Annotated in this window: 53 protein-coding genes and 5 tRNA genes (1 of these 58 running past the window's edge); 23 read left to right on the top strand and 35 right to left on the bottom strand. The window is 66.8% G+C overall.

Annotated elements, in window-relative coordinates; translation table 11 throughout:
- From nuoL to G539_RS0100235, 24 genes are all read right to left on the bottom strand, one after another.
- Nucleotides 1–1,124, bottom strand: the 5' portion of a protein-coding gene (gene nuoL, locus G539_RS0100350) for an NADH-quinone oxidoreductase subunit L (protein ID WP_029073449.1). It extends 961 nt beyond the left edge of the window; 1,124 of the gene's 2,085 nt are visible here — the first part of the coding sequence; its start codon is at nt 1,122–1,124; its stop codon lies beyond the left edge, outside the window.
- Between the two features lie 8 nt (nt 1,125–1,132).
- Complete coding sequence (gene nuoK, locus G539_RS0100345) at nt 1,133–1,441, bottom strand: NADH-quinone oxidoreductase subunit NuoK (protein WP_029073448.1); 309 nt, start codon at nt 1,439–1,441, stop codon at nt 1,133–1,135.
- Between the two features lie 21 nt (nt 1,442–1,462).
- The gene (locus G539_RS0100340) at nt 1,463–2,071 is read right to left on the bottom strand and encodes an NADH-quinone oxidoreductase subunit J (protein ID WP_029073447.1); all 609 of its coding nucleotides are present in this window, start codon (nt 2,069–2,071) and stop codon (nt 1,463–1,465) included.
- A 69-nt stretch (nt 2,072–2,140) separates the two neighbouring features.
- Nucleotides 2,141–2,629, bottom strand: coding sequence for an NADH-quinone oxidoreductase subunit NuoI (gene nuoI, locus G539_RS0100335; protein WP_029073446.1), 489 nt, complete (start codon nt 2,627–2,629; stop codon nt 2,141–2,143).
- Complete coding sequence (gene nuoH, locus G539_RS0100330; protein ID WP_029073445.1) at nt 2,629–3,675, bottom strand: NADH-quinone oxidoreductase subunit NuoH; 1,047 nt, start codon at nt 3,673–3,675, stop codon at nt 2,629–2,631. The genes nuoI and nuoH overlap by 1 nt, the downstream gene beginning before the upstream one ends.
- A gap of 7 nt (nt 3,676–3,682) precedes the next feature.
- Nucleotides 3,683–5,776 carry an NADH-quinone oxidoreductase subunit NuoG gene (gene nuoG, locus G539_RS0100325; protein ID WP_029073444.1) on the bottom strand — a complete coding sequence of 698 codons (2,094 nt, stop codon included), beginning with the start codon at nt 5,774–5,776 and terminating at the stop codon, nt 3,683–3,685.
- 3 nt (nt 5,777–5,779) lie between these two features.
- Complete coding sequence (gene nuoF, locus G539_RS0100320) at nt 5,780–7,087, bottom strand: NADH-quinone oxidoreductase subunit NuoF (protein ID WP_029073443.1); 1,308 nt, start codon at nt 7,085–7,087, stop codon at nt 5,780–5,782.
- An 11-nt stretch (nt 7,088–7,098) separates the two neighbouring features.
- Nucleotides 7,099–7,863 (bottom strand): NADH-quinone oxidoreductase subunit NuoE, encoded by a 765-nt coding sequence (gene nuoE, locus G539_RS0100315; RefSeq protein WP_029073442.1) that lies wholly within the window; start codon nt 7,861–7,863, stop codon nt 7,099–7,101.
- Nucleotides 7,863–9,053: an NADH-quinone oxidoreductase subunit D gene (locus tag G539_RS0100310; protein ID WP_029073441.1), complete on the bottom strand. Its 1,191-nt coding sequence runs from the start codon at nt 9,051–9,053 to the stop codon at nt 7,863–7,865. The genes nuoE and G539_RS0100310 overlap by 1 nt, the downstream gene beginning before the upstream one ends.
- Nucleotides 9,054–9,061: 8 nt before the next feature.
- Entirely contained in the window at nt 9,062–9,691 is a 630-nt protein-coding gene (locus tag G539_RS0100305) for an NADH-quinone oxidoreductase subunit C (protein ID WP_029073440.1), read from the bottom strand.
- Nucleotides 9,692–9,700: 9 nt separating this feature from the next.
- Complete coding sequence (locus G539_RS0100300; RefSeq protein WP_029073439.1) at nt 9,701–10,282, bottom strand: NuoB/complex I 20 kDa subunit family protein; 582 nt, start codon at nt 10,280–10,282, stop codon at nt 9,701–9,703.
- A complete protein-coding gene (locus G539_RS0100295) occupies nt 10,273–10,638 on the bottom strand; it encodes an NADH-quinone oxidoreductase subunit A (RefSeq protein WP_029073438.1) in 366 nt (121 codons plus the stop codon). The genes G539_RS0100300 and G539_RS0100295 overlap by 10 nt, the downstream gene beginning before the upstream one ends.
- A 432-nt stretch (nt 10,639–11,070) precedes the next feature.
- The gene (locus G539_RS0100290) at nt 11,071–11,379 is read right to left on the bottom strand and encodes a hypothetical protein (RefSeq protein WP_029073437.1); all 309 of its coding nucleotides are present in this window, start codon (nt 11,377–11,379) and stop codon (nt 11,071–11,073) included.
- 175 nt (nt 11,380–11,554) lie between these two features.
- Nucleotides 11,555–12,157, bottom strand: coding sequence for an FUSC family protein (locus tag G539_RS26465; RefSeq protein WP_084639662.1), 603 nt, complete (start codon nt 12,155–12,157; stop codon nt 11,555–11,557).
- Between the two features lie 137 nt (nt 12,158–12,294).
- Nucleotides 12,295–12,371: transfer RNA gene (locus tag G539_RS0100280), tRNA-Asp, on the bottom strand.
- A 129-nt stretch (nt 12,372–12,500) separates the two neighbouring features.
- A tRNA-Asp gene (locus G539_RS0100275) sits at nt 12,501–12,577 on the bottom strand.
- 264 nt (nt 12,578–12,841) lie between these two features.
- Nucleotides 12,842–12,917, bottom strand: a tRNA-Val gene (locus G539_RS0100270).
- 145 nt (nt 12,918–13,062) lie between these two features.
- Nucleotides 13,063–13,338 carry an HU family DNA-binding protein gene (locus tag G539_RS0100265; RefSeq protein WP_018185388.1) on the bottom strand — a complete coding sequence of 92 codons (276 nt, stop codon included), beginning with the start codon at nt 13,336–13,338 and terminating at the stop codon, nt 13,063–13,065.
- A 193-nt stretch (nt 13,339–13,531) separates the two neighbouring features.
- Entirely contained in the window at nt 13,532–15,964 is a 2,433-nt protein-coding gene (lon, locus tag G539_RS0100260; RefSeq protein WP_029073436.1) for an endopeptidase La, read from the bottom strand.
- Between the two features lie 358 nt (nt 15,965–16,322).
- Nucleotides 16,323–17,594 (bottom strand): ATP-dependent Clp protease ATP-binding subunit ClpX, encoded by a 1,272-nt coding sequence (gene clpX / locus G539_RS0100255; protein WP_029073435.1) that lies wholly within the window; start codon nt 17,592–17,594, stop codon nt 16,323–16,325.
- Nucleotides 17,595–17,831: 237 nt separating this feature from the next.
- Nucleotides 17,832–18,467 carry an ATP-dependent Clp protease proteolytic subunit gene (locus G539_RS0100250; protein ID WP_029073434.1) on the bottom strand — a complete coding sequence of 212 codons (636 nt, stop codon included), beginning with the start codon at nt 18,465–18,467 and terminating at the stop codon, nt 17,832–17,834.
- A 287-nt stretch (nt 18,468–18,754) separates the two neighbouring features.
- Nucleotides 18,755–20,107 carry a trigger factor gene (gene tig, locus G539_RS0100245; RefSeq protein ID WP_029073433.1) on the bottom strand — a complete coding sequence of 451 codons (1,353 nt, stop codon included), beginning with the start codon at nt 20,105–20,107 and terminating at the stop codon, nt 18,755–18,757.
- A 76-nt stretch (nt 20,108–20,183) separates the two neighbouring features.
- Nucleotides 20,184–20,268 (bottom strand) — tRNA-Leu (locus G539_RS0100240).
- A gap of 63 nt (nt 20,269–20,331) precedes the next feature.
- Entirely contained in the window at nt 20,332–21,804 is a 1,473-nt protein-coding gene (locus tag G539_RS0100235) for an NAD(P)H-hydrate dehydratase (protein ID WP_245576771.1), read from the bottom strand.
- 154 nt (nt 21,805–21,958) lie between these two features.
- Between G539_RS0100235 and G539_RS0100230 the strand changes: the two genes are divergently transcribed.
- From G539_RS0100230 to G539_RS0100215, 4 genes are all read left to right on the top strand, one after another.
- Complete coding sequence (locus G539_RS0100230) at nt 21,959–22,390, top strand: protein tyrosine phosphatase family protein (protein ID WP_029073431.1); 432 nt, start codon at nt 21,959–21,961, stop codon at nt 22,388–22,390.
- A gap of 231 nt (nt 22,391–22,621) precedes the next feature.
- Complete coding sequence (locus G539_RS0100225; protein WP_018185381.1) at nt 22,622–22,960, top strand: P-II family nitrogen regulator; 339 nt, start codon at nt 22,622–22,624, stop codon at nt 22,958–22,960.
- A gap of 113 nt (nt 22,961–23,073) precedes the next feature.
- On the top strand, nt 23,074–24,483 hold the full coding sequence (gene glnA, locus G539_RS0100220) for a type I glutamate--ammonia ligase (protein WP_029073430.1): 1,410 nt from the start codon (nt 23,074–23,076) through the stop codon (nt 24,481–24,483).
- An 87-nt stretch (nt 24,484–24,570) separates the two neighbouring features.
- Complete coding sequence (locus G539_RS0100215; RefSeq protein WP_029073429.1) at nt 24,571–24,978, top strand: acyl-CoA thioesterase; 408 nt, start codon at nt 24,571–24,573, stop codon at nt 24,976–24,978.
- A 242-nt stretch (nt 24,979–25,220) separates the two neighbouring features.
- On the opposite strand, the gene G539_RS0100210 is transcribed toward G539_RS0100215, so the two are convergent.
- A complete protein-coding gene (locus tag G539_RS0100210; RefSeq protein ID WP_035829752.1) occupies nt 25,221–26,105 on the bottom strand; it encodes an SMP-30/gluconolactonase/LRE family protein in 885 nt (294 codons plus the stop codon).
- 207 nt (nt 26,106–26,312) lie between these two features.
- On the opposite strand from G539_RS0100210, the gene G539_RS0100205 reads away from it, so the two are divergent.
- From G539_RS0100205 to G539_RS0100180, 6 genes are all read left to right on the top strand, one after another.
- Nucleotides 26,313–27,260, top strand: coding sequence for a dihydrodipicolinate synthase family protein (locus tag G539_RS0100205; protein ID WP_029073427.1), 948 nt, complete (start codon nt 26,313–26,315; stop codon nt 27,258–27,260).
- A gap of 29 nt (nt 27,261–27,289) precedes the next feature.
- On the top strand, nt 27,290–28,093 hold the full coding sequence (locus tag G539_RS0100200) for an NAD-dependent epimerase/dehydratase family protein (protein ID WP_029073426.1): 804 nt from the start codon (nt 27,290–27,292) through the stop codon (nt 28,091–28,093).
- A gap of 310 nt (nt 28,094–28,403) precedes the next feature.
- On the top strand, nt 28,404–29,489 hold the full coding sequence (locus G539_RS0100195; protein ID WP_029073425.1) for a substrate-binding domain-containing protein: 1,086 nt from the start codon (nt 28,404–28,406) through the stop codon (nt 29,487–29,489).
- Nucleotides 29,490–29,758: 269 nt separating this feature from the next.
- On the top strand, nt 29,759–31,993 hold the full coding sequence (locus tag G539_RS0100190; RefSeq protein ID WP_210162763.1) for an ABC transporter permease: 2,235 nt from the start codon (nt 29,759–29,761) through the stop codon (nt 31,991–31,993).
- Nucleotides 31,994–32,002: 9 nt separating this feature from the next.
- Nucleotides 32,003–32,791 (top strand): ATP-binding cassette domain-containing protein, encoded by a 789-nt coding sequence (locus tag G539_RS0100185; protein WP_029073423.1) that lies wholly within the window; start codon nt 32,003–32,005, stop codon nt 32,789–32,791.
- Between the two features lie 236 nt (nt 32,792–33,027).
- Nucleotides 33,028–33,678 (top strand): nitroreductase family protein, encoded by a 651-nt coding sequence (locus G539_RS0100180; RefSeq protein ID WP_084639660.1) that lies wholly within the window; start codon nt 33,028–33,030, stop codon nt 33,676–33,678.
- Here the strand turns inward: G539_RS0100180 and G539_RS0100175 are convergent.
- Nucleotides 33,659–34,573 (bottom strand): DMT family transporter, encoded by a 915-nt coding sequence (locus tag G539_RS0100175; protein WP_029073421.1) that lies wholly within the window; start codon nt 34,571–34,573, stop codon nt 33,659–33,661. The genes G539_RS0100180 and G539_RS0100175 overlap by 20 nt on opposite strands.
- Before the next feature lie 215 nt (nt 34,574–34,788).
- Nucleotides 34,789–35,817, bottom strand: a complete 1,029-nt coding sequence (gene moaA / locus G539_RS0100170) for a GTP 3',8-cyclase MoaA (protein ID WP_084639658.1) — start codon at nt 35,815–35,817, stop codon at nt 34,789–34,791.
- A 146-nt stretch (nt 35,818–35,963) separates the two neighbouring features.
- Here moaA and G539_RS0100165 point away from each other — a divergent pair, with 146 nt between their 5' ends.
- On the top strand, nt 35,964–36,359 hold the full coding sequence (locus tag G539_RS0100165) for a gamma-butyrobetaine hydroxylase family protein (protein WP_035829750.1): 396 nt from the start codon (nt 35,964–35,966) through the stop codon (nt 36,357–36,359).
- A gap of 76 nt (nt 36,360–36,435) precedes the next feature.
- Nucleotides 36,436–36,624: a hypothetical protein gene (locus tag G539_RS0100160; protein ID WP_029073418.1), complete on the top strand. Its 189-nt coding sequence runs from the start codon at nt 36,436–36,438 to the stop codon at nt 36,622–36,624.
- Between the two features lie 15 nt (nt 36,625–36,639).
- Here the strand turns inward: G539_RS0100160 and G539_RS0100155 are convergent, their stop codons facing one another.
- On the bottom strand, nt 36,640–38,064 hold the full coding sequence (locus G539_RS0100155) for a pyridoxal phosphate-dependent decarboxylase family protein (RefSeq protein WP_156911688.1): 1,425 nt from the start codon (nt 38,062–38,064) through the stop codon (nt 36,640–36,642).
- 315 nt (nt 38,065–38,379) lie between these two features.
- Between G539_RS0100155 and G539_RS0100150 the strand changes: the two genes are divergently transcribed.
- Both G539_RS0100150 and G539_RS23105 read left to right on the top strand, forming a co-directional pair.
- Nucleotides 38,380–38,472, top strand: a tRNA-Ser gene (locus G539_RS0100150).
- 370 nt (nt 38,473–38,842) lie between these two features.
- Complete coding sequence (locus tag G539_RS23105; protein WP_051231084.1) at nt 38,843–39,886, top strand: sensor histidine kinase; 1,044 nt, start codon at nt 38,843–38,845, stop codon at nt 39,884–39,886.
- 101 nt (nt 39,887–39,987) lie between these two features.
- On the opposite strand, the gene G539_RS0100135 is transcribed toward G539_RS23105, so the two are convergent.
- Entirely contained in the window at nt 39,988–41,985 is a 1,998-nt protein-coding gene (locus G539_RS0100135) for an acyltransferase family protein (RefSeq protein ID WP_029073416.1), read from the bottom strand.
- 203 nt (nt 41,986–42,188) lie between these two features.
- On the opposite strand from G539_RS0100135, the gene G539_RS0100130 reads away from it, so the two are divergent.
- Entirely contained in the window at nt 42,189–43,424 is a 1,236-nt protein-coding gene (locus G539_RS0100130) for a DUF763 domain-containing protein (protein WP_029073415.1), read from the top strand.
- 247 nt (nt 43,425–43,671) lie between these two features.
- Here the strand turns inward: G539_RS0100130 and G539_RS0100125 are convergent, their stop codons facing one another.
- The 6 genes from G539_RS0100125 to G539_RS0100100 all read right to left on the bottom strand — a co-directional run bounded on the left by G539_RS0100125 (nt 43,672) and on the right by G539_RS0100100 (nt 50,172).
- A complete protein-coding gene (locus G539_RS0100125) occupies nt 43,672–44,733 on the bottom strand; it encodes an endonuclease/exonuclease/phosphatase family protein (protein WP_029073414.1) in 1,062 nt (353 codons plus the stop codon).
- 15 nt (nt 44,734–44,748) lie between these two features.
- Entirely contained in the window at nt 44,749–45,672 is a 924-nt protein-coding gene (locus tag G539_RS0100120; protein WP_029073413.1) for a sugar phosphate isomerase/epimerase family protein, read from the bottom strand.
- Between the two features lie 26 nt (nt 45,673–45,698).
- Complete coding sequence (ugpC, locus tag G539_RS0100115) at nt 45,699–46,808, bottom strand: sn-glycerol-3-phosphate ABC transporter ATP-binding protein UgpC (RefSeq protein WP_029073412.1); 1,110 nt, start codon at nt 46,806–46,808, stop codon at nt 45,699–45,701.
- Between the two features lie 17 nt (nt 46,809–46,825).
- A complete protein-coding gene (locus tag G539_RS0100110; RefSeq protein WP_029073411.1) occupies nt 46,826–47,740 on the bottom strand; it encodes an ABC transporter permease subunit in 915 nt (304 codons plus the stop codon).
- Nucleotides 47,741–47,751: 11 nt separating this feature from the next.
- Entirely contained in the window at nt 47,752–48,636 is an 885-nt protein-coding gene (locus G539_RS0100105; RefSeq protein ID WP_029073410.1) for a carbohydrate ABC transporter permease, read from the bottom strand.
- 186 nt (nt 48,637–48,822) lie between these two features.
- On the bottom strand, nt 48,823–50,172 hold the full coding sequence (locus G539_RS0100100; protein ID WP_029073409.1) for an extracellular solute-binding protein: 1,350 nt from the start codon (nt 50,170–50,172) through the stop codon (nt 48,823–48,825).
- 295 nt (nt 50,173–50,467) lie between these two features.
- Here G539_RS0100100 and arsK point away from each other — a divergent pair, with 295 nt between their 5' ends.
- From arsK to G539_RS26460, 8 genes are all read left to right on the top strand, one after another.
- Nucleotides 50,468–51,691, top strand: a complete 1,224-nt coding sequence (gene arsK, locus G539_RS0100095; RefSeq protein ID WP_035829747.1) for an arsenite efflux MFS transporter ArsK — start codon at nt 50,468–50,470, stop codon at nt 51,689–51,691.
- Nucleotides 51,692–51,918: 227 nt separating this feature from the next.
- Nucleotides 51,919–52,179, top strand: a complete 261-nt coding sequence (locus G539_RS0100090; protein WP_029073407.1) for a hypothetical protein — start codon at nt 51,919–51,921, stop codon at nt 52,177–52,179.
- Nucleotides 52,180–52,293: 114 nt separating this feature from the next.
- Nucleotides 52,294–52,497 (top strand): hypothetical protein, encoded by a 204-nt coding sequence (locus G539_RS26875; RefSeq protein WP_156911686.1) that lies wholly within the window; start codon nt 52,294–52,296, stop codon nt 52,495–52,497.
- The gene (locus G539_RS23100) at nt 52,487–53,671 is read left to right on the top strand and encodes an ATP-binding cassette domain-containing protein (RefSeq protein WP_169516595.1); all 1,185 of its coding nucleotides are present in this window, start codon (nt 52,487–52,489) and stop codon (nt 53,669–53,671) included. Before G539_RS26875 ends, G539_RS23100 begins: the two co-directional genes overlap by 11 nt.
- Before the next feature lie 10 nt (nt 53,672–53,681).
- Entirely contained in the window at nt 53,682–54,152 is a 471-nt protein-coding gene (locus G539_RS0100075) for a Cif family virulence factor (RefSeq protein WP_035829745.1), read from the top strand.
- 2 nt (nt 54,153–54,154) lie between these two features.
- Entirely contained in the window at nt 54,155–55,783 is a 1,629-nt protein-coding gene (locus G539_RS0100070; RefSeq protein WP_281173869.1) for a gamma-glutamyltransferase family protein, read from the top strand.
- Nucleotides 55,784–55,862: 79 nt separating this feature from the next.
- On the top strand, nt 55,863–56,627 hold the full coding sequence (locus G539_RS0100065; protein ID WP_029073404.1) for an SDR family NAD(P)-dependent oxidoreductase: 765 nt from the start codon (nt 55,863–55,865) through the stop codon (nt 56,625–56,627).
- A 106-nt stretch (nt 56,628–56,733) separates the two neighbouring features.
- The coding region (locus G539_RS26460) for a transposase (RefSeq protein WP_156911684.1) at nt 56,734–56,954 on the top strand (221 nt) is incomplete at its 3' end.

Genomic DNA, 56,954 nt, shown 5'->3' with positions numbered 1-56,954 from the left:
TAGCCAAGCTGCGAACACGTCGAATAGGCGATGACGCGCTTGATGTCGTTCTGCACCAGGCCGACGGTCGCGGCGAAGAACGCCGTGGTCGCGCCGAAGAAGGTGACGACCGTCAGCGCGGTCGGCGCCAGCTCGAACAGCGGCGACATGCGGGCGACCATGAACACGCCGGCGGTCACCATGGTGGCGGCATGGATGAGCGCGGAGACGGGCGTCGGGCCCTCCATTGCGTCCGGCAGCCAGGTATGCAGCAGGAACTGCGCCGACTTGCCCATCGCGCCAATGAACAGGAGGATGCAGATCACCGTGAGGGCGTCGAGATCCCACGACAGGAAGTGGATCGTCTGGCCGGCGACGCTGCTCGTGTTGGCGAAGATGGTCTCGAAATCGACCGAGCCGAACATCACGAAGATCGCGAAGATGCCGAGCGCGAAGCCGAAGTCGCCAACGCGGTTGACGACGAACGCCTTGATCGCGGCGGCATTGGCCGACGGGCGCTTGAACCAGAAGCCGATCAGCAGGTAGGACGCGAGACCCACGCCTTCCCAGCCGAAGAACATCTGGAACAGGTTGTCCGACGTCACCAGCATCAGCATGGCGAAGGTGAAGAGCGACAGGTAGGCGAAGAAGCGCGGCCGGTGCTCGTCGTGGCTCATGTAGCCGATCGAGTAGAGGTGCACGAGCGACGACACCGAGGTGACGACGACCAGCATCATCGCGGTCAGCGTGTCGATGCGCAGCGCCCAGTCGAAGGTCAGCGTGCCCGAGGCGACCCAGGGCAGCACCTTGACCCGAACTGTCTCGCCTTCCGGCGAGCCGATCGTCAGGAACGCGATCCAGGACAGGACCGCCGAAACCAGCAGCAGGCCAGTGGTGATCAGCTCCGCCGGGCGCGAGCCCGGGGCCGCGGCGTGATGACCATGATCCCCATGACCATGGTCGTCGTGGCCGTGGCCGTGGTCATCGTGGTGATGATCGGCATGGCCGTGCGCGTCATGACCATGCGCGTCGGCGAGGCTTTCCTTCGGCGCGCCGACCATGGCGGCGCGGTAGCTGCCCGAAAGCGCGATGACGCCGGCGATGAGCGCGCCGATCAGAGGGAGAAAGACGATGGCTGAATACATGGCAGGCCTCAGCCCTTCATCATGTTGATGTCTTCGACCGCGATGGAGCCGCGGTTGCGGAAGAAGACGACGAGAATGGCGAGGCCGATGGCCGCCTCCGCTGCCGCGACGGTGAGAACCAGCAGCGCGAAGATCTGACCGACGAGGTCGCCGAGGAAGGACGAAAACGTCACCAGGTTGAGGTTGACCGAGAGCAGGATCAGCTCGACCGACATCAGGATGACGATGACGTTCTTGCGGTTGATGAAGATGCCGAACACGCCGAGCGTGAACAGGATCGCCGCGACGGCAAGGTAGTGAGAGAGACCGATAGCCATGGTGTTTTCCTCGTCTCTCCCTCAGATGCCCTTGCCGGGCTCAACGGAGTGCAATTCGACCTTCTGCGACCGGCCGACCTGATCGGCGATGACCTGGCGCTTGACGCGCGGCTTGTGGCGCAGCGTCAGCACGATGGCGCCGATCATCGCGACCAGCAGGACGAAGCCGGCCGTCTGGAAGAAGAAGATGTAGTCGGTGTAGAGCAGCCGCCCGATCGCTTCGGTATTGGTCAGCTGGTTCAGCTCGGGGATCGGACGGACCGGATTGGCGAGCACGTCGGGCGCGAACACCCAGCCGCTCAGCACGATCAGCAGCTCGGCGAGCAGGACGATGCCGATCAGCGCGCCGACCGGCAGATACTGCAGGAAGCCCTGGCGCAGCTCCGTGAAATCGACGTCCAGCATCATGACGACGAACAGGAACAGGACCGCGACCGCGCCGACATAGACGACGACCAGCATCATCGCCAGGAACTCCGCGCCGAGCATCACGAAGAGGCCGGCGGCGTTGAAGAAGGCGAGGATGAGGAAGAGCACGGAGTGCACGGGGTTGCGCGACGAGATCACCATCAGCGCGGACGCGATGACGATGGCCGAGAACAGATAGAAAAAGATGGTCTGCAGGATCATGATCCGAGCCCTTGGACAGCGCGGCTGACCGCGGCGTCCCTCCCAATTTGCGTCACAACCACACCCCGCCTAGCGGTAGGGGGCGTCCATGCTGATATTCTGCGCGATCTCGCGCTCCCAACGGTCGCCATTCGCCAGGAGCTTTTCCTTGTCGTAGTAGAGCTCCTCGCGCGTCTCCGTCGCGAATTCGAAGTTCGGCCCCTCGACGATGGCGTCGACCGGGCAGGCCTCCTGGCAGAACCCGCAATAGATGCACTTCACCATGTCGATGTCGTAGCGCGTCGTGCGGCGGGTGCCGTCGTTGCGCCGCGGGCCGGCCTCGATGGTGATCGCCTGCGCCGGGCAGATCGCCTCGCAGAGCTTGCACGCGATGCAGCGTTCCTCGCCGTTCGGATACCGCCGCAGCGCATGCTCGCCGCGGAAGCGCGGGCTGACCGCGCCCTTCTCGAACGGGTAGTTCACCGTCGTCTTGGGCGAGAAGAAATACCGCATCGCGAGGAGGAAGGCGGAGACGAACTCCGACAGGAAGATCGACTTGGCGGTCTGGTCGAGGCGCATCACGGTGCCCACCCCATAATCTGCAGAACGGCGGCCACCAGAACGACCATGAACAGCGAGATCGGCAGGAATACTTTCCAGCCCAGCCGCATCAGCTGGTCATAGCGGTAGCGCGGGACGATAGCCTTCGCCATGGCGAACATGAAGAAGACCATGAGTGCCTTCAACACGAACCAGACGATGCCCGGCACCCAGGTGAAGGGCGCGATGTCCACCGGCGGCAACCAGCCCCCGAGGAACAGGATCGTCGTCATCGCGCACATCAGGCAGATCGACGCGTATTCGCCGAGCATGAACATCATGTACGGCGTCGAGCCATACTCGGTCATGAAGCCGGCGACGAGCTCCGACTCCGCCTCGGCGAGGTCGAAGGGCGGGCGGTTCGTCTCGGCGAGCGCCGAGATGAAGAAGATGACGAACATCGGCAGCAGCGCGAGCCAATGCCAGTCGAGGAAGCTGCCCGGCAGGCCGAGGCGGGTGCCAAGGCCGTCCTGCTGCGACATCACGATGTCGGACAGGTTGAGCGAGCCGACGCAGAGCAGCACGGTGACGATCACGAAGCCGATCGAGACTTCGTAGGACACCATCTGCGCCGCCGCGCGCAGCGACGACAGGAACGGGTACTTCGAGTTCGAAGCCCAGCCGCCCATGATGATGCCGTAGACGCCGAGCGACGAGATCGCCAGCAGGTAGAGAACGCCGACATTGATGTTGGCGACCACCCAGCCCGCATTGAACGGGATCACCGCCCAGCCGGCGAGCGCCAGCGACACGGTGACGAGCGGCGCCAGCAGGAACAGGCCCTTGTTGGCTCCGGCCGGGATCACCGGCTCCTTCAGGATGAACTTGAGAAGGTCGGCGAAGGACTGCAGCAGGCCGAAGGGACCGACGACGTTCGGACCACGGCGGATCTGGACGGCGGCCCAGATCTTGCGGTCGGCCAGCAGGATGAAGGCGATCGACACCAGGAGCAGGACGAGCAGCAGCAGGCTCTGGCCGACGATGATCGCGCCGGGGATGAGGTAGTTTTCGACGAAGCCGTTCATTCCCGCCTCACTCCGCAGCAGCGGCAATCTGGCCGGCCGCGAGCGCCGAGCACTCCGCCATGGTGGCGGAAGCGCGGGCGATCGGGTTGGTCAGATAGAAATCATGGATCGGATTGACGAAGGCCGCCTTTCCGAGCTGACCGCCCGCCGAGGCGAGCGCCGCGACGTCGGCGATGTCGCCGGGGCGGATCGTGTCGACCGCCGCGAGATGCGGATGCGTGGCGTAGAGCGCCTTGCGCAGTTCACCGAGCGAGTCGAACGGCAGACGATGGCCGACGACGTCCGACAGGGCGCGCAGGATCGCCCAGTCCTCGCGGGCGTCGCCCGGCGGGAAGCCGGCGCGGTGCGCGACCTGGACGCGGCCCTCGGTATTGACGTAGGTGCCCGACTTCTCGGTATAGGCGGCAGCCGGCAGGATGACGTCGGCGCGGTGGGCGCCGGCATCGCCATGCGTGCCGATATAGACCACGAAGGCCGAGCCGAGACGCGTCGTGTCGATCTCGTCCGCGCCGAGCAGGAAGAGCACGTCGAGCGCGCCCTGCCCCGCCGCATCGATCATGCCGGCGGTGTCGAGGCCGCCCGCAGCCGGGACGAAGCCGATGTCGAGCGCGCCGACGCGCGAAGCGGCGTTGTGCAGAACGGCCAGGCCGTTCCAGCCCTCGTCGCGACCGGGAGCCGCCGCAATGGCTGCCGCCGTGGCGAGCACGGCCTTGCCGTCCTCGCGGGCGAGCGCGCCCTGGCCGACGATGACGATCGGCCGCTTGGCGTTGGCGAGGATCTCGCCGAAGGCGCCCTTGCCGGCCGCAATCTCGGCCAGCGTTTCCGGGCCGGCGCCGAGATAGTCATGCGGGTAGGTCAGGTCGACCGCCTCGCCGATGACGCCGATCTTGACGCCGCCGGCGCGCCAGCGCTTGCGGATGCGCGCGTTCAGGACGGAGGCTTCCTTGCGCGGATTGGCGCCGACGATCAGGATCGCATCTGCCTGCTCGATGCCGGCGATGGTCGGGTTGAACAGATAGCTGGCGCGGCCGAGCGACGGGTCGAGCGCGGCGCGATCCTGCCGCGCGTCGAGATTGGCCGACCCCAGGGCGCCGATCAGCGCCTTCAGGGCGTACATTTCCTCGACGGCGGCGAGGTCACCGGCGATGGCGCCGATCTTCGAACCGCTGGTCGACGACACCTTGGCCGCGATCGCCGCGAAGGCCTCGCCCCACGACACGGCCTTCAGGCGGCCGTCGACGCGCAGATACGGACGGTCGAGACGCTGCGTGCGCAGGCCGTCCCAGATGAAGCGCGTCTTGTCGGAGATCCACTCCTCGTTGACCGCCTCGTTGAGGCGGGGCAGCACGCGCATCACTTCGCGGCCGCGCACGTCGACGCGGATGTTCGAACCGACCGCGTCCATGACGTCGATCGACTCGGTCTTGTTCAGTTCCCACGGACGCGCCGTGAAGGCGAACGGCTTCGAGGTCAGCGCGCCGACCGGGCAGAGGTCGATGACGTTACCCTGCAGCTCCGACGACAGAGCCTTCTCGAGATAGGTCGTGATCTCGGCGTCCTCGCCACGGCCGATCAGGCCGAGCTCGGAGATGCCGGCGACTTCCGTCGTGAAGCGGACGCAACGCGTGCAATGGATGCAGCGGTTCATCACGGTCTTGACGAGCGGGCCGATATACTTGTCCTCGACGGCGCGCTTGTTCTCGGCGAAACGGTTCTTGTCGACGCCGTAGGCCATGGCCTGGTCCTGCAGATCGCACTCGCCGCCCTGATCGCAGATCGGGCAGTCGAGCGGATGGTTGATCAGCAGGAACTCCATCACACCCTCGCGGGCCTTCTTCACCATCGGCGAGTTGGTCAGCATGACCGGCGGCTCGCCGTTCGGGCCCGGACGCAGGTCGCGCACGTTCATCGCGCAGGAGGCGGTCGGCTTCGGCGGACCACCCTTCACCTCGACCAGGCACATGCGGCAATTGCCGGCGATCGACAGACGCTCGTGGAAGCAGAAGCGCGGCACCTCGGCACCGGCGGCTTCCGCCGCCTGCAGCAGCGTATAGTCCGGCGGAACGTCGACTTCGATGCCGTCAACGATGATCTTGGCCATGATTTACTCCGCCGCTTCCAGCATCTGCCGCTCGAGCGGCCGGGGATTGCGGGAATAGAGGTCGATGCGCTCCTCGATCTCGTGCCGGAAATGCCGGATCAGGCCCTGGATGGGCCAGGCGGCGGCATCGCCGAGCGCGCAGATCGTGTGACCCTCGACCTGGGTCGTCACCTGGAGAAGCATGTCGATTTCGCGCTTCTCGGCTTCGCCGCGCGCCATGCGGTCGATGACGCGCCACATCCAGCCGGTGCCTTCGCGGCACGGCGTGCACTGGCCGCAGCTCTCATGCTTGAAGAAGTAAGCAATGCGGGCGATGGCGCGGATGACGTCGGTCGACTTGTCCATCACGAGCACGCCGGCCGTGCCGAAGCTCGACTTCACGGCGCGGGTGCCGTCGAAGTCCATGATCAGGTCTTCGCACTGCTCGGCCGGGATGATCGGGCACGAGGCGCCGCCGGGGATGATCGCCTTGAGATTATCCCAGCCGCCGCGGATACCGCCGCCGTGCTTCTCGATCAACTCCTTGAACGGAATGCCCATCGCCTCTTCGACGATGCAGGGCGTGTTCACATGGCCGGAGATGCCGAACAGCTTGGTGCCGACATTGTTCGGCCGACCAATCGACGAAAACCAACTGGGGCCGCGACGCAGAATGGTCGGGGCGACGGCGATGCTCTCGACGTTGTTGACGGTCGTCGGGCAGCCATAGAGGCCGACATTCGCCGGGAACGGCGGCTTCAGACGCGGCTGGCCCTTCTTGCCCTCGAGACTCTCGAGCAGCGCGGTTTCCTCGCCGCAGATATAGGCGCCGGCGCCATGCGCGACGTAGATGTCCATGTCCCAGCCATGGACGTTGTTCTTGCCGATGAGGCGGGCCTCATAGGCCTGGTCGATGGCGGCCTGCAGATGCTCGCGCTCGCGGATGAACTCGCCACGGACATAGATGTAGGCCGCGTGGGCGCCCATCGCGAAACCGGCGATCAGGCAGCCCTCGACGAGGTGGTGCGGATCATGGCGCAGGATCTCGCGATCCTTGCAGGTGCCCGGCTCCGACTCGTCGGCGTTGACGACGAGATAATGCGGGCGACCGTCGTTCTGCTTGGGCATGAACGACCACTTCAGGCCCGTCGGGAAGCCGGCGCCGCCACGGCCGCGCAGGCCCGACGCCTTCATCTGATCGACGATCCAGTCGCGACCGGCCTCGAGGATGGTCTTGGTGCCATCCCAGGAGCCGCGCTTCAGCGCGCCCTGCAGGCCCCAGTCGTGATGGCCGTAGATATTCGTGAAGATGCGGTCTTTGTCCGAAAGCATCGTCCGCTCCTCTACTCTTTCTTGGCGGCGTCGGCGGCCGGAGCGGCCTGCTTCGCCTGGTTGGATTCGCCGGCGGCGGCACGCGCTGCCTCCTCGGCCGCGGCGGCGCGGGCGGCGATCGCCTCGCGCGCGGCCTGCAGGCCGGCGCCCTGCCCGACCATGGAGCCGTCATAGAGCTCCGGGGTCGTCAGCGCGCGGAAGCCACCGACCGGCGCCGAATGATGGCGATCGATCTGCGGACCCGGCTTGATCGGGCGGCCAGCCTCGAGGTCGTCGATCAGCTTGCCCAGCGTCTCGACCGTCAGATCCTCGTAGGTATCCGGCACGATCTGCGCCATCGGTGCGTTGACGCAGGCGCCGAGGCACTCGACCTCTTCCCACGACAGCATGCCATCCGCCGACGGATGGAGCGGCTCGGCGTGGATGCGCTCGCGGCAGAGCTCGATCAGCTTGCCGGCGCCCCGGATCATGCACGGCGTCGTGCCGCAGACCTGGATGTGCGCCTTGCGTCCGACCGGAGCGAGCAGGAACATGGTGTAGAAGGTCGCGACCTCGAGGACGCGGATATAGGGCATGTCGAGGAACTCGCCGACCCAGCGGATCGACGGCTCGGAGACCCAGCCTTCCTGCTCCTGCACGCGCCACAGGATCGAGATCACCGCGGAGGCCTGCTTGCCCTCCGGGAACTTCGTGACCTGCTTCTCGGCCCAGGTGAGATTTTCCGGCGTGAAGGCGAAGGACGCCGGTTGCTCGGATGCGAGACGACGGACGGACATTAGCGGTCAACCTCTCCGAACACGATATCGATGGAACCGAGAACGGCGGAGACGTCGGCCAGCATGTGGCCGCGACACAGGAAGTCCATCGACTGGAGATGCGCGAAACCGGGAGCGCGGATCTTGCAGCGATAAGGCTTGTTCGAGCCGTCGGCGACGAGATAGACGCCGAACTCGCCCTTGGGGGCCTCGACGGCGGCGTAAACTTCGCCGGCGGGCACGTGATAGCCCTCGGTGTAGAGCTTGAAGTGATGGATGAGCGCTTCCATCGAGCGCTTCATCTCGCCGCGCTTCGGCGGCACGATCTTGTTGTCGGTATAGGAGACGGGCCCCGACTTCTCGGTACCGAGCAGGCGCGCGACGCACTGCTTCATGATCCGGACCGACTCGCGCATCTCGGCCATCCGGACGAGGAAGCGGTCGTAGTTGTCGCCATGATTGCCGACCGGAATATCGAACTCGAGTTCCGAATAGCACTCATAGGGCTGGGCCCGGCGAAGGTCCCAGGCCGCGCCGGCGCTACGCACCATGACGCCCGAATAGCCCCACTTCCACGCCTGCTCCAGCGTCACGACGCCGATATTGACGTTGCGCTGCTTGAAGATGCGGTTGCCTGTGACCAGGCGGTCGATGTCGTTGAGCCGCTTCAGGAACGGATCGCAGAAGTCGCCGATGTCACGGACGAGCTGCTCCGGCAGGTCCTGATGCACGCCGCCGGGACGCACATAGGCCGCGTGCAGACGAGCGCCGGAAGCGCGCTCGTAGAAGATCATCAGCTTCTCGCGTTCCTCGAAGCCCCAGACCGGCGGCGTCATCGCGCCGACGTCCATCGCCCAGGTCGTCACGTTCATGATGTGCGACAGGAGACGGCCGATCTCGGAATAGAGGACGCGGATCAGCTGGCCGCGCTTCGGCACCTCGATCTCGAGCAGCTTCTCGACCGCGAGCGCGAAGGCGTGCTCCTGATTCATCGGCGCGACATAGTCGAGCCGATCGAAATAGGGCACCGCCTGGAGGTAGGTCTTGTGTTCGATCAGCTTCTCGGTGCCGCGATGCAGCAGGCCGACATGCGGATCGACGCGATTGATGACCTCGCCATCGAGCTCCAGCACGAGGCGAAGCACGCCGTGCGCGGACGGATGCTCCGGGCCGAAGTTGATGTTGAATGGGCGAACCTGGGCTTCTGCCATTGGGGGCCTCAGCTCGACTTCTGTTCGGTCTTGGGGGCGTCGCCGGCTTTTTCGTCACCCGGCAACACGTATTCGGGGCCTTCCCACGGAGACAGGAAGTCGAAGTCGCGGAATTCCTGGGTCAGGCGGACGGGCTCGTAGACGACGCGCTTCTGCTGGTCGTCGTAGCGCACCTCGACATAGCCGGTGAGCGGAAAGTCCTTCCGCATCGGATGGCCGTCGAAGCCGTAGTCGGTCAGCAGGCGGCGCAGGTCGGGATGGCCGACGAACAGGATGCCGTACATGTCGTAGGCTTCACGCTCGAACCAGTCGGCACCCGGCAAGATCGGGGTAATCGACGGCACCGGCGTGTTCTCGTCGGTCATGACCTTCAAGCGGATGCGCAGGTTCCGCGTCGGGCTCATCAGGTGATAGACGACGTCGAAGCGCTCTTCGCGCTGCGGATAGTCCACGCCGCAGACATCGACCAGGTTCACGAAGCCTGTGTTCGGATCGCTGGCGAGCCACTTGACGAATTCGGCGATGGCATCGCGCTCGACGATGACATTGAGCTCGCCATAAGCGATTTCAAAGCCCACCACGGCGGCGCCACGGTGCGCAACGATGTAGTCGCCCAGCTGTTTGAGGGTCTCGTCCATGCCGTGCCTTCAGCGCTCGATGGTGCCGGTGCGGCGGATCTTCTTCTGCAGAAGCAGAACGCCGTAGAGCAGCGCTTCAGCCGTCGGCGGGCAGCCCGGGACATAGATGTCGACGGGAACCACGCGATCGCAGCCGCGCACCACAGAATAGGAATAGTGATAGTAGCCGCCGCCATTGGCGCAGCTGCCCATCGAGATGACGTAACGCGGCTCCGGCATCTGGTCGTAGACCTTGCGGAGCGCCGGGGCCATCTTGTTGGTCAGCGTGCCGGCGACGATCATCACGTCGGACTGCCGCGGCGAACCGCGCGGCGCGACGCCGAAGCGCTCGAGATCGTAGCGCGGGCCGGAGACCTGCATCAGGCCCTCGACGGCGCAGCAGGCCAGGCCGAACTGCATCCACATCAGCGAGCCCGTGCGGGCCCAGGTGATCAGGTCGGACGCGGCGGCGACGAAGAAGCCCTTGTCAGCCAGCTCGGCGTTGACGTCCATGAAAAAGGGATCGGAATGACCGATCGGACGCCCGGAGGCGTCCACGAGGCCCTTCGGCCGCTCCGCGACCTGGGTGCCGGAGGTTCCGCTCAATCCCATTCGAGCGCTCCCTTCTTCCATTCGTAAATGAAGCCGACCGTGAGGACGGCCAGGAAAATCATCATCGACCAGAAGCCGTACCAGCCGAGGTCGCCGAACACCACGGCCCACGGGAACAGGAACGCCACTTCGAGATCGAAGATGATGAACAGGATCGCGACGAGGTAGAACCGCACGTCGAACTTCATGCGCGCATCGTCGAAGGCGTTGAATCCGCACTCATAGGCGGAGAGCTTCTCCGGATCCGGATTGCGGTAGGCGACGAGGAACGGCGAGATCAACAGCGCAAGACCAATGACCAGGGCGATTCCGAGAAACACCACGATCGGAAGGTATTCGCGCAACAGGTCTTCCATGGTCCGGCTCCGTTGCTCCATTGGGCGCAGCCGCGCTGCCGCGCTGCAATGGTGCGGCGCAAAAACCGCCGCCAAGCGTTTCACTCGAATAAGATATCGGCCGGCCGTGCGAACGGCGATCCGCCGGGGCGGCGGTCGAAACATGAGGCGAGGCTTAGCGGAGGCAGCAGGGCGTGGCAAGCCCCGTGCCGCCTTCCGGCCATGGCGCTTGGACGCAGGCCCCGCCAATCGCGGCGGGAAACGGGCAAAAATTAGAACTGGAAGAATGAAAGCTGGTCGGTGTGCGGCGAGATGTCCCGACCAAACCGGTTGGACACCGCACTCCGCCTGCAAAATCGGCGCGCCAACGCGCGCCGTAGAATTCACAGAAATTCGGCCCCGTGCGCCGTGCCGACCGATCGCGGCCAGGGCCGGACCGTCCCGGACTTCGCCTCAGCGCGCGCCGGAAGCCTGATTCTTGAGCATGCCGACAATGGCCGTCAGGATCGCGCCACCGGCGCCGCCGCCGATCAGGTCCGTCACGATCTTGCCAATGTCCATGCCCGCCGCGGCCGCCGCGGCATCCCCGGCGCCGCCGCCCATCACCGCCTGCAGGATCTGGCCCAGAATGAGACCACCGATACCGCCGGCGATGGAGTTGCCGGTCGTGCCGAGGCTCTTCTCCTTGAGCGCCGCACCCGCCGCGTTTCCACCGATCAGGCCCGCAACCACCTGAATGATCAAAGGCAGTAGAGTTTCCATGAAAACCTCCCGAGGAGGACGTCCGGCCGCGAATCATTCGTGACCGGCGCCAGCAGAGGAAGGATAAACTTATCACAGGGAGCGACCTAATCTTTATGTCGCTGCGTCGCAGCAACAGTATTCAACGCCTCCCCCACCCGTGCGGCGCTCCGGCACGCTGGATCCGCCCGTACTGCTAGGAAGCGCGATCGAGGGATTCTGTCCCCGAACGCCGATCCGCTGATGGCGAACCCTCCTGACCAGGCAACAGGGCGAACACAGCCGTCGCCACCAGCAGGCCGCCCGCCGTCAGCAGCACCCGATCGAGCGCCATCGGCACGGGATCGGCAGCAGGACCGAGGTCGAAGGCGAGCGCCACGGCGGTGAGACAGAAGGTCCAGGCGCCGTAGCGCTTGGCGCCAATCACCAGCATGGCAAACACCAGCCCGCCGACGATCAGCGCGTGGAGCCAGGCCGCGCCCGAGAAGCCCAGCAGCAATCCGCCGGCAGCGGCCCCGAGCAGGCTGCCGATGCCCCGCTGCTTCATCCGGCTCAGCGTCTCTCCCCGCGTCGGCTTCAGCACGCGCAGCGCGGCCGCAGGGAGCCACCCGGCATGCGAGCCAGCCCCCGACCACCGCCGCCAGCGCGCCAAGCAGGCTGGCGCCCCCGGCAGCCGCGAGAAAGCGCCACCCGGCACGATCCAGGATCGCCAGCGATGGCGGCCGCGACGGGCCGCGCGGCAGCGCCACGGAGGCCACCCCAGCGCCCCAGGCGGCGCCCGCGAGGAAGTGCGCGCCATAGAGCATCCTGCCGGTATCGGGCGCCTGCGCCACCGACAGGAAGAAGGCGAGCGTCGCCGGCGCGATCGAACGCGAATGACGCGGCCACCGCCCGCAGACGTCGAGTGGATAACCAGAGAACGATGGGAGAAGAAAATGGCGGGAGTGACGGGGCTCGAACCCGCGACCTCCGGCGTGACAGGCCGGCGCTCTAACCAACTGAGCTACACCCCCGCGGGTGCCCCCTCTCGGGGCGTCGCGGCGATTGGCGCCGCGTCGTGCTTGCGAAACGAACGCGCCGGACGATCGCCGGCGGATCCTTTGTTCCGCGGTTCCTAGCAGTTGTCACCTGCAGGGAAGAAGTGGCGGGAGTGACGGGGCTCGAACCCGCGACCTCCGGCGTGACAGGCCGGCGCTCTAACCAACTGAGCTACACCCCCGCTGGGGTCCCCTTCCGGGGCCGTCGCAGCTTGTTGCCGCGCCGTGTTGAGCGCTGAAGTACGGTACGGCCCTATCCAAGTCAAGCACGCTTTCCGGCGCCATTGTGGAAAAACTATCGAGCCGGATAAACGCTGCCCGCCCCCATCCATGCCCCCTGCCCGGCCGGGCCGGCGCGCGCCTGTCGCGAAGCGGATCACGGCCGCGGCCAAAGGCGACGACGGAGACGGGATGGTGCTGGCGTGGGAGAGGCAGGCGGGAAGGAATGGTGGGCGGTGAGAGACTCGAACTCCCGACATCCTCGGTGTAAACGAGGCGCTCTACCAACTGAGCTAACCGCCCGGAAATCTTCCGGCGCAGACGTGTAGGCGAAAGTCGCCCTGCCTTTCAAGGGGGCGGGGGCGCGTCGTCCACGGAACCGGCAAAAATAAACGGCCCCGCGCCGGTCAGCGCAAGGCCGCTAAAACTCAACAAGCCTGATGGTGGCTTAGTTGACGGCGTCCTTCAGGCCCTTGCCGGCCTTGAACTTCGGCGTCTTGGAAGCGGCGATCTGGATGGTCTCGCCGGTACGCGGATTGCGGCCTTCGCTCGCGGCGCGGGCAGCCACGCTGAAATTACCAAAACCGATGATCTTGACTTCGTCACCCGACTTCAGGGCAGCCGTGATCACGTCGAACGTGGCGTCGACAGCCTCCGCAGCGGCGGCCTTGGACATGCCGGTACGTTCGGCGACGGCGGCGATGAGATCGTTCTTGTTAGCCATGGATGATCCTTTCTCAGGTCTTGAGTCGGGACGATTCGCATGACCCGACCGAGCGCGAGAAATCCCTGAAAACCGGCCCCATGGCAAGCGGAACTGGCAGGATTCTGCGCTTTTGCGCGATAAATCTGCGAATTTTGATACAAAAACGCCCGCCAAGGTGGCGGGCGTTCGATTCTGCACGGGATTCCGAAGCTCAGTGGGCCGTCAGCGCGGCTGCGGCGTCATCGTCCGAGACGACCGCTTTCTCGGTCGCCACCTTGCTTTCGTCCCAGGTGATCGGCTCCGGCTTGCGCACCAGAGCGTGAGCCAGAACATCGTCCATCCGGGCGACGGGGATGATCTCGAGGCCGTTCTTGACGTTGTCCGGGATCTCGGCGAGATCCTTCGCATTATCCTCGGGGATCAGCACCGTCTTGATCCCGGCGCGCAGCGCCGCGAGCAGCTTCTCCTTCAACCCGCCGATCGGCAGGACGCGACCACGCAGCGTGATCTCGCCCGTCATGGCGACGTCCTTGCGGACGGCGATGCCGGTCATGGTCGAGACGATCGCCGTCACCATCGCGATGCCGGCCGAAGGACCATCCTTGGGCGTCGCGCCTTCCGGCACGTGCACGTGGATGTCGCGCCGGTCGAACAGCGGCGGCTCGATGCCGAAATCAACCGCACGCGAGCGGACATAGGACGCCGCCGCCGAGATCGATTCCTTCATCACGTCGCGCAGGTTGCCGGTGACGGTCATGCGGCCCTTGCCGGGCATCATGACGCCCTCGATCGTCAGGATCTCGCCGCCGACTTCCGTCCAGGCGAGGCCGGTGACGACGCCCACCTGGTCCTCGAGCTCCGCCTCGCCGTAGCGATAGCGGGGAGCGCCGAGATATTCCTCGACGACCGCCTCGGTGACCGCGACCGACTTCACCTTGTTCAGCAGGATGTCCTTGACCGCCTTGCGCGCCAGCGTGGCCAGATCGCGCTCGAGGCTACGGACACCGGCTTCCCGAGTGTAGCGACGGATGATGAAGCGGAGAGCTTCCTCGCTCAGCGAAAACTCCTTCTCGTTCAGGCCGTGATTCTTCACGACCTTCGGCAGAAGGTGGTTCTTGGCGATGGCCAGCTTCTCATCCTCGGTGTATCCGGCGATGCGGATGATCTCCATACGGTCCATCAACGGACCGGGGATGTTCAGCGTGTTGGCCGTCGTCACGAACATCACGTTCGACAGGTCGTAGTCGACCTCGAGGTAATGATCGTTGAACGAGCTGTTCTGCTCCGGATCCAGCACCTCCAGCAGGGCCGACGACGGATCGCCACGGAAGTCCTGGCCCATCTTGTCGATCTCGTCGAGCAGGAAGAGCGGATTGGACTTCTTCGCCTTCTTCATCGACTGGATGACCTTGCCGGGCATCGAGCCGATATAGGTGCGCCGGTGGCCACGGATCTCGGCCTCGTCGCGCACGCCGCCAAGCGACATGCGGACATATTCACGGCCAGTCGCCTTGGCGATCGAGCGGGCGAGCGAGGTCTTGCCGACGCCCGGAGGGCCGACCAGGCAGAGGATCGGGCCCTTCAGCGTGTTGGCGCGGCTCTGCACGGCCAGATACTCGATGATCCGATCCTTGACCTTGTCGAGGCTGTAGTGATCCGCGTCGAGCACCTCCTGCGCGAAACGCAGATCATGCTTGACCTTGGAGCGCTTGCCCCACGGGATCCCGAGCAGCCAGTCGAGGTAGTTGCGAACCACCGTCGCCTCGGCCGACATCGGCGACATCTGGCGCAGCTTCTTCAGCTCGCCCATCGCCTTCTCGTTGGCTTCCTTCGAGAGCTTGGTCTTGGCGATACGCTCCTCGAGTTCGGCCAGTTCGTCCTTGCCGTCCTCCTGATCGCCCAGCTCCTTCTGGATCGCCTTCATCTGCTCGTTGAGGTAGTACTCGCGCTGCGTCTTCTCCATCTGCCGCTTGACGCGGGAGCGGATGCGCTTCTCCACCTGCAGGACCGAGATCTCGCTCTCCATCAGGCCGAGCACGCGCTCGAGCCGGCCGGCCACGGTCGGCAGCGCGAGGATCGCCTGCTTCTCGGGGATCTTGATCGCGAGATGCGAGGCGACGGTATCGGCGAGCTTGGAATAGTCGTCGATCTGCGTCACCGCGCCGACGACCTCGGGCGAGACCTTCTTGTTGAGCTTCACGTAGTTCTCGAACTCGGTCACGACCGAGCGCGCGAGCGCCTCGACCTCGACCTTGTCGCCGAAATCGTCCTCGAGCACGGTGCCATGGGCCTCGTAATAGGCCTCGTGGTCGGTGTAGCGCCCGATCTCGGCGCGCGCGATGCCCTCGACCAGCACCTTGACGGTGCCGTCCGGCAGCTTCAGCAGCTGCAGCACGCTGGCGAGCGTGCCGACGGGGAAGATCGCCTCGGGCGCCGGATCATCGTCGCTGGCGTTCTGCTGGGTCGCCAGCAGGATCTGCTTGTCCGCCCGCATCACCTCTTCCAGCGCACGGATCGACTTTTCGCGCCCGACGAAGAGCGGCACGATCATATGCGGGAACACGACGATGTCACGCAGCGGCAGGACCGGATAGAGTTCGTCGCCTGCTTCGAGGCCGATCGAACGCTTGGTATCAGCTGTCATGAGGCATTCCTTTCGAACCGATGCGGCCCCATCAGGCACCGCACGGCTTGGAGATGAACCAACGGCTAGGGGAAAGACGGCCGGTGGGTCGACTCGGGGTCTGAACGTCTTCCGACGCGTTGATCAATAGGTGGCGTCGCACCATCGGGGTGTCAAGCTGCGCGCCGCGCCACAAGGATGCACCAGCGGGGATTCTGCCGGCCAACGCCCGCACCGCAAGACGATGCCCGGAAATCGGCCGCGGGCGCCCTGCCCCATGCCGCCGGGTCGCGCCGCTCCGGCGCGCCGCGGCCGGGCGGCGGACAAAAAAAACGGCGGGGACTGGCCCCGCCGTTCGCATGCTGGATGATCCGGGCGATCAGGCGCCGGCGTTGGCGACGACCTCTTCCTCGCGCTCCGCGTAGATGTAGAGCGGACGGGCCGAGCCCTCGACGACCTCGGCCGAGATGACGACTTCCTGGACGCCATCGAGGCCCGGCAGGTCGAACATCGTCTCGAGCAGGATCGCCTCCATGATCGAACGCAGTCCGCGGGCGCCGGTCTTGCGCTCGATGGCGCGCTTGGCGATCGCGGAGAGCGCGTCCGGGTGGAACGTCAGCTCGACATTCTCCATCTCGAACAGGCGCTGATACTGCTTCACGAGCGCGTTCTTCGGCTCGGTCAGGATGGTGATCAGCGCCGCCTCGTCGAGGTCCTCGAGCGTCGCCAGGACCGGCAGACGGCCGACGAATTCCGGGATCAGGCCGAACTTCAGCAGATCCTCGGGCTCGACGCTGCGGAACAGTTCGCCGGTACGACGGTCTTCCGGCGCCGACACATTGGCGCCGAAGCCGATCGAGGTCGAACGGCCGCGATCCGAGATGATCTTCTCGAGACCGGCGAAGGCACCACCACAGATGAACAGGATGTTCGTCGTGTCGACCTGCAGGAACTCCTGCTGCGGGTGCTTGCGGCCGCCCTGCGGCGGCACGGAGGCAACCGTGCCTTCCATGATCTTGAGAAGCGCCTGCTGGACGCCCTCACCCGAGACATCGCGCGTGATCGACGGGTTGTCGGACTTACGCGAAATCTTATCGACCTCGTCGATATAAACGATGCCGCGCTGCGCCCGCTCGACATTATAGTCGGCGGCCTGGAGCAGCTTCAGGATGATGTTCTCGACATCCTCGCCGACATAGCCAGCCTCGGTGAGGGTGGTCGCGTCGGCCATGGTGAACGGCACGTCGAGGATGCGGGCGAGCGTCTGCGCGAGCAGCGTCTTGCCGCAACCGGTCGGGCCGATCAGCAGGATGTTCGACTTGGCCAGCTCGACGTCGTTGTTCTTCGCCGCGTGGTTCAGTCGCTTGTAGTGATTGTGGACCGCGACCGACAGCACGCGCTTGGCGTGACGCTGGCCGATCACATAGTCGTCCAGGACCGCGCAGATCTCGAGCGGCGTGGGAACGCCGTCGCGCGATTTCACCAGCGAGGACTTGGACTCCTCGCGGATAATGTCCATGCACAGCTCGACGCATTCATCGCAGATGAAAACCGTCGGCCCTGCGATCAGCTTGCGCACCTCGTGCTGGCTCTTGCCGCAAAACGAGCAATAGAGCGTATTCTTGGTGTCGCTGCCGCTGACTTTGCTCATCCGTCTACCTCGCTGCCGTTCGGATTCGAGCTCTCCAAACGACTTATTCGATGTCTCATCCGCACGATGCCGACCAACCGGCGATCGAGAATTCGGACCCTTTTTGCCCCGCGGACGGACGCACTCCGAAGGGTGCGATCCAACCATGCTAGGCGCGACATGATCAATAGATACTTAATGTCGCGACCGGCTGCCGTACAGCCGGCCGCCAGGGCTTCATTCCGGAATTCGGCGCGATCAGTCCTTCTTGACCGCTTCCAGAGCCTCGCGGCTCGTCAGGACCTGGTCGATCAGGCCGAACTCGACCGCCCTCTCGGCGACCATGAAATTGTCGCGTTCCAGCGCGTCCTCGACGGTCTTCATGTCCTGGCCGGTGTGGTGAACATAGATCTCGTTCAACCGCTTGCGCAGGCTCTCAACCTCGCGGGCGTGGATCAGGATGTCCGTCACCTGGCCCTGATAGCCGCCGGACGGCTGATGCACCATGACGCGAGCGTTCGGCAGCGCGAAGCGCATGCCCTTCTCGCCGGCGGTCAGCAGCAGCGAGCCCATCGACGCGGCCTGGCCGACGCAGAGCGTCGAGACGGCCGGCTTGATGAACTGCATGGTGTCGTAGATCGCCAGGCCCGACGAGACGACGCCGCCGGGCGAATTGATATACATCGCGATCTCTTTCTTCGGGTTCTCGGCCTCGAGGAAGAGAAGCTGGGCGGTGATCAGCGTCGCCATGTAGTCCTCGACGGGACCCGTGACGAAGATGATCCGCTCCTTCAGCAGACGCGAATAAATGTCGTAGGCACGCTCGCCGCGGTTGGTCTGCTCGACGACCATCGGCACCAGCGTGTTCATATAGAGGTCGATAGGATCCTTCATGATCTTCCTTCGGCGCAGTGGACTGCCACGATTACCTTGAGATGCCCCGGCCCGACCTCACTCGGCACGACCGATTCCCGGGGCTCGAAGGCCCATACATATGGTACGCCGTCTGTGTTCGGAAGGGGTGGCGGCGAGCCCATTCGCAGTCGTCATTCCTGCGGGGCCGGGATCCGTCGGTTCTGAAACGCGTCAGCCGAGCCACCGGCGGAATCCTGCCCCGGCGACAGCCGGAGCAGGAGATGTCGTGATCGACCGACCGAAACCGGCCGGCCCGGCGCAGCCGATCAGGCCTTCGCCTCTTCCTCGTCTTCCTTCATCAGCTCTTCGCGCGACACCGTCTTGTCGGTGATGTCGGCGAGGCCGAGCAGGTAGTCGACGACCTTCTCCTCGAAGATCGGGGCGCGCAGGCTGGCCAGCGCATCCGGGTTGCTGCGGTAGAAGTCGTAGACCTGCTTCTCCTGGCCAGGGAACTGGCGGATGCGGTCGACGAGCGCGCGCTGCACTTCCTCGTCCGTGACCTGGATCTCGTTCTTCTCGCCGATTTCCGAGAGCACGAGACCGAGGCGCACGCGGCGCTCGGCGATCTTGCGGTAATCGGCCTTGGCGGCCTCTTCCGTCGTGTCCTCGTCAGCGAAGCTGCGGCCCGAACGCTGCAGGTCCTGCGTGACCTGGTTCCAGACGTTCTGGAACTCCTGCTCGACCATGGTCGGCGGCAGTTCGAAGGCATGCTTCTCGTCGAGCTGGTCGAGCAGCTGGCGCTTGACCTTGGTGCGGGTCGCGGCGCCGAGCTGGCTCTGCAGCTGCTGGCGCATCGTCGCCTTCAGCTCGTCGAGCGACTCGATGCCGAACTTCTTCGCCCACTCGTCGTCGATCGTCGCCTCGACCGGAGCCGAGACTTCCTTGACGACGACGTCGAAGGTCGCGGCCTTGCCGGCCAGGTGCGCCGCACCGTAGTTCTCGGGGAAGGTCACGTTGAGGACGCGCTCTTCGCCGGCCTTGGCGCCGACCAGCTGCTCCTCGAAGCCCGGAATGAACCGGCCCGAGCCGAGCTGGACGAACGCGCTGTCATCGGCGCCGCCCTCGAAGGCCTCGCCGTCGATCTTGCCGAGATAGGAGATGGTCAGGCGATCGCCGTCGGCGGCCGCGCCGTCCTTCGGCTGGTACTCGGCCGAGTCGCGGGCGAGGCGCTTGACCTCGGCATCGACTTCCTCGTCAGTCACTTCGGCGACCGGGCGATCAATCTTGATACCCTTGAGATCGCCGACTTCGAACTTCGGCAGAACCTCGTAGGACATCGTGTAGGCGAGGTCCTTCTTGCCTTCGAGCACCTCGCCGGCATCGGCCTCGTCCTCGGGCAGGTCGAAGCTCGGCTGCAGGGCGGCGCGCTCGCCGCGCTCCTCGAGCGTCTTGCGGGCGTTCTCGTTCAGGATGTTCTGAACGATCTCGGCCATCGCCGACTTGCCGTAGATCCGGCGCAGATGTGCAACCGGCACTTTGCCCGGACGGAAGCCCTTGAGCTGGACCTGGCCCTTCATCTCCTCCAGACGCGCCGAGAGGCGGCTGTCGAGCTCGGTCGCCGGGACCACGATCTTGAGTTCACGTTTCAGGCCCTCTGCGAGGGTCTCGGTCACCTGCATGTTCAGCGCTTTCTGTCTTGATCCGATCGGTTCTTTGGCGTCTCGCCCGGTGGCATTCACGGCTTATTCCGAGCGTTGGTGCGGGCGGAGGGACTTGAACCCCCACGGCGCAAGCCACTGGAACCTAAATCCAGCGTGTCTACCAATTTCACCACGCCCGCAATAACCGGCCGCGGCTAGGCTCCGGCCAAGGTGGGGCCTCTATAGCATCAGCAATCGCAGGGTCAAACGAAAAGCCGCATGAACACACGGGGAAGCGCGTCGGCGAGATCTTCCGCGATCAATCCGCGCCCCAGCACGGCCCCGGCCTCGCCATGCAGCCAGACGGCGGCCGTCGTCGCCTCGTAGGCCGGCATCCGGTCCGCCAGCAGTCCGACGATCATCCCCGCCAGCACGTCGCCGGCCCCCGCCGTCGCCAGATAGGGCGGCGCGTTGTCGGCGATCGCGGCGAGGCCATCGGGATCGGCGACCGTGGTGTCGGCCCCCTTCAAGAGCACGACGGCGCCGGAGCGCGCCGCCGCCTGGCGCGCCCGGTCGAGTTTGCCCGGCAGTTCCGCGAGATCGGGAAAGAGCCGGGCGAATTCGCCGTCATGCGGCGTCAGCACCACCGGGGCGGCGCGATCGCGGATGCGAGTAAACAGCGCCTCGGGATCGGACCGAAACGCCGAGATCCCGTCCGCGTCGATCACCACGGCGGCGTCGGAATCCAGTGCCGCCTCGACCAGCGGGCGTGCCACGTCGACCGAGCCGAGTCCCGGGCCGAGCCCGACGCTGTTCAGGCGCCGGTCCTCGAGCAGGGCGGCGAGCCCCGCCGCCCCGTCCATCCGCTTCAGCATGATCGCCGTCAGATGCGCGGCATTGACCGCGAGCGCGTCCGGCGGCGAGGCGAGCGTCACCAGCCCGGCCCCGACCCGGAGCGCCGCGCGCGCCGCCATCCGCGCGGCGCCGGTCTGCGTCATGCCGCCCGAGACGACCACGGCATGGCCGCGATCATATTTGTGGCCATCGGCCTTCAGCGCCGGCATCGCGCCCCGCCAGAGAGCCGGCCGATTGAGCGAGGCGCGCGGCCGGATCTCGGCCAGCACGTCGGCAAGAATGCCAATGTCGGCGACCGTCAGTCGCCCGACATGCCCCCTGCCCGGCATCAGCACATGCCCCGGCTTCGGCCGAAAGAAGGTGACCGTCTCATCGGCCCGCACGGCGACGCCCATCACCTGCCCCGTCTCGCCCTGGATCCCGCTCGGGAGGTCGACGGCGACGACATGCGCACCACACGCGTTGATCGCCGCGATCGCCTCCGCCGCCTCGCCCGTCGCGGCGCGGTCGAGACCCGCGCCGAACAGCGCATCGACCACCACCGCCACGCCCGAGAAATCGAGCGCCGCCAGCGGCAAGACGTCGCCCCGCCAGCGATCGGCGGCCAGCGCGGCATCGCCCTTGAGGCGATCGCGCGGCCCGAGCAGCCCGAGCCGGACATCGAAACCGCGCTCGCGCAACAGACGCGCCGCGACGAAGCCGTCACCGCCATTGTTGCCAGGCCCGCAAGCGATCGCCACGGTCGCGCCGGTGCAGCGCGCCGCAGCGGCGTCGGCGACCGCGCGCCCCGCGATTTCCATCAGCGCGATGCCGGGCGTCCCGGCGGCGATCGTCAGCCGGTCCGCCTCCGTCATTTCGGCCGGCGTCAACAGCTCCAGCATCGGGCGCATCCTCGCAATCATGGGCCCCGGGGGCCGCCAGGGCCCGCAGCGGCCCGCAACCACAATAATCGTCTTCAATTGGCCTTGCGAACCTGCGACAAGCGAGACATGTCATCGGCTTCGTCGGCCGCAGTCCACAAACCGGAACAGCTCAATGACCGCATACGTCAAGATCAACGACAAGATTTCCATTGCAGGCCAGCTCGCGCTCGAGGATTTCCCGGGCGTCGCGGCCGCCGGCTTCAAGGCCGTCGTCAACAATCGCCCCGATGGCGAGGAAGCGACTCAGCCGTCCTCGGCGGATGAGGCGGCCGCGGCGGCCGCGGCCGGTCTCGCCTATGCCCATATCCCGGTCACAGGCGCCTCGATCACCGAAGGCGACGTCCGCGCGCTCCAGGCCTTCCTGGCCAAGGTCGACGGCCCGACGCTCGCGCATTGCCGCAGCGGCACGCGCTCGCTCACCCTCTATGCGATCGGCGAGGTGCTCGATCACCGCATGGACCGCAACGCCGTCATCCCGTTCGGCGCCGAGATCGGCATCGACCTGCGCGGCGCCGATGCATGGCTGGAGCGGCACGGCCGCTGAGCGCGGCCCGCGCAACGCAATTGCACGCTTGTTGTTCATTTGCCTATTATTTGAACAGCGAGCGAAGCGATCCCTAGGAAATTCCGCTCCAACGCAGCGCACCGCGCATAATTTTCCGGCGCTTCCCGCGAAGACCGGCAATTGGCACGGAGCCTGCAAGTGAGTGGCCAGGCCGACGATATCGGCCAGGTTGGCAGGCGACACAGGCAAGCATTCGGAGATGCGGAGGCAATGAAGAAGATCGAAGCCATCATCAAGCCGTTCAAGCTGGATGAAGTGAAGGAGGCGCTGCAGGAGGTTGGCCTGCAGGGCATCACCGTCACCGAAGCCAAGGGCTTCGGACGCCAGAAGGGACATACCGAGCTCTACCGGGGCGCGGAATATGTCGTCGACTTCCTGCCGAAGGTGAAGGTCGAGATCGTGCTGGGCGACGAGCTCGTCGAACGCGCGGTCGACGCGATCCGGAAGGCCGCGCAGACCGGCCGCATCGGCGACGGCAAGATCTTCGTCTCGAATATCGAGGAAGCCGTGCGCATCCGCACCGGCGAAAGCGGACTCGACGCCATCTAGTTTCCCCGCCGCCGGCGCTCCTGCTCGCCGGCCCCCGCGGCCGGCACCGCTGGCCGACTGCTTGCCTCAGCCTCGACCGGGCACACCCGTTACCTCATAGAAGGAAGACACGAATGACGACCGCGAAAGACGTCCTGAAGCTCATCAAGGAGCAGGACGTGAAGTATGTGGATTTCCGCTTCACGGATCCGCGCGGCAAGTGGCAGCACGTGACGTTCGACGTCTCGATGGTGGACGAGGAAATCTTCGCGGAAGGCACGATGTTCGACGGTTCGTCGATCGCCGGCTGGAAGGCGATCAACGAGTCCGACATGCTGTTGATGCCCGATCCGTCGACCGCGACGATCGACCCGTTCTTCGCGCAGTCGACGCTGTCGATCGTCTGCGACGTGCTCGAGCCGTCGACCGGCGAGGCCTATGACCGCGACCCGCGCGGCATCGCCAAGAAGGCCGAGGCCTATCTGAAGCAGACCAAGATCGGCGACACCATCTTCGTCGGCCCGGAAGCCGAATTCTTCGTCTTCGACGACGTCAAGTTCTCGGCCACCCCGTACAACACGGGCTTCAAGCTCGACGACATCGAGCTGCCGACCAACTCCGACACCGACTACGAGAGCGGCAACCTCGGCCATCGCGTCAAGACCAAGGGCGGCTACTTCCCCGTCCCGCCGATCGACAGCCTGCAGGACATGCGCTCCGACATGCTGGCGGCCATGCAGTCGATGGGCGTCGTCGTCGAGAAGCACCATCACGAGGTCGCCTCGGCCCAGCATGAGCTCGGCGTCAAGTTCGGCACGCTCGTGACGATGGCCGACCACATGCAGATCTACAAGTACGCGATCCACAACGTCGCGAACTCGTACGGCAAGACCGCCACCTTCATGCCGAAGCCGGTCTATGGCGACAACGGCTCGGGCATGCATGTGCACCAGTCGATCTGGAAGGAAGGCAAGCCGGTCTTCGCCGGCAACGAGTATGCCGATCTCTCCGAGACCTGCCTGTACTACATCGGCGGCATCATCAAGCACGCCAAGTCGCTGAACGCCTTCACCAACCCGCTGACCAACTCCTACAAGCGTCTGGTCCCGGGCTATGAGGCTCCGGTGCTGCTGGCCTACTCGGCCCGCAATCGTTCGGCGTCCTGCCGCATTCCGTTCGCGACCTCGCCCAAGGCGAAGCGCGTCGAAGTCCGCTTCCCGGATCCGGGCGCGAACCCCTACCTCGCTTTCGCGGCGATGCTGATGGCCGGCCTCGACGGCATCAAGAACAAGATCCATCCGGGCGCCGCGATGGACAAGAACCTCTACGACCTGCCGCCGAAGGAACTGAAGAAGATCCCGACGGTCTGCGCGTCGCTGCGCGAGGCTCTCGTGTCGCTCGAGAAGGACCACGCCTACCTGCTCGAAGGCGGCGTCTTCACGAAGTCGATGATCGAGGCCTATATCGAGCTCAAGATGGAAGAAGTCATCCGCTTCGAGCACACCCCGCATCCGGTCGAATTCGACATGTACTACTCGGTCTGACCGGGTCGGATACAGGATCCACGGGGCGCCTTCGGGCGCCCCGTTTCATTTCAGCGCCCATCAGCGCCCCATGCGCCAGGAGACACCATGACCACGGCCAGCGCGCCCGATTTTCCGCACCAGACGACCATTCCCGTCATCCGCACGATCGCGATGCCGCACGACACCAATCCGTCGGGAGACATCTTCGGCGGATGGCTGATGTCGCAGATGGACCTGGGAGCCAGCACGATCGCCACCCGCCGCGCGCGCGGCCGCACCGTCACGGCCGCCGTCGACGGCATGTCGTTCCTGAGCCCGGTCTTCGTCGGCGACGAAGTGACGATTTACGGCAAGGTGATCTCTACCGGGCGCACGTCGATCCGGGTGTTCGTCGAGACTTGGCGACGCAACCGGCAGACCGACGAGGTCAACAAGGTGACCGAGGCGACCTTCACCTTCGTCTCGATCGATGGCGACCGGAAGCCGCGCCCGCTGCCGCCCGAGGAAAGATAGAGGCGCTTTCGCCGCGACGGGCCATCTCCTTCTTCGGAGTTGGCCATCACAGAACAAGAAAGCCATTCGTTCAGCCTGGGTCCGGCGCCCCGGCGAAGGCCGGGGCCCATAAACACAGGCCACGCAAACGGTGGCACAGTCTTCTGGCCCGGAGCCTGAGGTCCTGGATCCAGGCCTTCGCCGGGATGACGGCCAGCGAAACGCATCGAGCCGCGCTGGCCGTATGACGCCCTCTTCTCTTCCTACACGTCGCGGAAGCGCGCCACCGGCGAGCCCGCGACGGGTGAGCGGCCGATGAAGACGGAGCCGGTCAGTGGCCAGCGCGCCAGCTGCTCCTCGGTGCGGCCGTCGCGCAGGCTGGTCAGAAACAGGGTCTTCATGTCCGGGCCGCCAAAGGCCGGCATGGTCGGCGCCGCCGCTGGCACGTCGTAGCTCGCCAGCAGTTCGCCCTCGGGCGAGAAGCGGTTCAGCTTGGCACCGGAAACGCCGGCACTCCAGTAGCAGCCTTCCACATCGGTGGCGCCGCCATCCGGCCGGCCGATCGTGTCGTCGAGCACGGCGATGCGCTTGCGGTCGCTGATCGCGCCGGTTTCGGGATCGAACGCCCAGCGGTCGATCCAGGGGCCGCGCGAATCGGAATGGAACATGGTGCGGCCGTCCGGTCCGAAGGCGAGTCCGTTCGACACCATCAGGCCGTCGATCTTGCGCTCGACATGGCCCTTCGCATCGACGCGATAGAGCGCGCCGATCGGCTGGCGGTCGGGACGCTCGTCCATCGTGCCGACCCAGAAGCAGCCGTCCGGCCCGACCTTGCCGTCATTCAGGCGGGTCTCCGGAATATCGGCCTCGATCTCGGCCAGGGTCTGGCTCTCGCCCGTCTCCGGATCGAACAGCACGACGCTGTCGCGCAGCGCGACGACGAAGCGTCCGGTCTCGGTCAGGCCGAACGAACCGACGACGGTGGGAAAGCGCCAGACCTGCGTCTCGCCGGTCGAGAGGCTGACCGCATGAATCGCTTTGTCGGGGATGTCGCAATAGAGCAGCCGGTTGCCGCGGTCGTCGTAGACGGCGCTCTCCGCCAGCTTGTGCAGGGTGGGAACGAGCGGGCGAAGGTCCAGATCCGTCATCAAAGACTCCTGAGATTGGCGGGGCGCAACCATGGCATGCCCGCCCCGCCGCGTCGACCGCCAGCGAGCCCCACCGCGCCTGCGATGCACGGCAGAGCTGTCAGCTCGCCTGGCAATCGGTCGCCCGAAACAGGCCGGGTTGTCATTTATCGTGGCCGAGTGGAGCGAAAAGATGTAATATGCGATTACAAGTTGATGGAGGTCCCGATGAAATCCGATGCCGTCACCCCCGCCGATCTCGCCCGCTCCGTCCTTTCCGTGCCGCCACTGCCCCGCGGCGCGGACGGCGCCCTGCTCGAAGGCGAGACGCGGCGCCTCGTCGACTGGCTGCGCGCCGGCGGCGTCACGACCTACATGTTCGGCGGCAATGCCAACCTCTACAACATGGGGGTCCGCGAGTTCGGGGCGCTGCTCGACCTGCTGGAGCGGATCGCGCCCGCCGATGGCTGGATGGTTCCCTCGGTCGGCGCCGACTACGGCAAAGCCTGCGACCAGGTCGACCTGCTGCGCGAGCGCGCCTTCCCGACGGCCATGCTGCTGCCCCTCACCTTCCCGGCCACGCCCGCCGGCGTCGCGACCGGACTTCGCAAGCTCGCCGACCGCTACGGCAAGCCGCTGATCGCCTATGTGAAGAACGAGGGTTATATCGAGGCGCGCGACCTCGCGGCGCTGATGGCCGACGGCGCAGTCTGCACGGTGAAATATGCCGTCGTGCGCAAGGATCCGGCCGAGGACCCGCTGCTCTCCGCCCTGCTCAACGCGACCGGATCGGGCGAGCGCATCATCAGCGGCATCGGCGAACGCCCGGTGATCGACCATGTCACGCGCTTCGGCCTCAACGCCTTCACCTCCGGCTCGGTCTGCATCGCGCCGCATCTTTCGATGGCGATCCTGAAGGCGCTGAAGCGCGGCGATACGGCCCAGGCCGCGACGCTCCGGGAGCAGTTCATCCCGCTCGAGGACCTGCGCGACCGCCATTCGCCGATCCGCGTCCTGCATGCCGCAGTCGCCGAGGCCGGCATCGCTGAGACGGGGCCGATGGCCGAGTTCCTCAGCAATCTCGACGATCCGGCGGTTCTCGCCTCTATCCGCGCCGCCGCCACCGCGCTGCGCGCCCGGAGCCTTGAGCATGGCAAGCCGGCCAACGTAGGCTGAACCGACGAGCCAACGTGGAGGGCCACGCCATGTCGCTCAATCGCGCCCTGCTGACGGGCGCCGCCGGCCATCTCGGCCGCGAGCTGCGCCAGCGGCTCGCCGGGCGGTTTCCCATCCTCCGCCTTTCCGACTTGGCCGAGATGGCCCCCGCCGGCCCCGGCGAGGAGGTGGTGCGCTGCGACCTGTCCGACGCCGCCGCCGTGACGGAACTCTGTCGCGGCGTCGACGCCATCCTGCATTTCGGCGGCCGATCGAACGAGGACGACTGGGACACGATCCTGTCGGCCAACATCGTCGGCGCCGTCAATCTCTGGGAGGCGGCCCGGCAGGCCGGGGTGAAACGCATCGTCTTCGCCAGCTCCAACCATGTGATCGGCCTCTATCGCCGCGACACCCGGATCGACCACCGCGCCCCGGCCGCGCCCGACAGCCGCTACGGGCTGTCCAAGGCGTTCGGCGAGGACCTCGCCGCCCTGCACGCCTACAAGCACGGCATCAAGGCGCTCTGCATCCGCATCGGCTCCTCCTTCGCGGAGCCGGCCGATGCCCGCCAGCTTTCGACCTGGATGTCGTTCGCCGACCTCGTCCGGATGATCGATGTCGGCCTCGAGGCCGACTATGTCTTCGAGATCGTCTATGGCGTCTCCGACAATTCGGCGAGCTGGTGGGACAACTCCAACGCCGCGCGGCTCGGCTACCGTCCCGCCGACAGCGCCGATCGCTTCTCCGCCACGCTCGCCGGCAAGAAGACCGAGGACCGCCTCACCGAGCGGACCCAGGGCGGCGTCTTCGCCAGTCACGAGTTCGACGGCGATCCCGACGCCCTGCCCTAGTCGGCGCCTGCCGGCAGGAAGCTGCCCGGAGCGTTACTCCGGGTTGCATCCAAAATCGCACACGACCCACAACAGACCATGCTGCATTGCAGCAAGTCAAAATACTCCGAATTTTTAAGCATTTAGTATTTTTGCGCTGCAGCACGCCAAAGGCGACAACTAGACTTTGATGTAAAATGATGAGGTGCGGCCCTCAATTTAGGAGGCACTGCGTCATGCCGCCGTTGCGGCCCCTCTTGACCTTGCCTATGCTGCGGCCATCTCGGACAGACGCTGGACGTCCCCGAGTTGGCTATTGGGGAGGATAGTTATGAAGAAGATTCTGAAGACGCTCGCGCTGGGCGCATCCGTCTCGCTGATCGCCACGGCGGCCTACGCCCAGGGCGGCGGCTCGCTCGGCAAGGCCGTCGGCGGTTATTCGTTCGAGGACGCGGCCAAGGAAGCGGCGACGACCAAGGATTTCCATTCCAAGGACGGCAAGCTGACCTTCGCCATCGTCACCCACACCGCCGGCAACGGCTTCTTCGACCCCACCTATGTGGGCGCGCAGGTGGCGGCCGACGCGTTCGGCATCAACCTGATCAAGCTCGGCTCCGAGGCACCGGTCGACGACATCCCGCGCGAAATCGAGATCCTGAACCAGGTCATCAACGATCCGACGATCGACGGCCTGATCATGACGACGCCGCAGTCGGGCGCCTATGACGACATCGTCAAGAAGGCCTTCGCCAACGGCATCCCGGTCGCGACCACCAACTCGTTCGACCCGGCGATCGCCAACCGCTCGCAGATCAGCCACACCGGCCAGCTGTCGTCGGCCGCGGCGATCGGCGGCGAGGCGCTCGCCAAGTGCATCCTCGATTCGGGCGCCAAGGGCGGCTCGATCATCTTCCCGTCGACGACCACGCTCGGCAACGAGGAAGTGAACCGCCGCGTCACCGCCGCCTTCGAAGCCGCCGTCAAGGCGCTGAACGCCGCCGGCCGCCTGAACGACTTCAAGGTCGACGCCGGCCCGGAGAACATCGGCATCGACGTCAACAAGGACGACATCGTCAACTCGGTCGTGTCGCTGATCGAATCGCGCGGCGACGTCGTCGGCGCCTTCGCCGCCAACGGCTTCGTCACCCCGGCGCTCGGCGACGCGGTGGCCCAGCTCAAGATGAACGGCAAGGTCTGCGCCTTCGGCTTCGACCTCGGCCCGAAGCAGCAGGAACAGATTCGCACCGGCGCGCTGACCGGCTCGCTCGGCCAGCAGCCGTTCCTGCAGGGCTTCTGGCCCGTCGCGCAGCTCTACCTCCAGATCGACCGCGGCGTCTCCGCCGCCAATCTCGACACGAGCGCCCAGCTCGTGACGAAGGACACAGTCGACCTGGTCGGCAAGCGCTTCGAGAACTGAGGCAACAAAGGGAGGCGTCCGGCATGCCGGGCGCCTCCTGGCCCTGAAGCGATGCCTGCCCAGCCGAGGCGAGACCGGCTGCCGTTCCGCTCCGACGAACGGCGGCGTGGTCGCAACGCCCCGTCAGCCCGGCATCTTGTCCGGTCCGAGCCTCGGCGACCCCGCCGGCAGAGCGGCCGAGCGCCGCGATCCTCCTGTATCCAGCAGAGCGCCCTGCACCCATGACTTCCACCACCCTTGCCCCGCCCCGCAGACGCCTGCCTCTCGAAATGATCGGAGGCTGGGAAGTCGGCCTGCTGATCTTCATGGTGCTGCTCTACATCGCGGGCGTCTTCATCAATCCGAAGTTCTTCGGCCAGACCGACGCGATCTCCGCGATCCTGCGCGACACGGCGCGTTATGGCGTCATGGCGGCCGGGATGACCTTCGTCATCATCAACAAGGACCTCGACCTTTCGGTCGGCTCGACCTTCGGCCTGGTCGCCACCGTTTTCTCGCTGGCCTTCTCGACGTCCTACTACGATCTCGGCATCGTGCCGTCCTTGGTCGCGGCCATCGCCGTCGGCCTCGGCGTCGGCCTGGTCAACGGCTATTTCGTCACCCATCTGCGGGTGCCGTCCTTCATCACGACGCTGACCATGCTGTTCATCGGCCGCGGCTTCGTGCTGGGGCTGACCGGCGGCAAAACGGTCTCCTACAGCGAGAAGGCGGCGACGGCGCCCTGGTTCTTCCAGATCGGCGAAACCAACGCGTTCGGCTTCAACAACCAGATCCTGATCTTCGCGCTGGTCACCATCGTCGGCATGTTCGTGCTCGCCAAGACGCGCTGGGGCTACGAGACCTACGCGACTGGCGGCAACGAGCTGGCGGCAACCTATTCCGGCATCCCGACCAACCGCGTGCGGATGCGCGCCTATGTCCTGTCCGCTCTCGCCGCCACGCTGGCCGGCCTGATGAGCGTCGCCCAGGACAAGGGCATCACCTCGCAATACGGCCAGGGCGCCGAGCTCATCGTCATCGCGGCCGTCATCGTCGGTGGCGCCTCGATCCTCGGTGGCCGCGGCCGCCTGCTCGGCGGCGCGCTCGGCGCCATCCTCGTCACGCTGATCGACAAGGTGCTGCGCGAAGGCATCCCGATGACGCGCATCGTCAAGGTCGGCGACGTCGAGATGCAGGTGCAGGGCATGGCGCAGCTGCCGCCCGGCGCCGTGCCGGCCTTCCTCGGCCTGATCCTGCTGATCTCGGTGCTGATCGAGCCCTGGATCATCCGCCGCAACGTCTTCCCGCGCCTCTGGGCCCGCCTGCGCGGCAAGCCCCTGCCGCCGATCATCGAAATGGGCGGCGTCGCCATCGAGGGCGCGCAGACCAAGGGTTCGACCTCCTCCGACCGCTCGATGAAGGCACGCGGCCCGATCGGCCACTTCCTCGCCCGGCGCGACGCGGCGGCGATCATCCTCGCCGTCGTGCTCTGGTGCGTCGGCCTCTATCTGCGGCCCGATTTCTGGGGCTCGCTCGACAACAGCTTCAACCTGATGCTGTCCTTCACCGAGGTCGGCCTGCTGTCGATCGGCATGACCTATGTCATCGCCAATGCCGACATCGACCTTTCGGTCGGCTCGGTGCTGGCGCTGTCGGCGGCGACCTGCGCCTTCCTGATGAAGCAGATGGGCTTCGATCCCTGGGCGGCGGCGTTCATCGCGCTCCTGGCCGGCGCCGCAGCGGGCTTCATCAACGCGCTGCTGACGGTGAGCTTCGGCCTGCCCGCCTTCGTCGCCACGCTCGGCATGTTCTACATGGCGCGCGGCGTCGGCGCCTGGCTGACGGCCGGCCGCCAGCTTTCGGCCTTCCCGGAGGGCTTCAACCTGATCGGCCGCAAGCTGATTGACGCGCTGACCTATTTCGGCATGGCGCCGACGCCGGGCACGCTGCTCTACGACATCGCCGCCGCGATCAGCGTGCAGACCATTTTCATGGTCATCGTCGCGGTGATCGCCGGCGTTATCCTTGCGCGCACCCCGTTCGGCCAGATGGTCTACGCCACTGGCGGCAACCGCCGCGCGGCCGACTATGCCGGCATCAACACGGCGCGGGTACGCGCGATCAGCCTGGTGTTCTCGGCGCTCTGTGCCGCCTTCGCCGGCGTGATCTATGTCGCCTTCCTGCGCTCGTTCAATCCGTCGGCCGGCCAGCTGCGCGAGCTCGACGCGATCGCCGCCGTCATCATCGGCGGCGGCTCGATCTTCGGCGGCTACGGGACGGTGCTCGGGGCGCTGGCCGGCGCGGCGGTGATCGCGCTGATCCGCTCGCTGCTGTCGCTGCAGCTGATCCTCGGCAACGGCCAGTCCTTCGTCATGCCGCAGCACTGGGTCAACGTCTTCATCGGCCTGATCCTGATCATCGCGGTGGTCGGCGACATCTGGTTCCGGCAGGGCGACCTGCTCGGCGCGATACGACGCCGCTTCTCCCGCAAATCCGGGGCCAGCCCCGAAACAGCTCACGTCTGAGAAACGCCCATGTCGGAAAACAAAGCCGCTCCCCTGATCGAGATGCGCCACATCTCCAAGGCCTTCGGCCCCGTGCAGGCGCTGAAGGACATCAACCTGACGCTCGGCGAGGGCGAGATCCTCGGCCTTGTCGGCGACAACTCGGCCGGCAAGTCGACCCTGATGAAGGTGATGACCGGCGCCTACCACCGCGACTCCGGCGACGTCCTCGTCGCCGGCAAGCCGACCCACTTCAAGAACCCGCACGAAAGCCGCGACGAGGGGATCGAGATGATCTACCAGGACTTCGCGTTGTGCGGGAACATGGACATCGCCCAGAACATCTTCCTCGGCCGCTGGCCGAAGAAGGGGCTCTTCGTCGACCGCAACCGCATGTATGCCGAGGCCGACCAGGTGCTGAAGCGGCTCAAGGTCGACGTGAATTCCGTGTTCCAGAAGGTCGAGAGCCTGTCGGGCGGCCGCCAGCAATCCGTCGCCATCGCCCGCGCCATCTCGTTCAATCCGCGCGTCGTCGTGCTCGACGAACCGACGGCCAATCTCTCCGTGATGGCGACCGAGCGGCTGCTCGAGACGATGGCCGAGCTGAAGCGGCAGGGCGTGGCGCAGATCATCATCTCCCACCGGCTGACCGACATCTTCGAGGTCGGCGACCGGATCATGGTGATGAAGCGCGGCCAGAATGTCGGCGACCGCTACATCAAGCACACCACCGAGCAGGAAGTGCTCGAGCTGATCGTATCGGGAACCCCGGAGACGGCGCTGACCGCCGACCAGGCCCTGGCGGCGCGCGCCGCCTGAATGAGGCGCCGCCCGGCGGTCACGGCGGGCGGCGACGCGATCGTGCAAAATCTTGCCCGTGCGGGCGCGTGAGGCTCGGGTTTCCGTTCACGTCGTGTCGAATTTGAGCAACATGTGCCTGATTCCTCGTCAGGATCGAACAGAAGGGCAGCCCTCGGCCCGGGCGCTTCCCTTGCAAAACCGCGCGGTCAGGGGCATCTCTCGGCGGTCCGCCCCCCGAAGACGAAAGCCTGTCCATGACCGATCAGGGCTCCCATCACCGCGCGCCGCCCGCGGCCTCCGTTCCGATTTATGACGACGCCTTCGAGCTGCAGTTCTCCCCCAACATGCTGGCCAAGCTGGAGACCCGGCGCTCGGTCCCCATGCGCGCCTTCGATCCCGCCCCGATTCCGCCGGATCACCTCAGCCACATCCTGACGATCGCCGCGCGGTCGCCCGACCACGGCCGTCTCGCGCCCTGGCGCTTCATCGTCATCGAGGGCGATGCCCGGCGCGTCAGCGGCGAGCGCTTCGACGCGCTCTATGCCTCGCGCAATCCCGACCGCGATCCCGCCAAGGGAACGATGTGGACGCACTACATGATGCGTTCCCCGGTCACGGTGATCGTCGTCAGCCGCCCCGACTTGACGTCGAAGATCCCGGAATGGGACCAGGTTCTCGGCGCCGGCGCCGTCGGCATGACGCTGATCCACGCCGCGTCCGCCTATGGCTATGCCACGCAATGGCTGCTGAAATGGCCCGGCCGCGATCCCGAGGCCGCCGCCCTGCTCGGCGTGCAGCCGGACGAACGCGTCGCCGGCTTCATCCATCTCGGCCGCCAGACCGAGCGCCCGGCCGATCGGCTCCGCCCCAACCTCTCGGACGTCGTCACGCACTGGGCTGGTTGACCGGCTCCCCGGCCGGCACGGCCGCCTGCTGTGCCAGCCGCATCTCGCGCCGGAAGGTATAGACGCCGGTCGCGACGACGATCACCGTGCCGGTCAGCGTCAGCGCGTCCGGCACGTCGCCCCAGACCAGATAGCCGATGATGACGGCGAAGATGATGCCGGCGTATCGGAACGGCGCCACCACCGCCATGGCGCCGAGACGCATGGCGAGGATCGACGTGCCATAGCCGCAAAGCAGCAGCACGGCGGCGGCGGCGAGAAGCGACCACTGCCGCAGATCCGGCCACGCCCACTCCTCCACCACCGACAGGCTGCCGCCCGCCAGCGTGACGGCCAGGGCCGTCACGGCGATGACGAGCAGCGTCGAGGTGCCCGGATTGAACTCGCGCGTGACCAGGTCGCGCAGCGTGATGAAGGCCATCGAGGCCAGCGCCGCCAGCGAGAAGACGTCGAAGCCCGACAGGCTTGGCCGCATGATCAGCATCACGCCGAAGAAGCCGATGGCGACCGCCAGCCAGCGCCGCCAGCCGACCGGCTCGGCCAGGAAGATCGCGGCGGCCGCGGTGGTCATCAGCGGCACGATCTGCCCGATCGCCGTCACATTGGCGATCGGCATATTGAACAGCGCATAGAGATAGAGCAGCGTCGCGCCGATCTCGCCGACGGTCCGCCACGCGACCAGCCCGTTGCAGACGGAGCGCCAGTTCCGATAGGCGCCCGTCGCCAGTACCACGCCCAGGATCACGACAAAGGCAAAGGCGCCGCGAATGAACAGGATCTGCCCCGTCGGCAGGCCCTCGCTTGCCAGCTTGATCCAGGTGTCGTTGATGATGAAGGCGAGATTCGAAAGCACCATCATGATGATGCCGCGGGACTTGTCGGCCAGAGCGGGCATGGGACTTCAGGCGATGCGCGGCAGCACGGCGCCGCAGATGATCCGGGTCGAGGCGGGTCGGCTCCGACGCCTAAAGATTGGCCAATAAGCTCCGGCGAAGCAACCGCGCAGGGGCCGTTTCACTCGATCAATACATGCGGATGAAGAAAAACTGCGCCGCCCGACTGTAAACGCCGTGCTGCAGCGCAGCAAAGCCATCCGGATCACTAGGAGGATCAGCCGCCGGTCATGCTCATGTGGCGGCCGACCGCCGGGCGGCGATGCTCGCGATCGATGATGAAATCATGGCCCTTGGGCTTCCGGCCGATCGCCTCGTCGATGGCAGCGGAAAGCAGCGTGTCCTGCTCGGAGGCCCGCAGCGGCGCCCGGAGATCGGTCGCGTCTTCCTGGCCAAGGCACATGAACAGCGTACCGGTGCAGGTGACGCGGACGCGGTTGCAGGTCTCGCAGAAATTATGCGTGAGCGGGGTGATGAAGCCGATGCGCCCCCCCGTCTCGGCGACCTCGACATAGCGGGCGGGACCGCCGGTCTTGTAGGGGATGTCGCGCAGCGTCCAGTTCTGCTCCAGCCGGTCGCGCACGGTCGACAGCGGCAGGTACTGCTCCGTCCGGTCGACGTCGACCTCGCCGAGCGGCATCGTCTCGATCAGGGTCAGGTCCATGCCGCGACCATGCGCGAAACGGAGCAGGTCGTCGATCTCGTGCTCGTTGACGTCCTTGAGCGCCACGGCGTTGATCTTGATCTTCAGCCCCGCCGCCTGCGCCGCGTCGAGGCCGACCATCACCTTGTCGAGATCGCCCCAGCGCGTGATCGCCCGGAACCGCGCCGGATCGAGCGTATCCATCGAGACGTTGATGCGACGAACCCCAGCCTCCACCAGCTCCGTGGCGAAACGCGCCAGCTGCGAGCCATTGGTGGTCAGCGTCAGTTCATCGAGCCGGCCGGCGTCGATGTGCCGGCCCAGCGAGCGGATCAGCGACAGGATGTTGCGCCGGACAAGCGGCTCGCCGCCGGTAAGCCGCAGGCGGCGCACGCCCTTGGCAATGAAGACGCTGCAGAGCCGGTCCAGTTCCTCGAGCGACAGCACATCCCGCTTCGGCAGGAACGTCATGTCCTCGGCCATGCAATAGACGCAGCGGAAATCGCAGCGATCGGTCACCGAGACGCGAAGATAGTTGATCGTCCGGCCGAACGGGTCGACCATCGCCTTGGCATCGGCCGAAATCGGCACGATCTCGTTCATGCACAGTCCTCCGACCGTCCGAAAGGATCCACGGACGACCATCTCTGTTATGTAGACGAGAAGCCGCTTCGATTCAAAGGCCGGCCGGCGCGAACCGCACGAGGCCAGCGCCGGAACCAGGGCCGCAGCGCCGCCGGAGACCGCCCATGACGACCACCTCACCCTCCCCCGCAGCCACCGGAGCCGCGCCCTGGCCGACTGAGATTCGCCTCTCGCCCGACAAGCGCACGCTGACCGTCGTCTTCGACAATGGCGCGCGCTATGCGCTGCCGGCGGAGTTCCTGCGCGTCACCAGCCCCTCTGCCGAGGTTCAGGGCCACAGCAAAGCCCAAAAGCAGACCGTGCCCGGCAAGATCGACGTGGCGATCGCCACGATCAGTCCCGTTGGAAACTATGCCGTCCGGCTCGGCTTCGACGACGGCCACGATACCGGCCTGTTCACCTGGACCTATCTGGCGGAGCTCGGCCGCGACCACGACAAGCTCTGGGCCGCCTATCTGGCCGAGCTGCAGGAAAAGGGCTTCTCCCGCAACCGAAGATAGGTAATCGTCGTCTGCGGCCTTGATGAACCAAGGCGCCGCGACCACGTTGATTCATAGCCGCTGCAGGAGACGAAAGATGGCTGATCCCAAAGTCCTGATCGAACTCGACGAACGCATCAACGCCATCCGCGAGGCGATGCGCACGCTGACGGAGCAGGCGGCAGCCGTCTCCGGCGCCGCCAGCGAAGCTCGCATGGCGGACCGGATCGCCGATCTCGAGCAGCAGCTGGCAACCCTGCAGAACGAGCGCGACGCGCTCTCCTGAGCGCCCCGCGGCGTTTCACCCCTCTCCGGCCGAAACGCGACGCCAGGCGTCGCGAATGGCCGCAACGGCGATCGCAGCATCCTCCTCCGTGGTGCCGCCACCGATCACCGAAAGCCGCAGAACCCAGGCGCCGCGCCATTGCGCGCCGCCGGCAAAAATCCGGCCGTCGCGCTGGAGCGCGGCAATCGTGGCGCGCGTCAGGGCGTCGCCCTCTTCCGGGGATCGATCCGCGCCGAAGCGCAGGATCACCTGGTTCAGCACCACGTCGTTGACAATCGTGACGCCGGGCTCGCCCCGGAGCGCGTCGGCCATGCCGCGCGCGAGCCGGCAGTGCCGGGCTACCATCTCGGCGATGCCCGCGCGGCCGAAATGACGCAGCATCGCCCAGGTGGCGAAGCCGCGCGCCCGCCGCGACAATTCCGGCACATAATGCGAGGGATCGCGCTCGCCTTCCGCCGTGGTCGGCAGGTAGCTCGCCGCGATCGTCATCGCCCGCCGGTGCGATTCGGCGTCGCGCACGATGGCGTAACCGCAGTCATAGGGCGTCTGCAGCCATTTGTGTCCGTCGGTCGCCCAGGAATCGGCTCCCTCGATCCCCGCCGCCAGGCCGGCACGCTCCGGACAGGCGCGGGCCCAGAGGCCGAAGGCGCCGTCGACATGCACCCAGGCGTTCGGATGACGCCGGGCCGCCGCGAGGATGGCGGGATGCGGATCGAACGCGCCGGTGTTGATCTGCCCGGCCTGGGTGATGACGATGACCGCCGGGTCGCCGGCTGCCGACGCCATCGCCGCCTCGAACGCCTCCGGCAGCATCGCCCCCTGCCCGTCGACCGCGACCCTGGTGACGCGCGCCTGGCCGAGGCCGAGATATTGGAGGGCCGAGAACACGGTGCTGTGGGCCTCTTCGCCGATCAGCACGCGGATCGGCGGCGCGCCGAACAGGCCATCCGCCTCGACGTCCCAGCCCAGCCGACGCAGGACCTCGCCGCGCGCGGCGGCCAGCGCCACGAAATTGGCGACCGTCGCGCCCGTCACGAAGCCGACCGAGGCCGTCGCGGGCAGGTCGAGCAGGTCCAGCAGCCATCGCGCGGCCACCGCCTCGCACGCCGCCGCCGCCGGCGCGGCGGTATGGTTGCCGGCGTTCTGCCCCCAGGCGGCGGTCATCCAGTCGGCGGCGACGCCGACGGGATGCGAACTGCCGATCACCCAGCCGAAGAATCGCGTGCCGGCCGACGCATGGAGGCCGGGCGTCGCGCGGGTGACGAGCTCGTCGAGGATGGCGCCGGCCTCCGCGCCCGCCTCCGGCACCGGCCCGGCGAACGCCGCGACAGCGTCGGCATAGCTCTGCACGGGGCGCTGAATCCGGCCGGCGAGCCCCTCGCGGAAGGCCGTCGCATGCGCCGCAGCCCTGGCGAAGACGTCATAGTCCGACATGGTCATACCCCTTCCCGCGAACGCCGCTCCGGATCGTCACGATAGCGCGGAATCCCGGCACCAACGAGCCCGGCAGGATGGCCGCCATCCGGCAGGAACGGCCCGCCACGCGGCGAACCACGCGAAATGGTTCTTTTTCGGGAGGCTCGCGTGACGCTGGCGGACGCGCCCGGCCGCAACGCGTCGGCGCGCCTGCCACCACGGACTTCGCCATCACCGCCTCGGCATCGCCGCCCCGGCACGACACGCTCCGTGTGGAAAAGGAGCGCCGGGGCACAAATCAACTTGTCACCTGCTGTTTGTCCCGGTAACACCAGCGGCGGAGAGGTGGCCGAGTGGCCGAAGGCGCTCCCCTGCTAAGGGAGTAGACGGCTTAAAACCGTCTCGAGGGTTCGAATCCCTTCCTCTCCGCCATTCTCCTTGAAATGCAGTCCGTTCCCCGACGCCCGATGTTGCGGCGAGCTGGTCATGCCTGGCCCCTGGAAGATTCCACCGCGCCGATCCCGATCGGGCGTCGGGCGGGTTACAGGCGCCGGTTCGATCCGGCTCGGCCGGCGCGCATTCCGGCCCGCGGGCCGCGGCTTGTGCAAGTCCCAAGAAGCCCTATGGTGGACTGATCGTAGAAAGCCGTCGCCAAACAACCATGGCGCCTTCCTGCCGCGCCCGGGACGCATGAAAGAAAATGGCCAACAAGCACGATGCCGGTGCGACGCGGCGCTCGTCGCACGGATCGCGGCCCGGGCCTTCCGATTGGCCGCTCCCCTTCCTGCAAGGCGGCGGCGAGATGGGAAAGGCGGTCCGCGCCCTGGACTGGGACCGCACGCCGCTCGGGCCGCCGACGCTGTGGCCGCAATCGTTGCGCACCGTCGTGGCGCTGGTTCTCGCCTCCCCGTTCCCCAAATGCCTGGTCTGGGGACCGGAGATGATCGCGATCTACAACGACGCCTTCGTGCCGATCCTCGGCAAGAAGCAGATCGGAATCGGCAGCTCGTTCCGTGACATGTGGAGTGAAGCCTGGCGGACGATCGGACCGATCGTCGACAAGGCCTTCAGCGGAGAGGCGACGTTCATCGAGGACTTCCCGCTCGTCGTCAACCGCTACGGCTATCCGGAGCAGACCTACTTCACCTTCGCCTACACGCCCTTGCTCGACGAGTTCGGCGAGGTCGCGGGCTTCATGGACACCGTCATCGAGACCACGTCCAAGGTCGAGGCCGAGACCCGGCTCCGCGTCCTGAACGCCGAGCTCGGGCATCGCATGAAGAACACGCAGGCGATCGTCCAGGCGATCGCCCGCCAGACCCTGCGCGGCCAGGCCGACGACGCGGCGCTGGCCGCCTTCACGCAGCGCCTGATGGCGCTGAGCTCGGCGCACGAGATCCTGCTTCGGCAGAGCTGGGAGGCGGCGCCCCTGCATAACGTCGTGGAGGCGGCCTTAAAGCACAACGCCGCTCCGGACCGCTTCCAGGTCGAGGGACCCGATCTCACCATCGGGCCCAAGGCCGTGATCTCGGTATCGCTGATGCTGCACGAAATGGTCACCAACGCGGTGAAGCACGGCGCGCTCTCGGTGGAGACCGGCCGCGTCGAGATCCGCTGGACCATCGAAGGCGACGCCGAGAACGCGACCCTGCACATGCGCTGGATCGAGCGGGGCGGACCGCCGGCGCAAAGGCCGACCCGTCACGGCTTCGGCTCACGCCTGATCAATGGCGGATTGACCGGCGCCGGCCGGGCACGGCTCCAGTTCCTGCCGACCGGGCTCGAGGGGCATTTCGAGGCCCCGGTCAACTGGATCAGCGCCGGCGAACGCGGCGGCGGCCTCTAGTCAGCCGGATCGGGCGCCGGCCGCCCCATCGCCGGCCGCGGCATGAGGGCCACGACGGGCAGTTCGCAAGCCTGGCGGGCCTTCCGGTGTCGGGACCTCGGTCACGGCGATCGGGCGGCCTGCAGGTCCGGCTTGAAGACGGACCGGAAGATCGGGATCAGTTGGGCCCCGCCCCGCTCGCTGAGATGATCGTCGTCGTAGTAGATCGGACGCCCGTCGACATCGCCCCAGCAGCGGCCATCGCGACAGAGATACGGCAGTGGGTCGAGAATCTTGACGCCGCAACGCGCCGCCGCCTCGTCCTGCGCCGACCAGACAAAGGCGTTCCGCTTGCGGTATTCCTCCATGGAGATCGAGACGCGCTCCGCCTGCCCGGCCCGCAGCGTCAACCCCATATGCTTCGGCACGTCGCGCGGCATCTCGGGGATCGGGCGGAGGTAGTAGACGGGACGATGCCGCGCGAAGGTGCAGGCCGTATCCAGCATGGCCTCGCGGATCTCGGCAAAATAGTCGTCCGACCGCGTGGCGAAATCAGTCTTGGCCAGAAAGAAGGGCGCCCCATTCACGGCCGAAGGCTCACCCGGATCCGTCGTCGAGCTGGTCCGATTGACGATGATCAGGGGCACCGGCGGCAGTTTGCGGCCCTTCTCCAACGCCAGATCGACGAAATCCCCGCAATGGTCCGGCTGCCCGTCACGGCGATGCAGCCCGGCGATGGTCGAACACCCGGAGCGCGTCCAGTCGAGGACATGCAGTTCCGTGTCCGGCAGCGCCTTCTCGACCGATCGGATGACTGCGCCCGCATGGCTGTCGCCGATGACGATCGCCCCCAGCTTCGGGCCACCATAGGTACATTCCGGCACAGGACGCTGGTCGTTCGTCTGGCATTCGATGATCCGCGGATTGGTGTTCGAGCGCTCGCTGAACACCACCCTGACCTCTTCCGAGAAGCGCACGGGCACGCCACGCAGCTGCCGGATGATCTGCCCTGGGACGAAAACCATGAGCAGGACGATCGCAAGTGCCGCAAGCTCGCCACGCGGGCGAAGGTCGCGCAGCCCCTTGCGCGCCGGCTGCTCGATGAAGCGATAGGACAGCCAACCGCAGACCAGAGTGATGACCAATCCCGCGCCGACAGCCGCCGGCGCCCCCGCCAGCTGGTAGTAGTAAAGGCCCGTGACGATCGGCCAGTGCCAGAGATAGAGCGAATAGGAAATGCTGCCGATCCACTGCAGCGGACGCGGAGCCGTCAGCAGCGAGCCTTGCCGCGCCGCCAGCAGGACCATCACGGCCCCGGCGACGGGAACAACCGCCAGCGAACCGGGCCAGGGCGTGGTCGCATCGACGAGGAAGATGGCGCCGATGATCAGTGTGAAGCCCGCCAGTTCGAGCCCGCGAGCGAGCCGAGCGCTGCGCGCGAACACAGTGCCTGCGCAATAGGCCAACGCGCCGGCAAGCAACTCCCAGGCACGCGACGGCAGGCGGAAGAAGGCGTTCGCGGGAGACGCCAGCGTCTCGTGAAGGCTGTAGAGAAACGACGCGATCGCGATCAGCGCCAGCACTCCGGCGATCCACTTCACACCCGGCCGCAGGCGCCAGAAGATGAGCACGACCAGCGGGAACAGCAGATAGAACTGCCACTCCACGCCGAGCGACCAGGTGTGCAGCAGCGGCTTGTCGATCGAGGCGGCATCGAAATAGCCGGCCTCCTTCGCGAACCCGATATTGGAGCGGAACAGGATCGCGCGGTGCGCATGACGTCCAAGCTGTTCCAAGTCCTGCGGCGCCAGATGGAGCCAGCCCCAGGCGAGAACGGCGAAGCAGACAACCGCGAGCGCCGGGATGATCCTTCGCCCTCTGGCGAGATAGAACTCCAGCAGGAAGCGGCCCTGCGATTTCCAGCCCGGGTCGATCCGCGTCGCGCCGTTGACGACGATCCCCGCCATCAGGAAGCCGGAAATGACGAAGAAGACATCGACGCCGACGAAACCGCCGGAGAATCCCGCTATGTCGAAGTGATAGAGGATGACGGCCAGGACGGCCCAGGCGCGAAGGCCGTTGATGTCATACCGGAAGTCCGGCGCGGACGTTGCCGTCATGTCAGAATGAGCCTTCGTGGGGGGAACGTAGGTCCGCCGTCCTTGGTGGCAGGGCGAGAAGATCAGGCAGGACTATCGTCAGATCCCAGCAGCAACAAGCCTTCTGGCACGACGAGACACCCAACCGGATTCAACCGCGCGCGGCCGCGACGTCAGGCCCAGCCGATCAGCCGCCGCTGAAACAACGGAAGAAGGCGAATCAGATGGCGAGACGAGCCGGCAGCGCCGATCTGCCCTTGCATGGCGGCCATGTCCCGCGCTGGCTGTCCGATCGCATGACCAGGCTCGGCGCGGTGATCTCCGAGGCGATCGTGCAGGAATATGGCCGCGACGAGCTGCTGCGCCGCCTCGCCCATCCGTTCTGGTTCCAGTCCTTCGGCGCCGTGATGGGCATGGACTGGCACTCCTCGGGGATCACCACCAGCGTGCTCGGCGCGCTGAAGCGAGGGCTGACGCCGCTCTCCGGCGAGCTCGGCCTGCATGTCTGCGGCGGCAAGGGCCGCCACTCCCGCCTGACCCCGCAGGAACTGATCGGCATCGGCGAGCGGGTCGGCTTCGACGGCGATGCGCTCGCCAAGGCGAGCCGGCTGGTCGCCAAGGTCGACAGCGCCGCCATCCAGGACGGCTTCGATCTCTACCTGCACGGCTTCATCGTCGCCGATGACGGCAAGTGGACCGTGGTGCAGCAGGGCATGAACGACGAAAGCCGGCAGGCGCGGCGCTATCACTGGCTGTCCGAGGGACTGACCAGCTTCGTCGAGACGCCGCATGCCGCGATCGACGGCCCCCGGCAGGGCGAGATCGTCAACCTGACCGACAAGCGCGCCGTCGCCTCCCGGACCGGCCAACTCGACATCCTCGCAGATCTCGGGCCAACCAAGATCGCGCTGGAATTCGCGGCGCTGCGCGCCGAGGCGGAACCGCCGGCGGAGACGCTGCCGGTCGAGCAGCCGCTGCTGCCGCATCTCGTCATGCCGGCGCATCACGACGTCCGCTCCAGCGACGTCGTCACGCGGCGGCTGCATGGGGCGCTCGCGGCGGCGGCCGAGCGCGGCCCGGCCGATTTCGCCGATCTCCTGCTGGTGCCGGGCGTCGGCGCGCGCACCGTGCAGGCGCTCGCCATAGTGGCCGAAGTCGTGCACGGCGCGCCCTATCGCTTCAGCGACCCAGCCCGCTTCTCCTTCGCCCATGGCGGCAAGGACCGCCATCCCTTCCCGGTGCCGCTCCGCGTCTATGACCACACGATCCACGTCATGAACCGGGCCGTTCGCAAGGCGAAGCTCGGCGAGACCGAGGAAATGGAAGCGCTGAGGCGGCTCGACGCCGAGGCGCGGCGGCTGGAACGCTTCGCCACCGGCCCCAGCGTCGAGGAAATGATCGCCGACGAACGCGAGCGGTCGGCGAGTTATGCCGGCCGCAGCGTGTTCGGCTGGGAGTAGGACGACCGAGCGAGTCGCAGCTTCCCTTCCCCTCTGCCTGAGGGAGAGGTTTGCAGAGTATCGAATACCGGACCTGCAGAGCTCCGATCTCCATCATCCTGAGGGGCTTGCACAAGCAAGCCGTCTCGAAGGACGCACGGCAGCAGTGCATGGCTCCAAGGGTCGATGTCGCAACATGGTGCGTGCTTCGAGACGGCCCTTCGGGCCCCTCAGCATGTTGAGAGCGGTGTTGTGCGCTCCCCGCCAATCAGCCCCGAACCGAGAAATCCGCGACGATCAGGTCGTGGTCCGAGATCGCGCTCCCCGCCCCGTCCAGCGCCGGCACCGTGCGCGGGCTCGAAGCGTCGAGGCCGCGGGCAAAAAGCCAGTCGATCCGGCAGAAGGGCGGCAGCGGCGTCCCGTCCGGACGCGAGCGCTGAGTGTCGTCGCCCGTATTGGCCGCCTGCCATTCGAAGCCGGCCTCCGCCATCCGCGCGAAGAGCGGCTCCCGCTCCTCAGGTGCCGAAAGCCAGTCCTGCGGCACCAGCTCCAGCAGGTCGTTGGTATTGAGGTCCCCTCCGATCACCACCGGCATTCCGTCCCTGGCATGCGCCTCGACCACCGCGAGCAGCCGCTCGATCTGGCGCGCGCGGTCCTCGGTGTCGGACTTGCTTTCGAGATGCACGGAGACCGCGAGAACCGGCCCCTGCCCCGTCTCGACCGTGGCCATGATCGCCATCCGCCAGCCGAGCCGGCGCTGGTCGCCCTCGGCCTCCAGCCACCACACGGCACCATCGTCGAGGCGGATCAGCGCCGCGTCCCTCAGCGGCAGACGCGACAGCAGCGCATTGCCGTGGAAACCGACCGCGTTGGTCTCGTTCGCATGCCAGGCACGCTCGCGCGGATCGCCGAGCCCGAGTTCCAGGAACTCGACGCCATAGACGTAGCCCATGCCGAGCGCGGCGGCGAGTTCAGCGGTGGTGTGCCGGTTTCCCGACCGCGCCATGCCGACATCCGTCTCGGTCAACAGCAGGATGTCCGGCGCCACGCCGGCGACGAGTTCGACCGACTGGGCATGATATTTGAGCCGTTCGGCATTCCAGGCGGCGACACGCAGCGGTTGGCTCGCCGGCCTTGCATCGGCCAGCACCGGCGCGCGCAGCTCGACCGCATTGAACGCCGGCAGGTCGAGCGCCAGGCGGTCATGCTCGGATCGGGTCAACGCCGCCTGCATCGTCTCTGTCATGAAGGCGACCGCGGGCGCCGGCAGCTCCGGCACCGTCACCGTCACCAGCTCGGGCGACGGCGCGGAAATCTCGTTCGAGGACATCAGTTCACCCGATGATCAGGCCGCCACGGCGGCAGCATGGCGTGCGTTGAGGCGCGCGGCCAGCGCCCGGGCGCGATCGATCGACTCCTCCCGCTCGGCGTCGAAGCGCTCGCCGATTTCCATGATCAGCGCCGTGCCGGGCAGGACCTGGATGGTGTCGAACACCGCTTCCCACGGCAGATCGCCCCAGCCCAGCGGCAGATGCAGGTCGCCGATGCCGAGCGCGATCGCCTCGCTCTGGTGGTAGAAGTGGCTGATCGAATAGGGCCGGCCGAAATTGTCGTGCACATGCAGGTGCCCGGCCACCGGCCCCATCGCCGAGACCTCGGCGAGGAAGTCGCCACCGGTGCGCGTCGTCTCGATATAGGCATGACCGAAATCGATGGTCGCGACGAGATGGGGGTGGTTCAGTTCGCGGATGGTCGCCGCAACCTGGGACGGCTGCTGGCGGAACATGGCGTCGTCCATCGCGAAGATGTTTTCCAGCGCGACGCGGACGCCGTGCTTGCCGGCGGCGTCGGCGACCTCCGCCAGCGCGTCGCGCTGCATCGCCTCGTAGCCGGCGATGATGCGGGCCGGCGCCATCGGCGCATGGCCGCTGTGGTGGACGAGCACGTCGGCGCCGACCCGACCGCACAGTTCGATCATGGCGAGCGCGGCCGCCTTCTGGAACTCGAGATTCGGCGCGTCCATGAAGTTGGACAGGATCAGGCCGTGCACGCTGTAGCGCAGCGGGAACTTGGCGCAGATGTCGGCGAGGCGCTTGGCCCGTCCCTCCAGGACGCGGCCGCCGGCGATCAGGTCGTCGCCGCAGAGCGACAGCTCGGCCACGTCGGCGCCCAGCTCGACAATACGGGCCAACGACGCCTCGAGGCGGCGGAGGTCACCCTCGCCGGGCTCGGCGGTGAATCCGACATGGGTGATCAGGTCATGGGTCATGATGTTGCTTTCGCAGGGGGAGAAGTTCAGGCGGCGGGGTCGAGGGCGGCTTGCGGCGCGGCGAGATCGATGCGCCGGCCGTCGTCCTGGGCGAAGAGATGCACGTCGGCGGGATCGATCAGGATGCCGACCGGCTCGCCCGTGCCGGGCGCGACCGGATCGCTGATCGCGACCGCGAAGGACACGCCACCAAGATCGGTATGGACGACCCGGCCGGCGCCGAGTTCCTCGACAAAGTCGACCGTGGCGGGCAGCGCGCCCGGAGCCTCGGGCGCCACCAGCCGCGCCGCCTCGGCGCGCACGCCGAGCGTCACCTTGTGGCCGACCAGACGAGACTCGATCGCGTTCGGGATGGCGATGCGGCGCGCCGCATCGAGCGTGAAGATGCCGTGCCGGTCGATCTCGCCTTCCATCAGGTTCATCGCCGGCGAGCCGACGAAGTTGGCGACGAAGCGCGTGGCGGGCCGGTTGTAGACCTCGGCCGGCGTGCCGACCTGTTCGATGCGGCCGCCATTCATGACGATCAGGCGATCGCCGAGCGTCATCGCCTCAGTCTGGTCATGGGTGACGAACACCGAGGTGGCGCCGAGCCGGCGATGCAGCCGCCGGATCTCGGCGCGCATGGCGACGCGCAGCTTGGCGTCGAGGTTGGAGAGCGGCTCGTCGAACAGGAACACCTTTGGCTCGCGCACGATGGCGCGGCCCATGGCGACGCGCTGGCGCTGGCCGCCGGAAAGCGCCGCCGGCCGGCGGTCGAGGAAGGCCTCGAGGCCAACCACCTTCGCCGTCGCGGCGACGCGCGCCGCCCGCTCGGCCTTCGGCACGCCGGCGACCTTCAGCGCATAGCCGATGTTCTCGGCCACCGTCATGTGCGGATAGAGCGCGTAGTTCTGGAACACCATGGCGCAGCCGCGCTCGCGCGGCTCCATCTTGTTGACCAGCTTGCCGTCGATCCAGATCTCGCCGCCGGTGATCTCCTCGAGACCGGCGATCATCCGCAGCAGCGTGGACTTGCCGCAGCCGGAGGGGCCGAGGATGACGATGAACTCGCCGGACGCGATGTCGAGGTCGACGCCGTGCACGACGGCGTTCTTGGCATAGGCCTTCCGGACGCCCTTGATGGCAATCGAAGACATGGGAGGATCCTTTCAGCTCATTTCTCGGTCGAGATCAGGCCGCGCACGAACCAGCGCTGCAGCAGGATGACGACGATCAGGGGGGGCGACATGATGAGGAGCGTGCCCGCCATGGCGACGTTCCAGTCCGGCAGGCCGAACTCGGACGGGATCAGCGTCTTCAGCTGCGTCGCCGCGATGCCGAACTTCGGATCCGTGGTGATGAGGAGCGGCCAGAGATACTGGTTCCACGCCCAGACGAACATGATGGTGAAGAGCGCGATCATGTTGGGCTTCGAGAGCGGCAGCAGCACGTCGACGAAGAAGCGCACCGGGCCGGAACCGTCCATCTTGGCGGCCTCCGCCAGCTCGTCCGGCACCGTCAGGTAGAACTGGCGGTAAAGGAAGGTTCCGGTCGCCGTGGAGACGAGCGGCAGGATCAGGCCGGTATAGGAATTGAGCAGGCCCCATTCGAGCGAGACGCGGATGCCGGAGAGCGTCTGGATCAGCCAGGTGACGCCGGTGATGTCGAGGATCGCCTGGAACGGCGCCAGCGCGTTGGCGGCGACCGCGTAGGTCGGCACGATGCGCACCTCGAGCGGCAGCATCAGCGTGATGAAGATCAGCCAGAACAGCAGCATCCGGCCGGGGAAGCGGAAATAGACGATGCCGAAGGCGGCCATCGAGGAAAGCAGCACCTTGCCCGCCGCCACCGTGCCGGCGAACAGGAAGGAATTGAAGAGCTTGCGGCCGAGATCCGCGCGGACCCAGGCCTCGTGCAGGTTGACGAACAGATCGCCGCCGGGCGTCAGCGGCATCGGCACGGTGTTGACGGTGCGGATGTCGTGCGTCGACGCCACGATCACGATGACGAAGGGCAGGAGCACGATCAGGAGGCCGATCAGGAGGATCGCCTGGCAGATCGCGTTGAAGACGGGGGTGCGTTCGACCATGGTCCCGCTCCCTACTTGTAGTGCACGCGCCGCTCGATGAAGCGGAACTGCACGATGGTGAGCAGGATGACGAGCAGCATCAGGATGATCGACTGGGCGGCGGCGCCGGAATAGTCGAGGCCTTTGAAGCCGTCGAAATAGATCTTGTAGACCATGAGCTCGGTGGCACGCGCCGGACCGCCCTGGGTCATGATGTCGATGATGCCGAAACTGTCCTGGAAGCTCTCGGTGATGTTGATCACGAGCAGGAAGAACAGGGTCGGCGTCAGCAGCGGCAGCTGGATGTCCCACATGCGCCGCAGCGGGCCGGAGCCGTCCATCGCCGCCGCCTCGGTCAGCGAGCGCGGGATCGACTGCAGCGCCGACAGGAAGAAGATGAAATTGTAGCCGATATATTTCCACGAGAAGGCGACGATGACGGCGATCATCGCGTCCTTGCCGTCGAGCGCCGGGTTCCACAGGCCGGGCCAAACCTGGTTGATCAGCGACAGGAAGCCCGCCTCGGGCGCCAGGATGAAGCGGAAGGCGAGGCCGAGCGCCGGCGCGGCGATGGCGTAGGGCCAGATGAAGACACTGCGATAGGCCTTGTGGCCGCGCAGCTCGCGATCGGTGAACAGCGCCAGCACCAGCGCCAGGCCCATCGCGATGGTGGTCGAGCCGAGGCCGAACACCAGGCTGCGGCCGATCGCGCCCCAGTAATAGGGATCGGCGAGCAACTGGCGGAAGTTCTGCAGCCCCACCCAGGTATTGCCCCCGCCCCAGGGCTGCTCGAGCGTGAAGGCCCAGTAGAGCGCCTGGCCGCTCGGCCAGTAGAAGAAGACGAACATCAGGACGAGCATCGGCAGCACGAACAGCAGGCCGATGGTCGTGGACGAGAAGGTGGCGCGCTTTTCCATCGAAGATTCTCACTGGGGGCGGCGGCCGGCGGCGGCGCAGCATGGCCGGTCCGGCGGTCTTGAGCCGTCCGGCGCCGCGACGGCGACGGAACGGAAGAGGCGGAACGTGGGGTGAGCCACGTTCCGCCGGCCTCCCTGCCCTTCGGCCCCCCGGCACGAAGGGTGGGGTGGGAGCTTCAGCCCGGATTACGGGAGGGTCTTGCCCTGGTAGGTCTGCTCGAAGCGGCGCAGGATCTGGTTGCCGCGTTCAGCCGACTGGTCGAGCGCCGTCTGGACGTCCTCGTTGTTGACGAAGATCGACTGCAGGCCGTTCGAGATTTCCTGGCGGATCTGCAGCAGGCCGCCGAGGCGGATGCCCTGCGGAGCCGGATCCTCGGCCGACGAAGCGGTCAGGCTGGCGATCGCGTGCTCGCGGCCCTTGTACGGAGCCTTGTCGTAGAAGCCCTGCTCGTTCAGGTACTTGAAGCCGGAGTTGCGGACCGGGATGTAGCCGGTCACAGTCGACCAGGTCAGGGCTTCCTCGGGCTTGGCGATGAAGTCGAAGAAGGCGGCGGCCGCCTTGTATTCCGGCTCCGACTTGCCGTTGAGCACCCAGAGCGAGGCGCCGCCGACGAAGGAGCTCTTGCGATCGGTGCCCTCGTAGACCGGGAGCATGGCGACGTCCCAGTTGACGCCTTCCTTGGCGGTGCGGCCGATATTGCCGTGGTCGCCGACCGAGGTCAGGATGACCTGGCAGTCGCCATTCGCGAACGCCTCGATGAAGGTCTGGCCGGTTTCCTTCGACTTGATGACGGCTTCGCCGTTGTCGTACCAGCCCTTGAGATCCTTAACGAACTGGACCCACTTGCCCTTGTTGAAGGTGAGCTCGGCGTCGAGGCCCTCGAAGCCGTTGCGCTTGGTGGCCATCGGCTCGCCATGCACGGCCATGAACTGCTCGCCGAGCTGCCAGACCTCGTCACGCGAGATGTTGAAGGCGAGCGGGCAGGCATAGCCGGCGGCCTTCAGGGCCTTGAAATCGGCCGCGGCCTCTTCCCAGGTCTTCGGCGCATGGTCCTTGCCGATCTTGGCGAAGGCGTCCTTGTTCCAGTAGAGCAGCGCCGTCGAGGAGTTGAAGGGGAACGAGTACATCTCGCCCTTCGACGTCGCGTAGTAGTTGGCGATGCCCGGGAAATAGTCGGTCCAGTCGACCGTGTAGCCCATGTCGGTCATCAGCTTGTTGGCCGGGTAGTAGGCGCCGGACAGCATGATGTCGAGCGTGCCGGCGTCGGAGACCTGGGCGATGGTCGGCTGCTGGCCGGCGCGGAAGGCGGCGATGGTGTTCTGCAGCGAGGCGTCGTAGGTGCCCTGGCTGGTGCAGACGACCTCGTAGTCGGTCTGGCTGGCGTTGAAGCGGTCGCACTGCTCCTGCACGCGCTTGGCGATATCGCCGGAATTGCCGAACCAGAAATCGATCTTGGTCTTGTCGGCCGCGGCCGGGCCGGCGAGCAGCGCCGCGACGGCGAAGGTGCCGAAGGCGCTGGAAAGCTTGGCGTTCATGAGTGCCTCACGAAGGATGGGTGCGCCAGTCCGGCGCGACGGCCCCCGCTTACTCCCGCCCCCGTAACGCCCGCATGACATGCCGGCTAACCAGATCCGCCGTCCCCGAGCGCGCTCGGGCGATGCCCCGGCCCGGCCGTAGCGGCCCGCTGCGGCACCGCGGGCAACGTCGTGTGAAATGGACTGTTCTTACCGGCCGCGAGCGCGCATAGAAGCGCGCAGCGCACGATTCGCGGCCCCGCCGCGACGTGCCGACACCGCCGCGGGATGGGTCCGCCAGGCGCAGGACCACAGCATGATACGCCCCGTTTCCGCCGTCCTCGCCCTCGGCCTGACCCAGATCATCGGCTACGGCACCCTCTATTATTCCTTCAGCGTGCTGGCGCCCGGCATGGGGCGCGAATTCGCCCTGTCGACGGAATGGATGTTCGCCGCCTTCTCCGTCTCGCTGCTGGCGAGCGGACTCTGCGCGCCCTGGATCGGCGCCTGGATCGACAGGGCCGGCGCCGGGCGCGTCATGACGGTCGGCTCGCTGGTCGCCGGGCTGGCGCTCGGCGCCTCCGCCCTGGCCGTGAACAGCGTCATGCTCGTCCTCGGCCTGATCGCCATCCAGATCGCGTCGGCGCTGGTGCAGTACACGAGCTCCTTCACGCTGCTGGTGCAGATCAACCCGGTGCGGGCCCAGCGCACGATCACCCAGCTGACGCTGATCGCCGGCTTTTCCTCGACGCTGTTCTGGCCCTTCACGACCGCGCTCGGCGAGCGGATGGACTGGCATCACGTCTACATGGTCTACGCCGCGCTGCACCTCGTCATCTGCCTGCCGATCCATGCCTGGCTGACGGTCCGCACACGGCAGCGCGGCGCGAGCAGCGCCGAGCTGGATCCGGCGATCGCGACCTCGCCTTCCGTGGCCGGCGTCGTCGGCGATGCCCAGCGGCCCCGCGCCTTCGGACTGATGCTCATCGGCTTCGCGATCCAGAGCTTCGTCACCTCGACCTTCCTGGTGCACATGCTGCCCATGCTGTCCGGGCTCGGCCTGGCGCAGGCGAGCGTGCTGGTCGCCTCCGTGTTCGGCCCGGCCCAGGTGCTGAGCCGCTTCACCAACATGATGTTCGCCGGCCGCCTGTCGCAGCGCTCGCTCGCCATCATCGCCTCGCTCTTCCTGCCGCTGGCGACCGGCATCCTGCTCATGACGGCGCCGAGCCTTGCCGGCGCCTTCGCCTTCGCCATCGTGTTCGGCCTGAGTTCCGGCCTCGCCAGCATCGTGCAGGGAACGCTGCCGCTGGAGCTCTTCGGCAGCGACGGCTACGGCAAGCGCCTCGGCCGCCTGACCTCGGTGCGCCTCGTCGTTTCCTCGGCCGCGCCCTTCGCCTTCGCGCTGATGACCGAGCGGCTCGGCATTCCGGAGGCGCTTTCCATCATTGCCGGGCTCGGCACGGTGGCGGTGATCGCCTTCCTGGCGATCGGTCCCCTGCTCGCGACGAGGCGCGACAATGGCCCGGGCGCGCAGACCTGACGCAAGCCCCTCTGACAACCCTGAGGGGAAATGAGCGGACGCGACTCGAAACGCGACCGCCTGCGGACAAAACGCCGGCCGACGCAGCGACGCCGGTCACAGTCACGGCATGCTTCCCGGGCCACACTGCCGGCAAATCCGGATGAATTTCCCGGCTGGACGGCAATCGCCGCACACAGGCACAACCGACTCAGCTATGCATCCCAGAGGTGTTGAGGAGACGTTAAGTGTTTGATTCGGCGGTCTACTATGTCGAGCCCAATGCAGACCGGGGCTATGCGATCGTGAGCCAGAGCGGATCGCTGATCGGCGCATTCACGTCGCACGACGTCGCGCTCTCGATGGCGAAGCATCTCGGCAACTCGGCCGCCGAACTCGGCATGGCTGCCCGCGTCTTCGAACGCGACGAAGCACAGGCCGAAACATTGGTGTTCGAGCGCTGGCCGATCCGCGTCGCCGACCTGCCCTGGGACGCCGTGACCGACTGACGGCGCGCCGTTCCGGCGGCTTTGCGCGCCCCATCGTCGGGGCATGAAATTTTTCTCCTCGGCAGTGATATTTCACAACCCCGTCGCTCGTTGAAACGCGCCGCCTGACCGATCGTGGCGGTCGAAATCGCATGGCATCCCCCGCCGCGCGAAATGGCCATCAGCGAACGGTCCGACGTGCCGAAACTCCCCCGCCAGACACTTGCCGCGATCGGCGCGCTGCTGCTCATCGCGGCCGTGTACGCCGCCCTGCCTGCCGAGGGCCGGTCCCCGGCCCGCGCTTTTGCCGAGCTCGCGAGCGCGCTCCATGGCCGGTGATCGCGGCATCAAGGGCACGGCCGGCCTTTCGGCCGCCGAGGTCGAGAAGCTGGTGGCGCCGGCGCGGCGCGACCATCGCTATCGCCTGATCTCCTATTTCAGCCCGCTGCTGATCCTCGCCTTCTGGGAGTTTGCCTCCCGCGCTGGCCTCGTCGACAGGCGCTTCTTCCCGGCGCCGTCCTCGATCGTCGATACCGCCTGGCAGATGATCGCGAGCCTCGAGCTCTTCGTGCATATCGGCGCGACGCTGCGCCGAGTGGCGATCGGCTTCGTCATGGGCGCGATCCCGGCGCTGCTGATCGGCACGGCGCTCGGCCTGTCGCCAAAGCTGCACCGCGTCTTCGCGCCGATATTCGCCGCGCTCTATCCGGTGCCGAAGATCGCCATCCTGCCGCTGATCCTGCTGATCTTCGGCATCGGCGATTTGTCGAAATACGTCGTCATCGCCATCGGCGTATTCTTCCTCGTCTTCTCGGTGAAGCGCGGCGAGTTCGTCTGCCTCGTCGGGCCAAGCGGCTGCGGCAAGACCACGGTTCTGCGCATCCTGGCCGGGCTGGAGAAGCAGCTCTCCGGCACGGTCGCCATCGCCGGCGGCAAGACGCCGGCCTTGGTGTTCCAGGAAGCCTCGATCTTTCCCTGGCTCTCGGTCGCCGACAACATCGCCTTCCCGCTTTCTCTCGCAGGCGTCGACAAGGCGACGATCGACCGCCGCGTTGGGGAACTGCTGGAACTGACACGGCTGACGGATTTCCGCTCGGCCCTGCCGCACCAGCTCTCCGGCGGCATGAAGCAGCGCGTCGCGGTGGCGCGCGCGCTTGCCGACGATCGCGACATCCTGCTGATGGACGAGCCGTTTGGCGCGCTCGACGAGCAGACGCGGCTGGTCCTCCAGCAGGAACTGCTCCGGATCTGGGAAGCCTCGGGCAAGACCGTCGTCTTCATCACCCACAGCGTCGACGAGGCGCTGACGCTGGCCGACCGGGTGCTGGTGATGTCGGCCCGGCCCGGCCGCATCGTCGCCGACCTCGCCGTGCCGTTCGAGCGGCCGCGCGACGTCGTCGCGCTGCGCAAGGACGAGCGCTTCTGGGATTTGACTTACCGGACCTGGACCCTGCTCGGCACCGGGCATTCGGCGGTCGCGGCACCTGCGGCGCCCGTTGAAGCAATCGCATGAGGACATTGAAATGACTCAGCATATCGAAGCTGGAACCGTCGTCCACGAAGCCGACCTCGCCGATATCCGCCGCTGGTTCACCGAGCTTTCCGGTTATGTGCGGGCCGTCGACTTCGTGCCGGCGCGCCAGCTGGTCATCGACGATTTCATCTCGTTCGGCACCTTCACGGACTTCATGGTCGGCCGCGAGGTGGCCGAGACGACGCAGTGGCGCAAGGTCTGGCCAACGGTTGACGGCTTCACCTTCCGGGACGACATCCGTGCCCTGGTCTCGCCCGACCGGCTCTTCGCCGTGGGCCTCGCGGTCTTCGATTCGACCGGCTATCACGAGGATGGCAGTACCTTCACCCGAGCCGGACGCGCGACCGTCAGCTTCATCCGCAAATCGGTCGAGGAGCCCTGGGTCAGCAACCACAGCCACATGTCGCTCTTCCGCGGCACACCGGCCACGTCGCATGGCGACAAGCCGGCCAAGAGCTAGGCATGCGTGCTAGAGACGAGAGCGGGACAACCGGACACGCCATGGTCGATTTCAGCCAACCCTATTCCTCGCACCGCTCGCCCATCCTCGGCGGCAATGTCGTCGCCACCTCGCAGCCGCTCGCGGCCCAGGCGGGGCTCGGCATGCTGGCGAAGGGCGGCAACGCCGTCGACGCGGCCATCGCCGCCGCCATGACGCTGACGGTTGTCGAGCCGACCGGCTGCGGCGTCGGCAGCGACGCCTTCGCCATCCTCTGGGACGGCAAGGAGCTGCACGGCCTCAACGCCTCGGGCCGCGCGCCTTCCGCCTGGACGCCCGATCGCTTCGCCGGCCACGACGCCATGCCGGCGGCAGGCTGGGACAGCGTCACCGTGCCCGGCGCCGTCTCCGGCTGGATCGCGCTCTGGAAGCGCTTCGGCAGCCTGCCGCTCGAGACCATCGCCGCGCCGGCGATCCGCTATGCCCGCGACGGCTTCGCCGTCTCGCCCATCATCGCCCGGCTCTGGCAGATGGGCGGCGACCGGCTCGGCACGCAGCCCGGCTTCGCGGAGGCCTTCCTGCCGGGCGGCCACGCGCCGCGCGCCGGCGAACGTTTCCGCAATCCGGCGCTGGCCGCGACGCTCGAGGCGATCGTGGCTACCGAGGGCGAGAGCTTCTATCGCGGCGCGCTGGCGGAAAAGCTTGCCGCCCACGCCAAGGCGCATGGCGGCGCGCTGACGCTCGACGACCTCGGCGCGCACAAGGCGGACTGGGTCGGGACGCTGTCGCAGACATTTGCTGAAGGGGTCGTGCACGAGATCCCGCCAAACGGCCAGGGCATCGTCACGCTCATCACGCTCGGCATCCTGGAACATCTGGGCATCGGCGCCGATCCCGTCGACGATGTCGAGACGCTGCATCTCGCCATCGAGGCGACGAAACTGGCGCTCGCCGATGCGGGCCGCCACGTCGCCGACAGCGCGCACATGGTGTTCGATCCGGCGGCGCTTCTCGATCCCGGCTACCTCGCCGAGCGCGCCACGCTGGTCGACCGCGGCAGCGCGGGCCTGCCTTCCTACGGCGCGCCGAAGCCGGGCGGCACCGTCTATCTCGCCGCAGCCGACGCGAGCGGCATGATGGTGTCGTTCATCCAGTCCAACTTCATGGGCTTCGGCTCTGGCATCGTCGTGCCCGGCACCGGCATCAGCCTGCAGAACCGCGGCGCCGGCTTCACGCTGGAAAAGAGACACGTGAACCAGGTCGCCCCCGGCAAGCGCCCCTTCCACACCATCATCCCCGGCTTCGCGATGGATGCCGACGGCAAGCCGCTCTCCGCCTTCGGCGTCATGGGCGGGCCGATGCAGGCGCAGGGCCACACGCAGATGATGCTGCGCCGCCTCGTCTACCGCCAGAACCCGCAGGCCGCGGCCGACGCCCCGCGCTGGCGCGTGATCGGCGGTCGCAAGGTGGCGGTCGAATCGAGCTTCCCCGCCGCCCTCGTCGAGGCACTCGCGGCTCGGGGCCACGAGGTCGTGGTCGAGCCGCCGGATTCGGTGTTCGCCTTTGGCGGCGCCCAGATCATCGAACGTCTGCACGAGGGCTATGTCGCGGGATCGGACCCGCGCAAGGACGGCCAGGCCGTCGCCTTCTAGAAGCGTTTTCGAGCGAAGTGGTCCCGGTTCGCGCGAAGAAGACGCGGCCAGGGAAGAATTTGCGATCAGGAGCATTGGAATGACAGAGACCATCGAACGCGTCGTGCTGGTGACCGGCGCCGCGAGCGGCATCGGCGCGGCGACGGTGCGCGCCATCGCCAGGCCGGGCACGGCCATCCTCCTGCACACGCGCAAGAACGAGCAGGGCCTCGCGGTGGTCGCGGAAGAAGCCCGCAAGGCCGGCAGCCTCGTCGACACGGCGCTCGGCGACCTCGCCGATCCGGCCGTTCCCGCCGCCCTCGTCGCGCAGGCCCGCGCCCGCTTCGGCCGCCTCGACCAGATCGTCAGCAACGCCGCCAAGGCGTCGATGGCCAATTTCACCACGCTGACCGAGGACGACCTCGCCCACGCGCTCGCCTCGATGCCGGTCGCCTTCCACCGCCTCGTCGCCGCCGCCCTGCCCGACCTGCAGACCTCGTCCTGGGGCCGCGTCGTGATCGTGAGCTCCTTCGTGGCGCACACCTTCGCCAAGGCCGGCCTGACCTTCCCGGCGACCTCGGCCGCCAAGGCGGCGCTGGAGGCGCTCGGCAAGGCGCTGGCCTTCGAGCTCGCGCCGACCGGCACCACGGTCAACGCCGTCGCGCCCGGCTTCACGCGCAAGGACCCGGGCGGCCACAAGGCGATGCCGCATTCCGCCGACAATCCGGCGATCGAGGCCACGCCGAACGGCCGGATGGGCACCCCCGTCGACGTCGCCGCGACGATTGCCTTCCTGCTGTCGCGCCCGGCCGGCCACATCACTGGCCAGACCATCCATGTCGACGGCGGCCTGCTGCTGCGCTGACCTGGCGAGACTCGACCATCATCCTCAGTGTCTGGCCCGTAATGTCTAGGTGGTCCTGATCAAGTGTGATTCTCTTTGATTTGCGAAGATCAGGGAGGCTCACAGCATGGTTTGGACCAAGACCACCCGGCGGCAGCATGAGCGTGCGGCGGGGCGCTATGCAAGCGATTTGACGGATACGGAATGGGCGCTGATCCTGCCATTTTTGCCGGCGAAGTCGGCGCTGGGCCGCCCGCCGTCCACGTCGATGCGGGCGGTCGTCAATGCGCTCTTGTATGTGTTGTCGACGGGGTGCCAATGGCGTTCGGTGCCGCGCGATTTCCCGCC

The sequence above is a fragment of the Kaistia adipata DSM 17808 genome, assembly GCF_000423225.1.
Taxonomy (GTDB): Bacteria; Pseudomonadota; Alphaproteobacteria; order Rhizobiales; family Kaistiaceae; genus Kaistia; species Kaistia adipata.
This window is presented reverse-complemented; position numbering and strand designations above follow the sequence as displayed.

Coding starts and splice junctions, on each gene's coding strand:
- nuoK (WP_029073448.1), bottom strand. CDS start 1,441: ATGGCTATCGGTCTCTCTCACTACCTTGCCGTCGCGGCGATCCTGTTC.
- G539_RS0100340 (WP_029073447.1), bottom strand. CDS start 2,071: ATGATCCTGCAGACCATCTTTTTCTATCTGTTCTCGGCCATCGTCATC.
- nuoI (WP_029073446.1), bottom strand. CDS start 2,629: ATGCGCCTCGACCAGACCGCCAAGTCGATCTTCCTGTCGGAGTTCGTC.
- nuoH (WP_029073445.1), bottom strand. CDS start 3,675: ATGAACGGCTTCGTCGAAAACTACCTCATCCCCGGCGCGATCATCGTC.
- nuoG (WP_029073444.1), bottom strand. CDS start 5,776: ATGGCCAAGATCATCGTTGACGGCATCGAAGTCGACGTTCCGCCGGAC.
- nuoF (WP_029073443.1), bottom strand. CDS start 7,087: ATGCTTTCGGACAAAGACCGCATCTTCACGAATATCTACGGCCATCAC.
- nuoE (WP_029073442.1), bottom strand. CDS start 7,863: ATGTCCGTCCGTCGTCTCGCATCCGAGCAACCGGCGTCCTTCGCCTTC.
- G539_RS0100310 (WP_029073441.1), bottom strand. CDS start 9,053: ATGGCAGAAGCCCAGGTTCGCCCATTCAACATCAACTTCGGCCCGGAG.
- G539_RS0100305 (WP_029073440.1), bottom strand. CDS start 9,691: ATGGACGAGACCCTCAAACAGCTGGGCGACTACATCGTTGCGCACCGT.
- G539_RS0100300 (WP_029073439.1), bottom strand. CDS start 10,282: ATGGGATTGAGCGGAACCTCCGGCACCCAGGTCGCGGAGCGGCCGAAG.
- G539_RS0100295 (WP_029073438.1), bottom strand. CDS start 10,638: ATGGAAGACCTGTTGCGCGAATACCTTCCGATCGTGGTGTTTCTCGGA.
- G539_RS0100290 (WP_029073437.1), bottom strand. CDS start 11,379: ATGGAAACTCTACTGCCTTTGATCATTCAGGTGGTTGCGGGCCTGATC.
- G539_RS26465 (WP_084639662.1), bottom strand. CDS start 12,157: ATGGCGCGCACTTCCTCGCGGGCGCCGCCTGGGGCGCTGGGGTGGCCT.
- G539_RS0100265 (WP_018185388.1), bottom strand. CDS start 13,338: ATGGCTAACAAGAACGATCTCATCGCCGCCGTCGCCGAACGTACCGGC.
- lon (WP_029073436.1), bottom strand. CDS start 15,964: ATGACAGCTGATACCAAGCGTTCGATCGGCCTCGAAGCAGGCGACGAA.
- clpX (WP_029073435.1), bottom strand. CDS start 17,594: ATGAGCAAAGTCAGCGGCAGCGACACCAAGAATACGCTCTATTGCTCG.
- G539_RS0100250 (WP_029073434.1), bottom strand. CDS start 18,467: ATGAAGGATCCTATCGACCTCTATATGAACACGCTGGTGCCGATGGTC.
- tig (WP_029073433.1), bottom strand. CDS start 20,107: ATGCAGGTGACCGAGACCCTCGCAGAGGGCCTGAAACGTGAACTCAAG.
- G539_RS0100235 (WP_245576771.1), bottom strand. CDS start 21,804: ATGCTGGAGCTGTTGACGCCGGCCGAAATGACGGAGGCGGACCGGCTG.
- G539_RS0100230 (WP_029073431.1), top strand. CDS start 21,959: ATGACCGCATACGTCAAGATCAACGACAAGATTTCCATTGCAGGCCAG.
- G539_RS0100225 (WP_018185381.1), top strand. CDS start 22,622: ATGAAGAAGATCGAAGCCATCATCAAGCCGTTCAAGCTGGATGAAGTG.
- glnA (WP_029073430.1), top strand. CDS start 23,074: ATGACGACCGCGAAAGACGTCCTGAAGCTCATCAAGGAGCAGGACGTG.
- G539_RS0100215 (WP_029073429.1), top strand. CDS start 24,571: ATGACCACGGCCAGCGCGCCCGATTTTCCGCACCAGACGACCATTCCC.
- G539_RS0100210 (WP_035829752.1), bottom strand. CDS start 26,105: ATGACGGATCTGGACCTTCGCCCGCTCGTTCCCACCCTGCACAAGCTG.
- G539_RS0100205 (WP_029073427.1), top strand. CDS start 26,313: ATGAAATCCGATGCCGTCACCCCCGCCGATCTCGCCCGCTCCGTCCTT.
- G539_RS0100200 (WP_029073426.1), top strand. CDS start 27,290: ATGTCGCTCAATCGCGCCCTGCTGACGGGCGCCGCCGGCCATCTCGGC.
- G539_RS0100195 (WP_029073425.1), top strand. CDS start 28,404: ATGAAGAAGATTCTGAAGACGCTCGCGCTGGGCGCATCCGTCTCGCTG.
- G539_RS0100190 (WP_210162763.1), top strand. CDS start 29,759: ATGATCGGAGGCTGGGAAGTCGGCCTGCTGATCTTCATGGTGCTGCTC.
- G539_RS0100185 (WP_029073423.1), top strand. CDS start 32,003: ATGTCGGAAAACAAAGCCGCTCCCCTGATCGAGATGCGCCACATCTCC.
- G539_RS0100180 (WP_084639660.1), top strand. CDS start 33,028: ATGACCGATCAGGGCTCCCATCACCGCGCGCCGCCCGCGGCCTCCGTT.
- G539_RS0100175 (WP_029073421.1), bottom strand. CDS start 34,573: ATGCCCGCTCTGGCCGACAAGTCCCGCGGCATCATCATGATGGTGCTT.
- moaA (WP_084639658.1), bottom strand. CDS start 35,817: ATGAACGAGATCGTGCCGATTTCGGCCGATGCCAAGGCGATGGTCGAC.
- G539_RS0100165 (WP_035829750.1), top strand. CDS start 35,964: ATGACGACCACCTCACCCTCCCCCGCAGCCACCGGAGCCGCGCCCTGG.
- G539_RS0100160 (WP_029073418.1), top strand. CDS start 36,436: ATGGCTGATCCCAAAGTCCTGATCGAACTCGACGAACGCATCAACGCC.
- G539_RS0100155 (WP_156911688.1), bottom strand. CDS start 38,064: ATGACCATGTCGGACTATGACGTCTTCGCCAGGGCTGCGGCGCATGCG.
- G539_RS23105 (WP_051231084.1), top strand. CDS start 38,843: ATGGGAAAGGCGGTCCGCGCCCTGGACTGGGACCGCACGCCGCTCGGG.
- G539_RS0100135 (WP_029073416.1), bottom strand. CDS start 41,985: ATGACGGCAACGTCCGCGCCGGACTTCCGGTATGACATCAACGGCCTT.
- G539_RS0100130 (WP_029073415.1), top strand. CDS start 42,189: ATGGCGAGACGAGCCGGCAGCGCCGATCTGCCCTTGCATGGCGGCCAT.
- G539_RS0100125 (WP_029073414.1), bottom strand. CDS start 44,733: ATGTCCTCGAACGAGATTTCCGCGCCGTCGCCCGAGCTGGTGACGGTG.
- G539_RS0100120 (WP_029073413.1), bottom strand. CDS start 45,672: ATGACCCATGACCTGATCACCCATGTCGGATTCACCGCCGAGCCCGGC.
- ugpC (WP_029073412.1), bottom strand. CDS start 46,808: ATGTCTTCGATTGCCATCAAGGGCGTCCGGAAGGCCTATGCCAAGAAC.
- G539_RS0100110 (WP_029073411.1), bottom strand. CDS start 47,740: ATGGTCGAACGCACCCCCGTCTTCAACGCGATCTGCCAGGCGATCCTC.
- G539_RS0100105 (WP_029073410.1), bottom strand. CDS start 48,636: ATGGAAAAGCGCGCCACCTTCTCGTCCACGACCATCGGCCTGCTGTTC.
- G539_RS0100100 (WP_029073409.1), bottom strand. CDS start 50,172: ATGAACGCCAAGCTTTCCAGCGCCTTCGGCACCTTCGCCGTCGCGGCG.
- arsK (WP_035829747.1), top strand. CDS start 50,468: ATGATACGCCCCGTTTCCGCCGTCCTCGCCCTCGGCCTGACCCAGATC.
- G539_RS23100 (WP_169516595.1), top strand. CDS start 52,487: ATGGCCGGTGATCGCGGCATCAAGGGCACGGCCGGCCTTTCGGCCGCC.
- G539_RS0100075 (WP_035829745.1), top strand. CDS start 53,682: ATGACTCAGCATATCGAAGCTGGAACCGTCGTCCACGAAGCCGACCTC.
- G539_RS0100070 (WP_281173869.1), top strand. CDS start 54,155: ATGCGTGCTAGAGACGAGAGCGGGACAACCGGACACGCCATGGTCGAT.
- G539_RS0100065 (WP_029073404.1), top strand. CDS start 55,863: ATGACAGAGACCATCGAACGCGTCGTGCTGGTGACCGGCGCCGCGAGC.